Consider the following 57,671-nt stretch of genomic DNA (forward strand, 5'->3'; position numbering starts at 1 on the left):
CTCTTCAATATCCGCCTACGCAGTCTTTACGTCCTTTAAATTTTTTTTTTGAGATGTGTATAAAGAGACAGTCATATTTTTAAGTAATAACTCAACTTTTTTTATAAAAACCAAGCTGGCTCTATCTCTATACAATAACGAGTGTTGATTTCAATTCTCATCTAATAAGATTTATTTCGAGTGTAATAATATTTATTGCTTTAAAAAAATAGCTAAATTTAAACAAAATCTTGATTTAGTATTTGCACATAAGGAAAAGATAAAGTTAAATATAAGGACTCTTTGTTTATTTATAGATTGGCATTATTTAATCGTAACGATAAAAAGTGCCCAACACATTAACCTTTTAATAGGAATCGTTATGTCAGAGCTGACTAAAACCCTTCTAAATATCCGTAGCCTTCGTGCATTTTCTCGTGAGCTGACTCTAGAACAATTGGAAGAAGCTCTAGATAAACTAACTACTGTCGTAGAAGAGCGTCGTGAAGCAGAAGAAGCAGAACGTGCAGCACAAGCTGAGCAAGAAGCTAAGCTAGCAGAGATCGCAGAGAAAATTGCTCAAGACGGTATTGACGTAGAAGCGCTTATTACTGCGCTATCTGGCGAAACTAAGACGAAAGGCAAAGCGAAGCGTGCACCTCGTCCAGCTAAATACAAATACACAGACTCAAACGGTAATGAGAAGACTTGGACAGGCCAAGGTCGTACACCTTCTGCAATTCAAGAGCAACTTGATGCAGGTAAATCTCTGGATGATTTCCTGATCTAAATTCGCGCTATTTTTTAAAAGGCTCCCAATGGGAGCCTTTTTTATTTGGTTCATTACAAATAAAAAAAGGCGCATTAAAAAATGCGCCTTTTACTTTAGTTATAGAATAGTTAATTAAACTACTGTGTATTAACGTTCCCAGTATGCTTCTTCTAGGCTATCTTCTCGCTCAGGAAGCCCACGTGACAAACGTGGAGAATGTTGCACGAGAACTTCGTAGCTCGCACGGTTTGCGTATTTACATACTTGAGAAAAAGAAGAGTAAGTTAAATATTCGTTACTGTGCTTGCTTGAATTAGGCACATTTTCTTTATGGTATTTGTTTGCCGCCATATCATGAAGAACAGCAGATAACGCAGCATCACCTGCACCATTGGTATTCTTGATTTTTTCTGGACCACCCATATATGGCGAGATATGTGAGTACACTTTTATTGGTGTTTCACATGTATCTTTTTTCGCCGGACGACTAAATTCATAGCGATTAAATTCAGCGATTGACCCCGGAAGTAATGGTAAAGAAGTTTCGCGCTTCGCGCTGTCTTCCGTATAACCCGCCATAAATAGGCCTACAGGCCCCGCGGTGCACAATACTAGATCTGCCCACTCCAGTGTTTTATCAGATGCAGCAAGTGGGTCTGACTCACCCGTCAGTGCTTCTGCTTCATCTTCATTCATCGCAACGACTGAAACGTTATCTCGAATGAATTCTTGCCAATATTTCGGGTCATCTTGAATAACGAACTTCGTCCCAAGAGTCAGAACAACAGGTACATCATTCTTTTTCGCGTACTCAATCGCTTTCATTGTTGCTTCAGGCATTGGGTCGCCTTCTTTACAACGTACTAAATATGACGTTAGTACAAGCGCCGATGCATTTTTAAAGATTTTTTCTGGAATGCTATCAGGATGCAGTTGGTTCATTTGCCCTTCACTGATCGCAAAAGTACGTTCACCATCTTCTGTAATAAGAGCGAAACAACGACCGATAGCGCCATCAACACCTTGTAGGTAGTTCAAGTCCATGCGGCTTGATGTATTACAAAGGTAACGGTAGCCATAGCTGCCAATTTTGATATCCTGGCTCATCACTCCAAGCAGCGTAGAGCGATCATCTGCTAGCACAGAGTAGTTGTGTAGCGTGTTACCAATTGTGCCACCCGCATACTCATTGGTAATTAAGTTCTCTTCTTTAAGTTGCTGGTACAACTCTTCTGCTCTTTCGTCATCAATAACCAAAGAGTGACCTTTACTCAGACCGTACTTTTCAATCACATCCGTTGTAACTTTAGCTTCAATATCAACCAAAGTTTGGTCAATACCAATGATGTGAGTGCGCGTCATCTTCTTGCTTTCTTGTGCTTGGCTCACCAGCGGGTCACGAGCATGAACAGGAAAATAGTGCTTCGATTTGCGTTGTCCAGGAAATTTCATATTGTCAGTCTGAGTAAGGGGATGAAAAGGAGAACGGATTCTATACCGCTAATAATAAAGCGGCAATAAAAGCAATTATAGCAAACGTTTGCTAGCCACTTTTTTCTTCTAGACTCCTTATTCACCTTCCATAAAACTTAGATCTGGCAGTTGCTCAAGGTGCTCGCAGTAACGCTTTAGGTTGAACTCACCTTCATTTTTCATCACATCGAAAATTTCAATCGACATGGCACATGCCATCATTGCAACCGCTTCTTCTCTAGGTGTCCCTGTCATCATTAAGCGCATTAGCGTCTCTTTAACTTTTAATGGATTGCCGTCCTCAAGTTGGTTTTCAGCAATTTCAATCAACTCGGCTTCTTGCATAAACTGGTTTTCTTCGGTCATTTGGACTTTCCTCTTGGATTTTTGCCAACTATGCCATATATACCTCTTCTATACTTGCGAAATTGCCCGTTCGAATTTCTGTTGAAGAAAAATGCAGCGAAACGAATTGTGATTTCGATCTCGGATCTGTCACCGGTCTGTGGATTCTGATAGAATCTGCATCCCGTTTATTTAAGTGGTGTTTAGTAATGTCTGATAACAGCCAAAAGAAAGTCATCGTCGGTATGTCCGGCGGCGTTGATTCATCTGTTTCTGCGTATCTTCTCAAGCAACAAGGCTACCAAGTAGAAGGCCTGTTCATGAAGAACTGGGAAGAAGATGACAACGAAGAATATTGTACAGCAGCAGAAGATCTTGCTGATGCTCAAGCAGTATGTGACAAGCTAGGCATTCATCTACACACCATCAACTTTGCTGCCGAATACTGGGATAACGTATTTGAGTACTTCCTTGCTGAATACAAAGCGGGTCGTACACCGAACCCTGACATTCTTTGTAACAAAGAAATCAAGTTCAAAGCATTCCTAGAATTCGCTGATGAAGTGCTTGATGCTGACTACATTGCAATGGGTCACTACGTACGTCGCTCTTTCCCAGATAACGGTGAGAAACCAGCGATGTTGCGTGGCCTAGATGGCAACAAAGACCAGAGCTACTTTCTATATACACTAAGCCACGAACAAATTGGCCGTAGCCTCTTCCCTGTTGGTGATTTAGAGAAACCTGAAGTACGCCGTATTGCGGAAGAGCAAGGTTTAGTAACAGCGAAGAAGAAAGACTCGACAGGTATTTGTTTCATCGGTGAGCGTAAATTTACCGACTTTCTAGGTCGTTACCTTCCTGCTCAGCCTGGTAATATCGAAACGCCAGAAGGCGAAGTGATCGGTCAACACCAAGGTTTGATGTACCACACACTAGGTCAGCGTAAAGGTCTACACATCGGTGGCCGTAAAGGCGGCGGTGGTAACGAAGAGCCGTGGTTTGTCGGTGAAAAAGACCTAGAGCGTAACGTGCTAATCGCAGTCCAAGGTAAAGACCACCCGATGCTAAAATCAGAAGGTCTACTTGCGTCACAACTTCACTGGGTAGATCGTGAGCCAATTCGCGATGTTATGAAGTGCACAGTGAAAACTCGTTACCGTCAGGAAGATATTCCTTGTACAATCATCCCGATCGATGATGAAAACATTAAAGTGATCTTTGATGAACCACAAATTGCAGTGACGCCTGGTCAATCAGCAGTGTTTTATAAAGATGACGTATGTCTAGGTGGCGGCATCATCGAGCAACGCATTAAATATTCTCAAGCTTAGGAGTCGTTACGTGGCGAATACACTTTATGACCGTACTATCGCTTTCGCTGGTATTTGCCAAGCTGTCGCTTTGGTTCAACAAGTTGCGAGAAACGGGCATTGTGATCAAGATGCTTTTGAAACATCAATCAACGCTATTTTGAACACAAACCCTGCTAACACCGTTGGCGTATTCGGTCGCGAAGCCGATCTAAAGCTCGGTCTGGAGTGTCTGGTTAAAGGGATTGATAGCACCCCATCAGGCAGTGAGATCACTCGTTACATCATTAGCTTAATGGCGCTAGAGCGTAAGTTAAGCGCTCGCAACGATGCCATGTCCCAGCTTGGTGACCGTATCCAAATGGCCAAACGTCAGTCAGAGCATTTTGAGCTGCTAGATGATCAAATGATCAGCAATTTAGCAAGCATCTACTTGGATGTTGTTAGCCCTATTGGACCACGCATTCAAGTAACAGGCACGCCTTCTGTACTGCAACAAACGGCAAGCCAACACAAAGTCCGTGCTCTACTGCTATCTGGTATTCGTAGTGCTGTTCTGTGGCGCCAAGTAGGCGGTAAACGTCGTCATCTAATTTTTGGCCGAAAGAAAATGGTCGAACAGGCTCAAATCCTGTTAGCCAGAATGTAGAATACTCTGCTAGCTCGCGTTTATCGCGAGCTACTTTTTTTCGAATAAAACAAATCCCGCGCAAACGTTTGCGCAATATTCGTGACAATTGCCACAGTTATTGGTATAACGCTCACGAAATTTAGAAACCCAATTCAGGAGAACATCATGGAACTGTCAGCATTGACTGCTGTTTCACCAGTAGACGGCCGTTACGGAAGTAAGACGATTGCGTTACGCGAAATTTTCAGCGAGTACGGTCTACTAAAATACCGTACTATCGTAGAAATTCGTTGGCTACAGAAGCTAGCGGCTACTGCTGAAATTGCAGAAGTGCCAGCATTCAGCGCAGAAGCTAACCAATTCCTAGACGACCTTGCTGCTAACTTCTCTGAAGAAGATGCACGCCGTATTAAAGAAATCGAGCGTACAACTAACCACGACGTTAAAGCGGTTGAGTACTTCTTAAAAGAGAAAGTAGCAGACGTTCCTGAACTGCACGCTGTTAATGAGTTCTTCCACTTTGCATGTACTTCTGAAGACATCAATAACACCTCTCATGCGTTAATGCTAAAAGAAGCACGTGAGCAAGTGATTCTTCCAGAAATCCGTAACCTAATTGACGCTATCAAAGCACTCGCAGTTGAATACCGCGACATTCCTCTTCTATCTCGTACACACGGCCAGCCTGCTTCTCCATCTACAATGGGTAAAGAAATGGCAAACGTGGCGTACCGTATGGAGCGTCAATTCAAGCAAATCGAAAACGTTGAGATCCTAGCGAAAATCAACGGTGCAGTAGGTAACTACAACGCACACCTTTCTGCTTACCCAGAGCTAGATTGGCACAAGTTCTCTGAAGAATTCATTACAGAGTCTCTAGGCGTAACTTGGAACCCTTACACAACACAAATCGAGCCGCATGATTACATCGCTGAGCTGTTCGACGCTATCGCTCGTTTCAACACTATCCTGATTGACTTCGATCGTGACGTTTGGGGTTACATTGCATTAGGCCACTTCAAGCAAAAAACCATTGCTGGTGAGATCGGCTCTTCAACAATGCCGCACAAAGTTAACCCAATCGACTTTGAAAACTCTGAAGGTAACCTAGGTCTTGCGAACGCAGTATTCGGCCACCTAGCACAAAAACTGCCTATCTCTCGTTGGCAACGTGACCTAACTGACTCAACGGTTCTACGTAACCTTGGTGTTGGTGTTGGCTACGCTATTATCGCTTACACTTCTACGCTTAAAGGCATCAGCAAGCTAGAAGTAAACCGTGAAGCACTTCTTGCTGAACTAGATAAAAACTGGGAAGTACTAGCAGAGCCAGTACAAACAGTTATGCGTCGTTACGGCATCGAGAAGCCATACGAGAAACTAAAAGAGCTAACTCGTGGTAAGCGTGTAGATGGCGAAGCAATGCGCAACTTCATCGACGGTCTTGAGCTCCCTGGACACGAGAAAGCACGTCTGAAAGAGATGACGCCAGCGAACTACATTGGTCAAGCGGTTGAGCTGACAGATAAGCTGTAATCACACCTTGATGATCTGCAATTGAAAAGGTTGACGTGAAAGCGTCAACCTTTTTAGTTAGGAAGAAATAATTTCGGTTATTTGGTAGTAATGCAAGAGGATAAACCCCTCAACTATTATGGCTGTTTTTGGAAGAATAAGGTTATTGTCCCGACCTCTATACCAAACTTTTTAATTTTGGTGAGGTTGAAAACATGCTTCTCGTCCTGACGATAAAGCCAATCATCAAAAGCGACCGTTACTGTTGAGTCATCCATTTGCAACTCAAAGTCATACCGCCACTGCAACGCATTGCCTTGCTCTGCCCCTGTTGCTACACCAATAATATCCTCTGCTTTACCTTCATAGCGTCCATCTTCTAATTTGGTAATAACCCAAATTCGCTGGTCAACTTCTCCATCATCAAACACAAAGTCTTCCACCAGCGTCAACGTGTTACCTTCCACAGTACCCACAATGTCGACTTCAAAACGACGAGTTTGTTGTTCAGTGTAATCTTGGACCATCCCCCACGCCTTTGTTTCGCCTTCAAAATAGCCGAATAAATCAAAAGTCGGTGTAGAAGATTGATAATTATCGATATCTGCTGAGCATGCTGAAAGTAGGGCCGCAGCGACCAAGGCGATTGATTTTAAAATTCGTTTAAACACTATCTAACCTGTCCTATTAATTGTTTTCGAAGTTTCGGGAACTCTGTATTAGGTGACAACCATATAGACAAAAACGCATCGTTCATTCGCTCATCTTGAACGAAGCCGACTGTCTTAATTTGTGCAATGCCAGCTTGTCGGTAAAGAAGCTGACCAGTTTTACCATCGGTTAAGTAAGTAAGCTCATCCCCTTTTTTTATATCGGGAAACATACGGTTTAGCTCACTAATCCAACTTTTTCGATATGATTCAGTAAAACCAAGTTTTGCCCATTGCTCATCAGTTACATCAAGCAACTGCTGCTTGCTGATGTCTCTTTGATAGTTAATTTCCAATGCCAGAGGGTGTGGTGATACATCGCCATTTACAATAAACTTTCCATCAGGTGCGCTTAGTCGAGACTGATATATATCGAAGATGAACCATGTGAGTTGTGCCTCACCGACAGTTTTCCAACCCTTCCAACTCAGCTTATCTGCGTTTTCACTGTTTCCAACTGGCTGAGCTTGTAGAGCAAAGGAGCTCATAACTACTAGAGAAGCAACTACCTTAATCAGCCTCTGGGTTAAATCTCTCTTCAAGCTTTTCATATCCGTATACCTTGAGTATCAAAAGCGTCATGGCAAACCATTCAGCAAATAGAATGACCAACGTAACGCTGGTATTAAATCCATATTCAACGACTTGGAGCTTGTAACCGGCGTAGTAACTGACGGTTCCTCCAACGCCACCTACAATTGATACGTAGATTTTTGGGAAACGGTACAAAACAGGCTTGAGCTGATAGGCATACCAAGAGAACAGAACCCAAAGGCACAACAACCAAATGGGTAACCATTGTGTTGGAAAGACAAAAACAGAAAACTGTTGATTGAGCGTATCGAGCACTACACCCGCCAAAACGATACTCGCGATGTGCTTCAAGGCAGAAGCGTCCGTCCTCCAACAATAGACAAGAGTAATAAATGTTAAGATCAGTGTTAGCCACTGCCATTGATAGGTCCCAAGCACTGCAGAGAACCAACAGAGCTGGAACCATGTAGAGGCAATCAGCAACTTCATAACGGTTTAAGGTCGCTGGAATGTCATGTGAACGGCACTGATACTTCGAGCTAAAAACCCACCTTCACAATAACTAAGGTAGTAGCGCCACATGCGGACAAAGCGGTCGTCATAACCGAGAGAGCGTACGTGATCTTCAGCTTGATTAAATCTAGAGTGCCACTCGCTCAAGGTTTTCGCATAGTCCAGACCAATATCAAATAAGTCTCTCACCACCAAGTCACTGTATTTGGTCGCAGCTTGAGTTAAAGATGTAACCGAAGGTAAGAACCCACCTGGAAAGATGTATTTCTGGATAAAGTCAACGTTGTTACTGTAGTAATCATAACGCTGGTCAGCGATAGTGATGGCTTGAATTGCCATTAAACCACCCGGCTTGAGTAATGATTGGCATTGCTTGATGTAGGAAGGCAAAAATTGTTTTCCAACCGCTTCGATCATTTCTATCGAGACTAACTTATCGTAGTGACCCGAAAGGTCTCGATAGTCTTGTTGTAATAGAGTGATCTTGTCGCCCAAATTTCGCTCTCTAATTTTTTGTTCAGCGTAAGCATGCTGCTCTTCAGAAATCGTCGTTGTCGTTACATGACAACCATATTGCTCTGCCATGTAAATGGCCATAGCCCCCCACCCTGTACCGATCTCAATCACTCGATCGGATGGTTGAAGCTCAAGTTGCTGGCACAAACGATCCATTTTGTTGATTTGCGCTTGTTCCAATGTATCGTTGTCTTGCACATATAAGGCCGATGAGTACAGCATGTTGTCGTCTAAAAATGACTCGTACAAATTGTTGCCCAAGTCGTAATGCGCATGAATGTTTTTACGAGAGTTCTCTTGAGAATTGCGGTTGCTCCAATGACTGAACTTGTACAGTATTTTAGTCAGCCAACTTCCTTTCTCTTCAAGTTTATCTAGCGCTCGCATATTGAGAGCCATAAGTTTCATTAACGAGGTTAGATCCGGGCTGTCCCACCAACCATCCATATAAGCCTCACCCGCCGCAATGCTGCCACCTTGCAAGATTCGCGAGTAAAAGCTAGGATGCTTTACCTCAATCGTCGCCACAACAGGCTGACCGCTGTATTCACCGTTGGGCGCATTAAAGCGCTCGCTTCTTTCTTTCGTTTCCGTCTTAAAGCTTTCAATAACAGTTAAGCAGCCGATTTCCATTTTTTGCAGACATTGAAAAATAACTCCGCGAGCCGCCTTTTGTGTTGTCGTCAATTTGCGCGGCAATGTCATAGAACTGGTATTTAACATGCAGAATTCTCCTTGTGCTTTTTATTTTTTTTGTCTGTTTTTTTAGTGTCGGCTTCTATTTCGTCGTGTGTTGAATATTTAGGATGAGAATAAAAAGGCGCGCCTTTCACCCAAAGTTTTAATGCGTGCCAATAAATACCAACCATTACTTTTACCGTCTGTATTGGCGTAACGATCAAACACTTCAATAAGCTTTTGCTCGAAAACACTTGAGCTTTCATTGTCATCGTCGCATCAAAGTGCTTTTCGCTTTTGTGGCATTCAAGATGAATCCTTAACTTGTCCGTCAGTGGTTTAATCTTCCAGTGATACTGTTGGTCAATTGGATTAAACGGAGAAACATGAAAGGCTTTCTCTTGTTCCCATCCAAAGTTTTCATCTTTTTGCTCAGCAGCGACTGCGTAGTAATGACGCTCGTTCCAAGGTGTATTGCTGACTTCAGCTAAGAGGTATTTCCATTCCCCTTCTTTGTTATAAACGTAGTAGAAATTCACCGGACTAAAATAAAGTCCTAAATAGCGCAAATGACAAACAGCGATGACTTTGCCGGTACAACGAACACCTGTTAACTCTTCAATTTTGTCGTGTACGGCCACCTTTAAACAGCCCTCACCAACATAGTCACTGCGTTTAAAGCGTGCCCAATGCCACCAACGAGAGCCAAATCCCCAAACTTTTTCCTCTAGTTTTTTTAGCTCATCGACGTCAATAGCTGGCATAAACAATGAGTAGTTCAATTCATGTTTTATCGGCGTGAACCTGCGATGTCGAACGTTGCCAACAAACAACTGGCTGTTCATTTGGCTATCCATATCACGCAGCACCTTTTGCTAAGTTGACAGCAGTTTGAACGCGATATTTCTCTTCAAGCCCTTTCACTACGTCCAACGCGCTGCGAACGCCATCCTCATGGAAACCGTTGTACCAGTAAGCGCCGCAGAACCAAGTATTGTTCAACCCTTGCACCTCTTCTTTACGTTGCTGTGCAGCGATAGAGTCGGTGGAGAACACTGGATGGTGATAGGTAAACGTCCGTAATACTTTGCTCGGTTCGATCTGCTCAGTGCTATTTAGCGTGACACAGAATGTGTGTTCAGATTGAACATGTTGGAGAATATTCATGTTGTAAGTAAGCGAAGGGAGGCGTTGCTGTTCGTCTTCACTGCCCTCCAGTAGGTAGTTCCACGAAGCCCACGCCGCTTTACGCTTTGGAAGTAAACTCGTATCAGTGTGAAGCACCACTTCATTCGCTTGATAAGCCATATTACCCAGCACCTCTTGCTCGACTGGGCTAATGTCACCTAACATGTTCATCGCTTGATCACTGTGACAAGCAAAGATGACATCATCAAACCAGTGCATTTCACCGTTAACTTTTAAACCCACACCATTCTCACTACGGAGCACTTTTTCTACCGGACTATTGAGTCGAATTTTATCGATAAAACCTTGAGTCAAAGGTGGAATGTACTCACGAGAGCCACCTTTAATTACATACCATTGCGGCCTGTTAGTGACATCAAGCAATCCGTGATTTAAGAAAAAGCGAAGGAAAAACATCAGCGGAAATGCGCGCATGTCCGCTAAAGTCGAAGACCAAATTGCAGCGCCCATCGGCAAAATGTAGTTATCTGAAAAGAAAGTACTGAAGTTGTGCTCATCAAGAAACTCACCTAGCGTCTGAGAATGACTCGATTGTTTGCTAGCGACGCTTTTGGCAAGTTTGTTGAAACGAAGGATCTCGAAGATAAAACGATAGAACTTAGGATTTACCCAATTGCGCTTTTGAGCAAATAATGTCGACACGGTATGACCGTTATATTCCAAGCCATTGCCGTCGTTTCTTACGCTGAAGCTCATCTGGGTTGGCAATCCTTCGACACCAATCTCGTTCATCATTTTGATGAAATTAGGATAAGTGCGATCGTTGTAAACGATAAAGCCCGTATCAATCGCATATTCTTTACCATCGAGTTTTACATCCACCGTCGCGGTGTGCCCGCCAATGTAATCGTTAGCTTCAAATACGGTGACATCGTGCTCTTTATGTAGATAGTAACCACACGTAAGGCCAGAAATTCCGGTCCCCACAATCGCTATCTTCTTTCTTCCTGCTGTTTTCATTTTTATTCCTTCTTATGACACAAGTTTAGCAGTTAGGCGAGCTTGCCAACTGTATGGAAGTAACGAGATAAAACGTAAAATACTGGTAAACCTCGCGGGGAAATAGATGTGAGTCTTGTTGGCAGCCAACTGTTTTCTGATAGAGTTCGAGGCTTGCTGCGTAGAAATAATCATCGGCATTTCGAAGTCATTTTTGTCAGTTAACGGGGTTTCCACAAAGCCTGGGAACACGGTCACCACTTGAATGCCCTTCTTCTTCAAATCAACAGCTAATGTGCGAGCAAAGTAGCTCACAGCGGCCTTAGAAGCGCCGTAGGCTTCAGCCCTTGGCAACGCGACTTCTGAAGCAATAGAACCCACTATAACGATGCGATGCCCTTTATCTAAGTGTGGTTGGCAACCTTCTACGCAGTTGGCAACACCAACGACGTTTACATTCATCACACGCGCCATGAGTTTCGCGTCAACCACACCGTTGTCCATATACTCACAATCCCCTGCATTAAAAACCCAGGTACTCGGCGTGAAAGGCAAACTGGACAGCGCCTGCTGAGTTTGTTCATGGTTTGTCACGTCAAACTGCAATGTATGGATATTAGAAGAAGCAGCCCCCAATTCAGCAAGAACGTCTTTGTTTCGCCCACAAGCAATAACGCTCCAATCAGAGTTCGCGTAATCTAAAGCCAATTGCTTTCCTATTCCGGAGGTAGCGCCAGTGATTAAGATAGTATTGTTCATTGTCCTAACCTCTGCTTGATGGTTTTTACGACTGAGCCAAGTAAAGGTAAGTTCTCGTAAAGCATTTCTCCGAGATCAAAGTAATCTCGGTGATAAATAACTTGGCCTTCGCTGAACTTAAGATGCGACACACCATTAACGAGAATAGGTGCACCTTTTTGAAGTTTGGGATGCTGAAGATCCATGGTCCACGTTAGGAAGCCAGTATCTCCGACTTGTTGATGTTCGTGGATAACAAAGTCACAGCTTATGACGTTGGCATATAATGATGTGAAGTAATCTGAAAGTGCAGGCCACCCCTCTAAACGATGAGCAGCATCTTCAAAGACGACATCTTGGTGATATACGTCTTTAAGCAGATGTAAGTTCGCTTTATTCAGCTTTTGATAGATATTGCCAACAGACTGTATGTCCATGTGTTTACTCCTACATGCCCATCAAGTTGTACAAAATTATTATATGTACAAGATAGTTCATTCTTTAAAAGTTGTACAAAAATAATTTTGTATAACTTTGTTTCTGTAGGTAGATACGTGATGAATCTCGCAAGCGATCAATCGATCAAAAAAAAGGCTTGGTCAAAACCAAGCCTTTTCAGGAAATTAACGATTACTTTCGCGTGCGCTGTCAGTTTTTACAACTAGTATTGCTGACTACGTAACGCTGCAATACGTTTATCTAGCGGAGGGTGGCTCATCAGTAGCTCAGTCAATGACTGCTTGCCATTGATACCGAATGCCATCATTGTGCCATCAAGTTGAGATTCGTGACTCATCTTCAAACGTTCCAATGCCGCGATCATTTTCTCTTTACCAACTAAGTGAGCAGCACCTGCGTCGGCATGGAATTCGCGATGACGGCTGTACCACATGGTAATAAAGCTTGCTAAGAAACCAAACACTAGCTCAAGCACCATAGATACACCGAAGTAAACCATCATGTTTGTACCTTGACCTTCTTCATCATCGTTCGATGCCACAATATTGGCGATAAAACGGGATAGGAAGATAACAAACGTGTTCACAACGCCTTGCATCAATGTCATCGTGACCATGTCACCATTTGCAATATGGCTCACTTCGTGGGCCAGTACCGCTTCTGCTTCATCACGAGTCATATTGTGTAAAAGGCCAGTGGAAACCGCGACAAGAGAGTCATCTCGCTTTGCTCCCGTCGCGAATGCATTGATATCTGGTGAGTCATAAATAGCCACCGTTGGCATACCAATACCCGCTTGCTGAGCTTGACGACCCACAGTTTCGACTAACCAATGCTCAGTTTCGTTACGCGGACTTTCAATGACCATACCGCCAACCGAGCGCAGTGCCATGCCCTTTGACATCATCAACGAAATAAGTGCACCACCAAAACCAAATATGGCGGCCATAACTAGCAAACCAGAAAGACTGCCAGGTTGCATTCCAGTGGTAGCGTAAACAATATTCAGAACAACACTAAGCACTAGCACGACAGCTAGGTTAGTTGCTAGGAATAACATAATTCGCTTCATTACTTTTCTCCGAGGAAGCTTATCGTTTTTTTAAAACGGATTGTTATAAGGAACAGGTGGTAATCGCTGTAAAAGCCAATTCCGCTAAGTTTCATGCTCCGTGCGTTATAGATATAGTCTATCCGCGATAAAAACAAGGTTAAGCAATAAATTGCAACATTTGTTTTCGAGACTGAAAGATTATGTTCAAGCGATTTCTAGGCACGTGCTGATAAAAGCCATTACCTCCATTCATATTCATTCCTTTCCGTAATGAAAAGTACTTTGAATCGCACCTCATCTATCAATGGATGACCTTGATGTTAAATCAATCACCTCTGGGCAACTTAGCTAGAAATATTTTACTAGACCAAAAACAGTATGTTAGCCCCGCTATAGACTTTGGTCTTATTGTGCGGCGACATGGACATGCTAGATTCAAGTGAGATGAACAAAACAGAGCCACTCTAAGTACATTAAAAAGGTACATTAGGTGAGCTCAAAACTTCCATGTATTGAGGGAAAAACCATGGTAGAAACTAACGATTATCAAATGGCTATTGATTTACTACGTTGTCATCTAGGCATCTCAGAGGATGAGGCGAAGCAACAACTTGGTATTTCAACCGATCATCATATGTCTCAGCGTGTTGCAGAAACTCAGCAAGCATTGATGGGGCTTAGCCAAGATAAGTAATCTGATGTTATAGACTACACCAATAAAAAAAGGGCTGCATTACGCAGCCCTTTGGTTTTTAGTATTTTAAACACAATCAGTCAGTATTTAGCAAAGGCTCGACATTAATGTACTTGCCTAGCTCTTTGCGCTTAGCACTTGGAATGTATGGGATTTCGCCAAGCTTAGGCGCACCAATACGCGCTTCAAGCATCTCGATAATATCAGCATAGTGCTCGGTGCCAGGGTTCACTCGGTTTGCCACCCAACCAACAAGATTCAAGCCATCTGCTTTAATACTTTCTGCCGTGAGTAAAGCATGGCTCAAACAACCTAATTTAATACCAACCACCAAGACCACGGGTAACTGCTCTGCTTGTACCCAAGTAGATAAACAGTCGGTATCTGACACAGGCACACGCCAACCACCAGCGCCCTCAACGAGAACGACATCAGCTTGCTGCTTGTGTTGAGCCAGCTTTTCACTGAGGAGTTCGTATTTTATTTCGACATGTTCATGTTTTGCCGCGATGTGAGGAGAAGCAGGCAATTCTAAAGCGTATGGATTCACATCATCATAAGCGACATCAAGTGTCGCGGCCGCTTGTAAATGTAAGGCGTCAGAGTTACGCCATCCAGCTTCAGTCTTATCACTCCCTGCTGCCACTGGTTTATAACCAATAGTGTTTAGTCCTTTTGCTGCCAACGCTTGCAAAATGGCTTTAGACGCTACCGTTTTTCCTACATCAGTATCCGTACCAGCAATAAAAAAAGCATCAATCATAGATGTATTACTCCAAAACAAACCTGATAACTTGCAGGTAGAAGACCTTGATCATTTTTAAACGCTTGGTACTCATGCTCAACTTGCAACAAAGTCTCTCGACTGGTTAAACCATGTGAGCGCCCGCTTACGTGATTTGCACCTATACCTTTGAGGTCACGCATAACTGAAAATGCTGAGTCGTACCAAACTGTGATGGTGGTCAAGTCTAGTTGATGGTTGTCACATCGAGATTGCGCTAACGCAATTTTTACCTGATTGAGCGATAGAAAGTTATTGACGTGTTGATATGCATCAATTTTTTTCCATGATGCTCGCAACTCGCACAGTGACCCTTCAGCTAGGGTAGAAAAAGCCGCCTTCCCATTAGTTTTTAGTACACGACGAACTTCTCTCAGGGGATAACTTAAATCGGCACACCATTGCAAAGCCAAGCTAGAGAATACGTAGTCGAAGCTTGTATCGTCGAAAGGCAAGTTTTCTGCGTCGGCTAGCACATAATTCATTCGTTCATGGCCACAGCGCACCATAGCTTTGCTTAACATCTCTTGAGAGATGTCCACACAAAACACTTCAGCGCCACGCTCTTGAAGAAGTTGAGAAAAATAGCCCGTACCACATCCTAAATCCAAAACACGTTTATGAGTTAAGTCATTCGGAAGTTTGTCTAGTAAGCGATGGCCGACATCACGCTGGAAAGCGGCATGTTTGTCGTACGTGTTAGCTGCTTTACTAAAGGAAGCAGCGATCGCTTGTTTATTAGGCAGTAAGCAATCCAACTTCATTTGCTCTGCATTATCCATTACTGCGTTCCTAATGCTTGCTTCAATGCCATTGAAAGCGTTTTAACTTGTTCGTTAGTGTGATTAGCAGTGAGTGTGATTCGAAGACGAGACGTCCCTTTCGGAACTGTTGGAGGACGAATAGCAGTAACCCAAATACCGTTTTGGCGACAAGCACCTGCTACTCGCAAAGCCAAATCAGATTCACCAATCACAAACGGCTTAATCGAAGTTTGAGTCTCAACAAAGCCCTCAACGTCGTTGAGGCTATCTCGATACACTTCACTTAACTCTGTGAGCTTTTCACGTCGCCAAGACTGCTCTTGAACCATCGAGACAGCATGCGTGAGCGCATAGGCTTGTGCCGGAGGCATCGCCGTGGAATACACATGGTGACGAGCAAACTGAGTTAAAAAGTCCCCCGTTGCGTGGTCACATAAAATAGCCGCGCCAGACATACCAAACGCTTTGCCGAAAGTAACGATCAGTATCTCAGGCTTAACCGCCGCTAATTCACATGAGCCACCGCCAGATTCCCCTAGAACACCGATACCATGAGCGTCGTCTACAGCAAGCCATGCATAATGATTACCGGTGACGTCAGCGATATCAGCAAGTGGGGCACAGTCACCGTCCATGCTGAACACCCCTTCAGTCACGACGAAGTGATTGTCTTCGCTATTCAGCAGCGACTTTAGGTGCTCGATGTCATTGTGCTTGAAGCGCTTCATTTTAGCTGGTGACAACGCCCCCGCTTCCATCAACGAGGCATGGTTCAAACGGTCTTGAATGAGTACGTCTGATTTTTCTAGCAAGGTGAATAACAAAGCTTGATTGGCACTGAATCCAGAGCCAAACAGAATTGCTCTGTCGTAACCCAGCCATTCGGTTAGTGCCGCTTCTAAATTGCTGTGCGCGGCACTAAAACCTGTGACCATTGGAGACGCGCCGCTACCGCTGCCGTATACACTCAAGCCTTGCTGCCAAGCACGAACGAGCGCTTGGTCATTGGCCAAGCCTAAATAATCATTACTTGAGAAGTTGATGTAGCGTCTGCCTTCGTATTCCAAAATCGATTGGTTGCCGGAAAACACCACATTCATCGAACGATTCAGCCCCTGCGCTTTACGATCGGCAAGGGCGGACTCGATACGAGATTTAAACGCTGGCATCGTAGAAAAGGTCGTCTTTTGTTGGACGAGCAGCCACACGCTCTACAACGCGGTCCAGCAACTCGTTTTCTTCGATTTCATCAGGTTTTTGAGACACCTCTTGGCTGTTAATGCCGAGCTTATTGAACAGCATCATGTCTTTGTCTTCAGAAGGGTTTGGCGTCGTCAGAAGTTTGCAACCATAGAAGACTGAGTTTGCACCCGCCATAAAACACAGCGCTTGCATTTGTTCGTTCATGTTTTCACGACCAGCCGATAAACGGACTGCGGATTGGGGCATCATAATTCGTGCTATTGCAATCAGACGAATAAAGTCGAACGGCTCAACGTCGTCCACTTCTTCCAATGGTGTACCCTTCACCTTAACCAGCATGTTGATTGGAACGCTTTCAGGGTGTACCGGCAAGTTAGCCAATTCAACCAACAAACCTGCTCGGTCGTTAGCACTTTCCCCCATGCCGATGATGCCACCGGAACAGATCTTCATGCCAGCATCACGAACGTGAGACAAAGTGTCTAAACGGTCTTGGTAAGTACGTGTGGTAATGATATTGCCGTAAAACTCAGGTGAGGTATCTAGGTTGTGGTTGTAGTAATCCAGACCAGCGGTTGCCAATTGCTTTGCTTGATCTGGCGTCAACATGCCCAATGTCATACACGTTTCTAAACCCATGCCCTTCACGCCTTTGATCATGTCGGTCAAATGCGGCATGTCACGCTCTTTCGGGTTTTTCCATGCTGCACCCATACAGAATCGAGTAGAACCAGCATTTTTGGCTTTTTGCGCAGCATCGAGTACGCGTTCTACTTCCATCAGACGCTCTTTCTCGATGTCTGTGGTGTAACGAGCACTCTGAGGGCAGTACTTACAATCTTCTGGACAAGCACCTGTCTTAATCGACAGAAGCGTGCTTACTTGAACATGGTTGGTTTGTTGATATTGACGATGTACAAGCTGCGCTTCGAATAGGAGATCCATGAATGGTTTTTCCATGAGATCGCGCACTTCAGCATGCGTCCAGTTATGACGAACTTCCACGTGTATTCCTTTAGTCACTTTTGTTGTTGTGTTGACAGTCTACTGAGTCTCGATAAACTGTCAACACAACACAAAAGAACAAAGTTTACACCTGTTTATTTTTTAATCTAAATTATTATTGGAATCGCACATGGATCTCGCCTTCGACCGCCAGCATATCTGGCATCCTTACACTTCGACATTGACACCTCTGACCTGCTACCCAGTGGCATCGGCAAATGGTGTTCACATTAAACTGGAAGACGGTACTGAGCTTGTCGATGGCATGTCTTCTTGGTGGTCGACGATCCACGGCTATAACCATCCGCACTTAAATCAAGCGGCTCACCAGCAAATCGATCAAGTCTCTCACGTGATGTTTGGCGGGATTACCCACCAGCCAGCAATCAGTTTGTGTAAGAAGTTGCTATCCCTAGCGCCAAGTAATCTTGAACATGTATTCCTTGCCGATTCAGGCTCCGTTGCCGTAGAAGTCAGCTTAAAAATGGCACTGCAATATTGGCATGCAAAAGGTAAACGCCGACCGAAGTTTCTTACTTTACGACACGGTTATCACGGTGACACCTTTGCGGCCATGTCGGTAACCGATCCTGATAACTCCATGCACTCTCTCTACAAAGGCTTTCTGCCTGAGCATATCTTTGCGGAGTCACCAACTTGTGGTTATTGGGATGAATGGAAGCCAGAAGACCTTACCGACTTCGAGCACAAGATTGAGACGCACCATAAAGAACTCGCTGCGGTGATCCTTGAGCCTATCGTTCAAGGCGCAGGCGGCATGCGTATCTACCATCCAGAATTTCTCAAAGGCGTGCGTAGACTTTGCGACAAATACGGTTTGTTATTGATTGCAGATGAGATCGCTACCGGTTTTGGACGCACAGGCAAATTGTTTGCCTGCGAACATACAGATATTCAACCAGACATTCTGTGTGTCGGGAAAGCACTCACTGGCGGCTACATGACCCTCTCTGCGACCCTCGCGAGCAAACACGTAGCAGACACTGTTTGTGGTGGTGATGCTGGTTGTTTTATGCACGGTCCAACCTTTATGGGGAATCCACTCGCTTGTGCTGTAGCTACTGCAAGTTTGGAATTGATCGAGCAAGGTGATTGGAAGCAACAAACCCAACAAATTGAAACGCTGTTTTCTGAGTTACTACCAAAACTTGAAGAATACGACTTGGTGAAAAACACCCGTTGGTTGGGTGCTATTGGCGTAGTGGAGACGCATCGCCCTGTGAATATGGAAACCATCCAGGCTCTCTTTGTTGAGCACGGTGTTTGGATTCGTCCATTTGGCAAACTGATTTATATGATGCCGCCGTTCATCAGCAAGCCGGAAGATATTGAAAAGTTAGTGAATGCGATTGATGCTGCGTTACAACGCAAAGACTGCTTCGCTTCATAGTTCAATTCAACATGAAAACGGTTTGAGTATGAGACTCAAACCGTCTCTTTATTTACAAGAAAAGCAAAGCTATCGAAGTTGACTGTCTTTACTCGCGCGTCGATTGAATAATACTTGGCGTTGAGATGTCAATTCGATTGTTGACTGGCATTCGATACACAAACGAACGCCTTTCATTGCAAGACGACGCGCTTCCGGAATCTCATCACCACACTCATCGCAGTAATGGGCGCTCTCACCCTCTGTGATACTGCCACGAACACGGGAAATCTCGTCGTCTATTGTGTTTTGAATTTGTTGGCTGACGCTATCGTCGTTTGCCCACCCTACGGCCATAAGCCCTCCTCGTTACTTGAATGAGAAAATCTACTTACCGCGGTAAGGTGGATGATTATATCGATTACAAATAACAAGATAATTAGGGTAAATTCGAAAACACTATTACGTTTTGGTAATAATTATTCTGTAATCGATTATTCGGCACTCTCATGAAAAAGCAATGCAAGGTTACTCATACTCCCTTCCTCGCATTCAAAATACTGCGTTTGCTCAGGCTCTCTCAAAGTAACACTGAGTACCTTCTCTACCTCATCAAACTCCTCGCTAAAGTACTCACTGACCAATATAACGCGCTCACCAATACTAAATGCCAGTGACTTCTCATCTACCAACGCTCGATGATACTGGTCTAATTTAAAGTCCTTTATAACTAAGGTTCTTTCAATACTGCTCCCCTCTAAGTTAAACTCCGACAGTAGTACCTGACTGTTTATGTTTTCTATTGATATTTCTAGACGGTTAGGATGTGAAGCATCACACTTAAATAGCGCAGTATTAGTGTGGCTGGAAGCACAAGCCGATGAACTAAAAATAAATCCAAGCAAAGAAATGTTACGCAGCATTTTTAATCGAAGCATATTTTTTGTAAGCCTTTTCTAATTTGACGTCGTATTGATTTTTCTGATACTCAGAACCATTGTAGCCACGAGCAAAGGCAGCCCAATTTTTATCTCTTATATGCTCACCTAAGCCAGACTTTTGGATAAACGTAACAAAAGCCTCAAGTTGTTTCTTCTCCGACTCGAATACAGCTTTAACAAAGGATTCAGCGGTAACATGACCAGCTAATTTGAAATTAAAGCCCATAATTTGGAAACGTCCCCAAGATGCGGAGCGGATTGCTGCATTTGAATTCAGTTCAATCGCTTTATTTAAACGTACGTATTCTGAGATACCACCAACGTACAGACTTCGATTCCAATGCCGACTTGAAATACTTGGATGGCTGTTATCGTAGGCTCTTGAAGTAAGTCTCGAAAATATATGAGCCTCAAACAAAATCTTTGGCTTACCATTGCTAAAGTAGGCGTCTCCTCGGCTCTCAACTTCCGCCACAGCTTTATTTAATAGCAGCGACTTCGCATCCAAGAGTTTCAGCTACTTTGCGATAATCCAAGTCCGTCAACGCATCTCTTGAGCCAACCAAGGGTAACGTATATGCCACCGCAGTCCCAGGTGTTCGTTGTAAATACTCGTTTAGCTTACGATGGCTTCTTCCATTCACATCTATCCTTCCATCTGGACGAGCCATCCCAACAAGGTTTTTCTGAAAAGCTTTAATTGCGGCGACAGTCTTGGAGTTTTCCGGTCTAGAGCCTAGTTTCCCATCCACTTTAAGTTCCTTTACTCCCTTTAAAGAACCAAGCAATTGGTTAATAGACCTTTGTACCGTACGAATATCAGCATCCACATTTTTACCACCCAAGCCAACAGAGCCGCTTATTCTTATTGAAGCCATGAAAGTACCTCCTCTTTATATTTTGGAGGAGCTTGTCATGCTCAATGAAGCTTATAAAAATGTCATTAGCAAGCGGTTTTAATAATTTGGGTCAACTATGCATTACCTAATCCAGCATTTACATAACAGTATGTTTTCACTCGACGCAGATAACAAAAAACCCAGCGCTGAGGCTGGGTTTTGGTGTTCTAGTGGCTAATGAATTAACCGATGTGCGTTGCGCCGCCCATGTACTTCTGAAGTACTGCAGGGATTGCAATGCGACCATCTGCTTCTTGGTTGTTTTCTAGGATAGCAACCATGGTACGACCAACTGCTAGACCAGAACCGTTTAGCGTGTGTACAAGCTCAGGTTTCTTCTCGCCTTTACGACGGAAACGCGCTTGCATACGACGAGCTTGGAAGTCCCACATGTTAGAACATGAAGAGATTTCACGGTAAGTTTCTTGAGCTGGAACCCAAACTTCTAGGTCATAAGTTTTACGAGCGCCGAAGCCCATATCACCTGTACAAAGAACCACTTTACGGTAAGGAAGCTCTAGAAGTTGTAGAACTTTCTCAGCGTGACCTGTTAGCTCTTCTAGCGCATTCATTGAATCTTCTGGCTTAGTGATTTGTACTAGCTCAACTTTGTCGAACTGGTGCATACGAATCAGACCACGAGTATCACGACCGTATGAACCCGCTTCTGAACGGAAACACGGCGTGTGAGCTGTCATCTTGATTGGTAGATCCGCTTCGTCAGAAATCGTGTCACGAACTAGGTTCGTTACAGGTACTTCTGCCGTAGGGATTAGAGACAGTTTACGTGGCTCTTCGTCGTTTACTTTTTCCGCTAGAGGCTCTGTGTGGAAAAGGTCTTTACCGAACTTAGGAAGCTGGCCAGTACCGAATAGGCTGTCAGAGTTTACTAGGTAAGGTACGTACATTTCTGTGTAGCCGTGTTCTTCTGTGTGAAGATCTAGCATGAACTGAGCGATTGCACGGTGTAGACGAGCAAATTGGCCTTTCATCACGATGAAACGTGCGCCAGTGATCTTAACTGCGCTTGCGAAGTCTAGACCGCCACCCATTTCACCTAGGTCAACATGGTCTTTCAAATCGAAGTCGTAAGTCTTAGGCTCACCCCAACGAGAGATTTCAACGTTGTCGTTCTCGTCTTTGCCATCTGGCACTTCATCTGCTGGGATATTTGGTACAGAAAGCGTGAATTCGTCTAGTTGAGCCATTACTTGCTCAAGTTCAACTTTCTTCGCATCAAGATCGCTACCTAGAGTACCGATTTGTTTCTTGATCTCTTCTGCGCCTTCTTTGTCGCCAGCCGCCATTTTTTGGCCGATTTGTTTGGAGATGGAGTTACGCGTGGATTGTAAATTTTCTACTTCTACTTGAATGGACTTACGTTGTTCTTCAAGTTTACGAATAGTCTCTACGTCTAGCTTAAAGCCACGACGCGCCAGTTTAGCAGCTGTTTCATCCAGCTCTGTACGAAGTAATTTAGAATCCAGCATTGTTAATCCTATGCTTTTTGTTGTGAAATCACGCGCACTTTCCAAGCGTACGCGTTAAAAAAATTTACTGAACAAATGTATCCAAAAACGCCTACTTTTCATAGCGCTTTTGTTGGCTATTTGCGTCTAATTTAGCCAAGTAATCTAACTTTTCGCCGATTTTGGTTTCTAGACCGCGATTTGTTGGCTGATAATACTTACGATCTGCCATTTCTGGTGGCAAATATTGCTCACCGGCTGCATAGGCACCCGGCTCATCGTGAGCATAACGATACTCTGCCCCATACCCCATGTCTTTCATCAAACTGGTAGGTGCATTTCGAAGGTGATGCGGCACTTCATATTCAGGTAAGTTATGAGCATCTGTGAGCGCTTGTTTCCATGCCACGTACACCGCATTACTTTTTGGCGCGCACGCTAAGTAAACGATCGCCTGTGCAATCGCACGTTCACCTTCTGCCGGACCAACACGGGTAAAGCAATCCCACGCGGAGAGTGCAACTTGCATGGCTCTAGGGTCCGCGTTGCCAACATCCTCCGATGCTATCGCAAGTAATCGGCGAGCGATGTAGAGCGGATCACAACCTGCAGCGATCATACGTGCAGCCCAATACAAAGCGGCGTCTGGATTTGAACCACGAATGGATTTGTGAACTGCAGAGATTAAGTCGTACCAGATATCACCTTTGTTATCGAAGCGAGAGACCTTTTCTCCCGCCACTTCCGCAAGCAACTTAAGCGTGATTTCTTTTTCACCCTGCTCGTTGTCTTCTGCCATATCGTATAGCAGTTCAAGGTAGTTAAGAGACATGCGAGCATCACCGTTCACTAGCTCTGCTAGGCGATCTAGTACGTTATCGGCGAAATGTGCTGGTATATTCCCCAAGCCGCGCTCTTTGTCGTTAATCGCTTGATCAAGCGCCAGCGATATTTCGCTCTGACCAAGAGAAGTCAACTTGTAAACGCGAGCACGCGAGAGTAATGCGTTGTTTAACTCAAACGAAGGGTTCTCTGTGGTCGCACCGATAAACGTAACCGTACCGTCTTCAATATGCGGTAAAAACGCATCTTGCTGTGATTTGTTAAAGCGATGCACCTCATCCACGAATAAGATAGTGCGGCGACCTGCCATTTTGTTCTCACGCGCTTTGTCGATCGCAGCCCGGATCTCTTTAACGCCAGACGTCACCGCAGATACACGCTCAACTTCGGCGTTGGCATAGTTTGCTGCCACTTCCGCTAATGTCGTTTTGCCTGTGCCTGGTGGTCCCCACAAAATCATCGAGTGAATGTGTCCCGCCTCTAGCGCTCGGCGTAGGGGTTTACCCGGACCTAAAATATGCTGCTGTCCAATATACTGTTCGATAGTTTGTGGTCTCATACGAGCAGCAAGGGGACGAAAATCTTCGTCCCCTGAGAAATCTAACGTGTAATTACTCACTACCAATTAATTCCTTTGGTCATCCACTTCCACGCCATCTGGAATTGTGAATGTAAATCTGTCTACCTTTGGTTTACCAAGCTTAACATTACTAAAAGTAAACAGCCCTTTCTGACCATCTTGTTCGATGACGTTAAAGCCTTTCACTACACCTTTTGTATCAATATTAATTTGGAATTGGCCTTGAGTAGAGTCAATTGCCGTTGGAATGAGCGTAAACTCATTACCTTTCTGAGAAATCTTATAGTTATCCCAATCGCTTGCTCTATTGCGAGTTAACAGCACAAATGGTGTTTGCTCGGTCGCTTGCTCTTGCCAGTAAATGCTTACTTGTTCAATGAATGGGCTGTAATACCACAACGTCTTACCGTCAGATACTAAAAGGTTTTCATCAGGGAAAGTCGTACTCCAACGGAACAAACTTGGACGAGCGATTTCAACCGTGCCCTCACCTTCCATTACCGTTTCACCTTCAGGGCTGATCACTTGCTGGGAGAAATCGGCACTGAAACCTTCGTTCATTGCGAGACGTTTATTGAGTTCATCTTTGGGAGATGCTGCATTCGCAGCTGAGAAGAAAGAAACGCTTAAAACTAGCGCTGAGAAAAATTTCGCTGAAAATCGTTTTTTCATTCAGATACCTATCAGAGGGTCAAAGACCTAAAGTTACTCACCTCTGTTGGACTTAGGTGAGTAACACAAGTTCATTAATCTTTTGGTGGCGCAGGAGCCAAAACTTCGCGGTTACCGTTGTGACCCGGTGCACTCACGATACCTTGTGCTTCGAGTTGCTCAACAATACGGGCGGCACGGTTGTAACCGATCTTAAATCGGCGCTGAACACCGGAAACCGAACCTCGACGTGATTGAACCACGTGCTCAACGACTTGATCGAAGAGTGGGTCTACATCTTCATCCGCTTCCATTTGCTCGCCTGGCAATAAGCTTTCTGGACTTTGGTCTCCACTGATGATCTCTTCAATGTAGTTCGGTTTACCACGCGCTTTCCAGTTGTTTACAACAGCATGAACATCATCATCTGATGCAAATGCACCGTGGACACGAGTTGTATGACTTGAGCCCGGCGGTAGATACAACATATCACCCATACCAAGCAGTGATTCTGCACCACCTTGGTCTAGAATCGTACGGGAGTCTGTTTTAGTCGATACCGTAAACGCAACACGAGTTGGAATATTCGCTTTAATCAGACCCGTGATAACATCCACCGATGGACGCTGAGTCGCAAGAATTAAATGAATACCTGCCGCACGCGCCTTTTGTGCCAAGCGTGCAATCAGTTCTTCTACCTTCTTACCCACCACCATCATCAGGTCAGCAAATTCATCGACAACAACAACGATGTACGGCAGTTTTTCTAACAATGGCGGTTCCGTATCCATACTGTCGCCTTCTTGCCAGAATGGATCATGAATTGGGTGACCTGCTTCTGCTGCCATCTTCAACTTCTCGTTAAAGCCTTTCACATTACGAACGCCCAATGCCGACATCAATTTATAACGACGTTCCATCTCACCCACACACCAACGTAGAGCGTTTGATGCGTCTTTCATATCAGTCACAACTTCAGAAAGAAGATGAGGGATACCTTCGTAAATAGAAAGCTCTAGCATTTTCGGGTCAATCATGATGAAGCGTACATCTTCTGGGCCAGCTTTATACAGCATGCTCAAAATCATCACGTTCACACCCACCGACTTACCAGAACCGGTTGTACCTGCTACTAGCACGTGAGGCATCTTCGCGAGATCAGCCACAACAGCTTCGCCCGCAATGTCTTGACCTAACACAACCGTTGTTGGTGACGTTGCTTGCTCAAACTGAGGACTACTGATTACATCAGATAAATAGACCGTCTGACGACTCATGTTTGGCAGTTCCAAACCGATGTAAGGCTTGCCAGGGATTACTTCTACAACACGTACAGCCATTGCAGACAATGCACGCGCTAAGTCAGTTGAAAGACCAGAAATACGGCTTACCTTTACCCCCGGCGCCAAATCAAGCTCGAAGCGAGTGATCACTGGACCAGGATAAATCCCCACCACGTCGGCTTTGATTTTGTAGTCCGCTAGCTTGCTCTCAACCAATCGAGCGACCTGCTCTAGCGCATCACGGTCGATAAAGTTTTCGCGTTTTTCTGGATGGTAAAGCAACTCGAGCGTTGGAAGTGGCTCTTCCGGAACAGGCAGGTTTTCTTCTTTCTGTACCAAAAATGGGTTCTGTGTCGCTGCTACTTTGGCTTGCGCACTAGAAACCATGTCTTGGAATGCCGCTACATCTTCGTCACCGTCTTGAACCTCTTCAACCTCCGCTTTTTGAAGTGCAGGTTCAAATGTTGTTGAAGGTGTTGCCACTTGCTGATGAGGTGTTGCTGGAGCTGGCTGTACTTGTTGTACAGACTGTGACTCCACTTCGTCTTCATCGTCTAACACGTCAAAATCAGAGATCGTAGGTTCAATGTGTTGACTCGATTCTGTTTGCTCCGTGATGCTATCTAGCGCAGCGGAATCAATTACAGGCTCTTCATGCACAGGATGCTCAAGACTTGGCTGCTGTACTTGCTCTGCTTCAAATTGTTCGTACTCCGCATAATCTGGTTCAACACTGATCGGTTCTTCTGTAGCTGTATGTTGCTCTACATAGGAAGAGTAAGTGTCTGCAAATGATGGGGCTACCTGTTCTTCAGTTCCCCAGTCATCTGCTTGTTGCGCTGCAGCTTCAAGCTCTTCTATCGTAACATTCAGCTGCTTGGTACGCTCCAGAAGCGGATCAACGTTATCAGTATTCACCGCATGGACAGATTGCGTTTGGTGCTCAGGTTGAGCATAAACTGGCGCAGCATTAACCGTAGCCTTGTGTTGTGGTGGCGTCGGTTCCACCATCATTTGTTCCGCTGGCTTCTCAGGTTTAGCTTGCGGCATATAAATAGGATACTCATGCGCAGGCGCCGATTCTTTCGGCTCATCGACATCGAACGCCGTTAAATGAGGAAGCGGTTCATCATCAATGTCATGGTCTACGTTATGTATAGGCGTAGAGACTTTATCTTCCACGAACTCATCTAGCTGAGGTTCTAAAACTTCTTGCTCAGAGCCTCTTATCTTATTTGCAAGCGCCGCAATTAGCGCTAATGCACGATCTCCAAGCCACTCAACGATGTTAAGCCATGAGATGCCAGTAAAGAGAGTAAAACCCGCTCCCCATAAGAACAGCAGTACCAATGTCGTGCCAAGTACATTCAATGTAGGTAAAGCTAGGCTAGACAACACGTCCCCGACGACACCACCGGACGAGAAATACCAAATATCATCAAAATTAATATCGGCTAGACCACAGCTAGTCATTATAAGGACGACAAGGCCGAGTAACCTCGTACCCCATAACATGAAATCAATTGGCTCATCTTCTCCTCGTTTACGGCAAATCACCCATGCAGCCGCAGCTAGCAAGAAAGGGATGGGATAAGCGAGAGAGCCAAATGTGAAGAATAGTGTGTCCGCAAGCCAAGCGCCGAAAAGGCCACCAGCATTATCGATCTCCCCTCCCCATGCGGTTTGGGACCAGGAAGGATCGGCCGGACTGAAGGTAAATAGTGCAACCGCAAGCAATACCGAGCTAAGAACGCCAACGATAAAGCAGCACTCTTTTAAGCGTTGGAAGCCATTTAAGCGTGAAGACTGGGGCTCTTCACTGGTTTTGATAATGGTTTCGACTTTCTTTGCGTTCTCTTTGAACATAAATCAACTTGAATATGGAAATGAAATAGGAATTTGCAAAACATTCCGAGCGGCATCAAGCCGCTCGGTAAATTGATTTAACCATATCAAAGAGAAAAACCCAATTACTCTCTGGCGAAAGCGGAAGCATATACCGCTTTCTTTGCAAGAAATTAACGAGTTTTGATCACAAGCTGGTTAGATTGTTTCACTTCTTCCATTACAACGTATGTGCGAGTGTCATTTACGCCAGGTAGACGTAGTAACGTATCGCCCAATAGTCGGCGGTAAGCACCCATATCTGATACACGGGTTTTAAGAAGATAGTCAAAGTCACCTGATACAAGATGACACTCTTGTATGTCGTCTAGCTTTTGAACAGCTGAGTTAAACTGCTCAAATACATCCGGCGCACCACGGTTTAGTGTAATCTCAACGAATACTAATAGTGACGCATCCAGGAACTGCGGATTCAATAATGCAGTGTATCCTGTGATGTAACCCTGACGCTCTAAGCGACGTACACGCTCCAAACATGGCGTTGGAGAAAGTCCCACACGTTTTGAAAGCTCAACGTTTGAAATACGACCGTCTTTCTGCAGTTCATTAAGAATGTTGCGGTCGATACGGTCTAGTTCCTTGGACGGCTTTTTATAGTTGTCTGCCATTTTTTATTCCACCTTATTACTTCCTTGCAAAAAAATATACTACAACTTTTTAATATTTGGTGCCAAATTTTACAAATCTATAACTATACTAGTTATTAATTCGACAATAACACCCTACAAACAGTTAATACAACCATTATAGAAAGAGGATACAGGATGATCATTGGCGTACCTAAGGAAATCAAGAACCACGAATATCGTGTTGGTATGATCCCAGCAAGCGTGAGAGAACTCATCTCACATGGTCACCAAGTTTTAGTTGAGACCAATGCAGGTGCCGGCATTGGTTTTTCAGACGATGATTACATCGCTGTCGGCGCATCCATTCTCCCTCATGCTGCAGACGTATTCGCGCAAGCAGACATGATTGTAAAAGTAAAAGAACCCCAAGCAGTAGAGAGAGCAATGCTCCGCGAAGGGCAAATTTTATTTACTTATTTACACCTAGCACCAGATTTTCCACAAACTGATGAGCTAATCAAGAGCAAAGCTGTCTGTATAGCCTATGAGACTGTAACGGATAATATGGGTCGTTTGCCACTGTTAGCACCAATGTCAGAAGTGGCAGGTCGGATGTCTATCCAAGCTGGCGCGCAAACATTGGAAAAATCACACGGCGGTCGTGGTCTGCTCCTAGGCGGCGTACCTGGTGTTGAGCCAGCGAAAGTCGTCATCGTTGGTGGTGGTGTTGTTGGTGCAAACGCAGCTCGTATGGCTGTTGGTCTTCGCGCTGACGTAACCATTCTAGACCGCAACGTAGATACACTTCGTAAGCTTGACGAAGAATTCCAAGGTCGCGCTAAAGTGGTTTATTCTACTGAAGACGCTATCGAGAAGCATGTTCTAGAAGCTGACCTTGTTATCGGTGCAGTTCTAATTCCTGGAGCAGCAGCGCCTAAGCTGGTAACAAAAGAGCACATTGCTAAGATGAAACCTGGTGCGGCAGTGGTTGACGTGGCTATTGACCAAGGTGGCTGTTTCGAGACATCTCACGCAACAACCCACGCAGATCCAACTTACATCGTGGATGAAGTGGTTCACTACTGCGTAGCAAATATGCCTGGTGCGGTTGCACGTACTTCAACTTTCGCATTGAACAATGCAACACTCCCTTACATTGTGAAACTCGCAAACAAAGGCTACCGTGAGGCACTTCTAGAAGACAAAGGCTTCCTTGAAGGTCTAAACGTTATTCACGGAAAAGTAACATGTAAAGAAGTAGCAGAAAGCTTTGACTTGGAATACGTTGAACCAACTCAAGCTATCGCTATGTTCAATTAATGACAAAATAAAACCAATTTGTCACGTTTTGTTTACAAAAGCCCACGCATAAGTGGGCTTTTCATATAGAGCGTTTAGCTATAAAAAATAACTAATTCTTATATGCGCAAATTAAAATATTTCTAGGTGTAACTGATTTAGGGCAAAACTCTGACAATCTAACACGATAACCACGTTCTTCAAGATAAAGTGCTTTGTCCAATGCGAGCCAGATCTCCAATGGACGTTGAAAAACCAGTTGCACTAAGCTCATTCTCTCCATTTGCCAGAAGCGTTGTTCGCTTAACTTTTCAAAATGATCGAAATCGATTTCTTGAGAAAGAACGATACCTTTCTGCTCCGCCGCCCAGCGACACAAAGATTCAAAGCCTTCACTTAATTGCGACTTCCGAATACTGGGGACAGGTTGGTACTCTGCCATGCCTAACGCTCGTCGAGTAATCAAATCGAAGCCAAGACGAAACACCATTTCCTGCTGACGATGGCGACGTACACGCTCTCCCCCTGTCACCGTTTGCTGTAACGGGATACGCAGTTCTTGCTTAGACAATGAGAGAGAAGAAGCCCTCCCCGGTTTCGACATCGGCTGGTATTGTTCCGACTGAATCAAGTGATAACAACAAGGTGAGATGGTCATCGCAGCAATCCCATTCTCACTGCCGTACTGCATTAGACGAACATGGAGGTCACCACACGCATGCAGTGCTACCGCGTGTTGCGTCGGTTTAAACACCGCTCTCGCTTTGCTATCGAACGCATCGCCTTGAATAAACGTCATCTTCCAATGGTGTTCATTCGCCGCTTGTTGCCCTGAATCACACAGTGCTTGTTGATATTCGAAACTGGTCACAGGCTGATCGGTTTGTGTTGCCAGGATTCGTCCTAAATAACCTTTCCCTGAACACCACTCTAACCATTCTTCGCCACAGTGTTGTTGAATTGCAGCTTCACCCATCGAGCTGATTTGCTCCAGCTTACGTCCGGGAATGCCGTTGTCTAAGCCACGAGCGAGTGCCAAACCATTTAAGGTTAAAGACTCTAAACGCGTGTGATAAGCGAGTTGTTCGAGTTGAGGCACGAACGCGCTTATCGCTTTTAAGGCGAGTTCAGGTTCCGCTTTATACTCTTCGATTTGAGAGGGAGAAAGAGACACTAACCACTGGCACAACTGAGGGTGTTGCTCTTGCCAAGGTAATGAGATGTGGATGCTACTTTTAAATGGTTCAAACCGCCATAGCGATTCGTTTTCCAATAAGCAGTCATTAATAAATTGAAATTGCGTTTTCATAGCTCCCCCTACAACGAGCGCATTGTAGAGGGAATCGAAACATCAATGAAGTGTTATCTCACCGGGAGCTCGATGTCCTTAAACATCTCTTCGATTTCTGCATTAGATTTCAAAGAAATCGCCTGCTCTACCACTGGGCGAGTTAAATGTGGAGCAAAGCGTTCCATAAAATCAAACATGTATGAGCGCAGGAATGTGCCGCGGCGGAAGCCAATACTTGTCGTACTAGCCCCGAATAAATGGCTCGCATCTATTGCGACTAAATCGCTGTCCTGCTCTTCATCCACAGCCATGCTAGCAATTACGCCGACACCAATACCCATGCGAACATACGTTTTAATAACGTCCGCATCAGTTGCAGTGAACACCACTCTCGGGGTTAAACCTTCACGATTAAATGCGGTATCTAACTCTGAACGGCCCGTAAAACCAAACACATAAGTGACCAATGGATAAGCGGCAAGATCGCTGATCGTCACTTTGTCTTTCTTCGCTAATGGATGATCTTTGGGCACGACAATTGAACGGTTCCAGTGATAACAAGGCAGCATGATGGCATCTTGATATAAGTGAAGCGCTTCTGTCGCAATCGCAAAGTTCGCCGTACCTTTGGCAATCGCCTCAGACATTTGTGACGGCGTACCTTGATGCATGTGTAATGACACTTTTGGGTAGCGAGAAGTGAAACCTTTGATGACATCCGGCAAAGCATAACGCGCTTGCGTATGTGTCGTGGTGATATTCAGCGTCCCCATTTCTGGGTGGGTGTGCTCCCCTGCTACAGCTTTGATACTTTCTACACGAGCGAGAATTTCTTGAGAGATACGTACAATTTCTTCACCAGCAGGTGTCACCTGTGTTAAGTGCTTACCGCTACGTTCAAAAATCTGAATGCCTAACTCATCTTCCAGCAACCGAACCTGCTTACTGATACCTGGCTGAGAGGTATACAAGCTTTCTGCCGTCGCGGATACATTCAGATTATGGTTTACAACCTCAACAATATACTTCAGCTGCTGCAGTTTCATCGTAATCCCTTACTTGTTCATGAGATAATTTATTGGCCACTCGGACGAGCGATATAATAATTAGTTATAACGCGTTCAAATCGAAATGAACAGTAATTTCTAACTTATACCTCAATCACATACTGATAATCCTCAACATAGAAACAATATGCACAAAGTTGAGCCAATAAATGACTGAATTTCTATGATGTGACTTCTATCAGTAGCTAAAACGTGGGAGAGACAAAATAATCAAACAAATAGGGTGCCGAGTAAGATAAGATTCATGTATTCTTTAATGCTAGCCGTAGAAAAGTAAAGCAGACGCAAAGATATGAATATTGGTTTAATAATCGCTTTGGTAGCCATCCTACTGGTGTTGATCCTAGGCTATAACATTATGTTGCAGTATAAGGTCAAGGTAGAGACTGCGAAAAGACAGGAGTCCGCACGCTATGTTGCCTTGATTGATGGCACTGAAGAGTTGATTGGTCATGCGCACCATATCCCTTTTAGCAAGGAGCTGTTGCTATGTCTAAACAATCGTATTCTTGACGCGCTAGAAAGCATGCATGAGCTTGACCCGAAGAATAAGCAGCTTGCTCAACGTATCGAAAACATGAAGCAACAGATTGATCAACTGAAAGAGAATGGTCCCACTGGCGAGAGTACCACGTTCAAAATGCCAAGCAGTGATAAACAAGCCATCGTCATGCTTAAGTTGGTGAAGCGCCTTCGCGATACTATCCGTAACGAACACAATAAAGGCCGTATCGACACCCAGACTTATGTCGCTGAAAATGCGCGTTTAGAAACGATGCAGATTCGTATCAACATCGAAAACGTCATCAAAAGAGCAAACGACTCTATTGCTCGAGGTCAACCTGGCACAGCACTTCAACTGCTACGCAAAGGTATCGATGCATTGAGTACAAAGAGCGATCCCTACTCTATTCAAGCGAAACAGAAGCTTGAAGACATGCTGGGCGACCTAGATAAAAAACGCCAAGATAAAAGTGATGCCGAAATGCAGCAGATCGCCGATAAAGAGCGCGACAATGACATGGAAGCACTCTTCGGCGAGAAGAAAAAGTGGTAACATTCACTTAAGGTCAATAAAGGCTGCAATCGCAGCCTTTTTTCTATCCGCAAGACAACGGATATGCCCAATAAAAATGTGAAGTACTAAAACTAAAATGATGAATCTAGACGCCTATCAAGATCTTCTTGCTCCCATTAACCAATTTCTGCAATGCAGTACACCTGATGAATGGGTAGAGGAAGCAAAGAAACCAGAGAACCTTCAAACCATTTTGTTAGACCACCTACTGTGCGAGCTAAAGGCATAGGTGTGCATATTACCTTTTATGCACGTCAGACTTCAGTAATCATAAACTTTACCTCAACATTAAAATGCCCAACGACAAACTGGGCATTCTTTATACTACTTATACTTAGAGCTGATACTTTTGCTCACGCTTTCTGAATGCTTCATTACCACCTTCCAACACTTCACAAATATGCTCTCTTATTCCTTGAGAATATAAGAACACATCACATTTAGTATTTTTAGGTTTAGAGTGTTCAATCCCACCGCTAACATATTGAAACTTCATTCCAGATTCATTTTGTAGTTTGACATCATTTTGGTTTGCTACTATGACCTGTTCTGCATCTGCACTTACTACTACATTCGGATTATGTGTAACCAGAATAATTTGTCTATCTTTTTTCTTTAACTTGAGATATTTAACCAACTCATTGTAAATTGCTCGATTGTCAAGACTATCTTCTGGTTGGTCAATTAGAACAGGACAAATTTTATCACTAAACTCTAAGAGGAGTTTTAGCACTACAAACGCTTGTTTTCCTTGAGACATATTCTCAAAACTGTCATTTTGATACGTCAATTCATAATCTTGTTTATAGGTATTTGTACTAAGAACCTGCGTCAATGTAGACTGCGGAGTATGGCTACCTTTGCATTGAAGTTGATTACTCATTGCAATGGAAATGAGTGAACGGACTGTTTCTTTTGGATCTTCTGGATATTGAGAACAAAAATCAGCTACTAATTGCTTTTGATCATTACTTCTTTGAATCAACTGTTCTGATAAAATATTACTAATTATTTCATTATCAAAAGAACAAGTAACTGTAACGTCCAAGTCACCACCGCTAAATTTAAGTTGTTCACTTAATTTATTTGACTGTTCTTTATACTCTTCATGCGATTCAGCCAGTTGTTCTGAAAGAGAAGCTTGCGCTTTATTTAGCTTGCTCAATTCTTCTTCTTTTTGTTCAATTTCAGTTAGTTTTTTCCTTTCCACATTCAAAGAATTTGTTAAATGTTGGGCTGCGATATCATTTTGTAACAGCTCTTGCCCTTTAATATAAATAGGCTTTGTTTCATTCTGTTCTTTTTGCAAAGTAAGATCTTTAACTCTATCAGATAGAACCACTTCTCTCTCTGCAATAAATGCAAGCCAACTCTTCTCAAAATCCATTTTCAACTGATTGTACTTATCAGAGAACAACTTTCCTAATTTGGGTTCAGAGATTTTGTCTTCAATATCTGTATCTTTAAAAAAGTTTTGCTTTGTTAGCTCTGTAAGTTCAGTAGAAATCTTATCAAGTCGCGTTAGTTTCTCATTGATCGATCTTAGTTCAGTTTGAACCTGTTCATACTCAGCTTTCTCATCGGCACTAAAATCTCCACTGAGTGCTGCCAATTCTCCTTCCAATTTACGGATTTCACCCTCAACAACAACCTTATCACCAAATGTAGAAAGTTCCTCTTCCTTCTTAGTGATAGCGTCTTTTGTAGCGAAAAGACTTGAAATTAGAGTCTCTTGTTTAGACTTCTGAGATGAAACAAATCCAGAATATCTATCCAAAATAGCTTTTTCGTCTTTCTTCTTTATAATTCCTGAGATAAGTTTGTTCCGTTTAGTGTCATCACTTGCCAGTGTGTACATAAAACTTTGAGGGAAGTAGTCAACATCTCTATCTACATCATTATTTCCGTCTTTCCAGTTCACCTTGACGGAGGATGCAATTGATGAAATATAGTTGTGATACCGTTCATTATCTGTTGAAAACTTCCCTAACTTATAAGCTATCGAAGCCAATAAAGACGATTTGCCAGTAGAACGACCACCAATAATTGTGTTCAGATTTTCATTAAGTTCTATTTTGCCTTCCCACAAACCACTATTCGATAATTCAAGTGAATCGATAACCTGATATGTAGGTTTTTGATCAGGCTTAGTCACTTCAAGACAAATACGTTCTTCTGGTTCATAAACAACTTGTTTTAGTCCTTCAAACGTAGGAGCCGATTTAATCCAACTGAATTTTGTACCAATCTTTTCTAAGCTGTGTGCATCACTACTTTGGAATAGTGGGCGACGGTTCTTAAGCCAAAACTCTCTATCTTCTTCTAAGTTACTTACCTTATCCGTTGAATGTAGCAAGAAATCTGACTTGGCATATACAGTCTCAAAATTACTGCTTGAACGAGCATTGCCGTGTCCACGAGAGAGAAAGCCAATAAAAAATCTACCCTTCAACCCTAACGCTTCGTCATTCAAAATTTCATGTAGATGAGAAAATTCAACAGTTGCCGATTGAAGATCTTGGGGTTTAAGTCCATGAGCCATCTTCTTTGCTGCACCAACATTCAAGCTTAACTTGACTAACAGATTCTGTATTTCTTCCTTAGACACATCATCACTGAAGATCACATGTATATCGCAGCATTTCTCATCGGTATTCGTGTATGAACTTCTCAATTCAAGGTTTAAGAAAGTAGTTATACCTTCTGATTCGAGCTTGCTCTTCAAAGTGAATTCTTCATCTTTGAAAAAGTAGTAATTTGTCAAAGCCACTGCCGAAATCTCTTCGGCTTTTAGTTTAGAGATAAATTGCTCATCTGTTGCGGTATACGGGTTAAGGTTCGTATAGGGCGTATGTAGGTGCAGATCCCACTTCCTCCAATCAGAACCTTTAGGGAAATTATTATACGTATTATCTTTCATTCTTTTTCTAACCTAATCTTCTGACTTTATTGATAAGTTACGCACCAAATGGTGTTTCGTTAAGGTTTCTATTCTAACAGAATCGAACTCAAAAATTCTGATGTGGTATCATCGTCAGCAAGAATTTCTGCCATTAATACAATATGTACGATCACAAATTATTAGAACCAATAAATAGCTTCCTCAAATGCTCAACCCCTGACTCTTGGATTGAAGAGGCTCGTAAGCCAGAAAACCTATCCGTGATTTTACGAGATCATTTACTATGCGAATTGAAAGCTTCGCAGAGTGCCGTTTTCCTTCTCAAACGCTATGTCTTAACCGATGAAGGTAAAGGGCAAATTACTCAATTGGTTGAGCCTTATGAGCACTTTGCTTACAAAGGTATTGGCAGCCTTGAAACACTCAAAGGTAAAAGCAATATTTCTAAATCAATCAAACCCAAAGATGGCTGTGCCTACGGGCAGGATATGATTGATAAGATGGTTCTCTTGATTCGAGAAGAGCTACACCACTTCTACCAAGTGTTAGAAATCATCGAAGAGCAAGGTTTAGAGTATCGTCCTATTACAGCAAGTCGTTACGCCAAAGGAATGATTAAGCATATCCGAACTTTTGAACCAGCAGCTCTTATCGACAAGCTGATTATTGGTGCATTTATTGAAGCTCGTTCTTGTGAACGATTTGCCAAGCTTGCACCTTTCCTTGATGAGCCAATTCAAAAATTCTACATCTCATTGCTACGCTCAGAAGCACGACACTACCAAGACTACCTGGAACTCGCAGAGCAGATTGCTGGTGAAGATATTTCCGAACGTATTGAACTCTTCGCTAATGTTGAAGCTGAATTAATTACCTCTGACGATTCAGAGTTTCGCTTCCACTCTGGAGCACCGAAACTGGTTGCCGCTTAGTTCAAAAAGTCAACAAAAAGATAAGCTATATGCACGGTATTTTGTCGGAAGGCTGAGGTGTGCATATTGCTTTTTCACCTAAACTTGACTTTTTCTAAATCTTTCCATCTTTATGTTTTAAATGAAAAATACAGGTTCAATTCAGTAAAATTCGACATCTTTCGGCTATTTTTCGATGATTTCAATATTCCCACGACTTGTGCGAACTAAAAGCTGGCCAATCTGCCATGTTTTTAATTCGTAAGTATGCCGTTGACCAATCCAGTTCACATGCTCTGCTTGACTGGTTTAAACCCTATGAAGATTTTGCTTATCGCAATGTAGGCTCACTAGAAACTTTAAAAGGTAAGAGCAATATTTCCAAAGCGATCATGGCTAAGTCAAACTCACCGTACAGCCAAGATTTGATCGATAAAATGGTGCTTTTGATTAAAGAGGAGTTACACCACTTTTATCAAGTTTTAGAGATCATGGAAAGTCGTGGAATTGAGTATAAAAATATTCCAGCAAGTCGCTATGCTAAAGGGCTCATTTCGCATATGAAGACTCATGAACCGGAAACGCTGATCGATAAACTCATCATTGGTGCCTACATAGAAGCCCGATCTTGTGAGCGTTTTGCCAAACTAGCACCACATATGGATGACGATATCGCAAAATTCTACGTTTCTTTATTGCGCTCAGAAGCACGCCACTATCAAGATTATCTTGTATTGGCAGAGCAAATCGCGGGCAAAGACATCAGCGAACGCATAGCCTATTTTGGCCGAGTTGAGGCGGATTTAATTTCTACGCCAGATACAGATTTTAAGTTCCATAGTGGTATTCCAGCCTAGCGAGCATATTCTCCCAAGATTGAGCATGCTCTGAACTTATTTATATAGACAGAGAATAAATAAGCCGGACATTTCGTCCGGCTTATTTTTTGTAGCAATGAGGTTAGGAATAAAGCTGAAACACAACAACTAGAGCTGGAATGAACCCATTCGAGTTTTCAAGTTGTGCGCTAGGCTACTGATCTGCTGGCAAGCTACAGCCGTTTGCGAAGCTCCCTCAGCCATCTCTGTTGAGGCACTATTAATATGCTCCACACTGCGATTCAGCTCTTCGGATACTGAATTCTGCTCGCTGCACGCCGTTGCGATTTGTGTGCTCATTTGCGCTATGTTATCGACAGAATGTTCAATTTCTTTTATCTGGCTATCAGCGTCATTGACTTGCTCAACACACTGAGAAATGCCCTCCTGACAATCACGGCTTGAATGCCCTATTTTGCTGCTGCTCTCTTGTAGTTGATTAACAATTTCCACAATTTGTGAAGTGGAGTCTTGAGTGCGTTGCGCCAGAGAACGAACCTCATCTGCCACAACAGCAAACCCACGTCCTTGTTCACCGGCCCGAGCGGCTTCAATTGCAGCGTTCAGTGCTAACAAGTTTGTTTGCTCCGCAATCCCGCGGATCACATCTACGACCACATTGATATTGTTTGAGCTCGATTCAAGCTCACGTGCCAGTTCATCTGACTCTTGGATCGTATGTGATACACGCTCAATTACTGCGATAGTTTGTTGTAACGTCGCCGTTCCTTGTTTAGCCACTTCCGTTGCCGAGTAAGCAGAGGTCGCGCCAACTTCAGTATTTTGTGCCACTTCACTTACAGCAGCTTGCATTTCTGTCATCGCAGAAGCCACCGAGCTAAGTTCAATTTGTTGATTTTGCATACCAGAAGCGGTCTGAGAAGAAATAGCACTCACTTCCTCTACTGCTGCCGTTAGCTGAATCGTTGAGTCATTAATCTCAGAAACCAGCGAATGTAAGTTTGTTTGCATACCGACAAGCTCTTTGAGCAGCGTTCCTAACTCGTCTTTGCTCAATTCGCTTTCGTCGATTTGATTATTCAATTGACCCTTGGCGATTTTGGAAGCGAATTCCAATGCTCGATCAATAGGCCCGCAGATGACTCGAGAAAGCAGCATGGCAGACATTACCATGACCAATGCGACGACAAGCGCACCAACAGCAGCGCTGTATTGTGTAAATGCCGCTTCACTTTGTACTTCTTCGCCAATCAAATTCACCAACTCATCGTTCAACGCGAGGGTATCATCCAAGCTGCTCAACGCTTTTGAGTAGGTATCGAAACTCGATAAAATCACATCATTTGCACTTTCAGCATCACCTTGGCTTAGCAGTGCGTTGTAAGTCTTCGTTTCCTTGATGTATTGATTCCAGGTTTCTTTAAAAACGTTAAAAGACTGCGTTTCACGCTGATTAAGATCGAGCTTTTCGTATTCTGCAATACCAGCCTGCACATCAGAACGCCATTGGTCGAGGCCTTTTAACCACTCACCAATTTTGGGGTGATTTGCGTTTGGCAATAACGAGAACTCATCTTTGCGCACTTTAGTAATATCAACTTGGATACCTTTCAAAATCGCAACAGAAGGTAAGCTTTTATCTGTTAGCACTGAGATGTCTTTATTCAGTGTTAACAAACCTTGCACCAACATTACTGACACTAAACCAAACACGGCAAAAACGGTTAAATAACTAACCGATATTTTCTTTACGACACTTAAGTCTTTAATACGCATGCACTTTCTCCCTGCAGCCTTTCCAAACCTCTCACTTAAGTGAAAGCTTAACCTCTAAAACACACTGTTTTTTGCGCTCGATATCATTGAGCGCTCTTATATACATCGGCCTGAAAGATCAAATCTTGACCAGTAATTGATATTTTTATCACGTGCTATTTTAGAGATAGGCTCGCATGCTCCGTATTGTGTCTACATTTTTTTATGAGCGCTTCCCGGCGCAACTCTAAGATCTCATCGATGAGTTTTTCTTTAGCGTTGATGCCAAAGTGCTGGGCATAATTTTTGACTTTTTCAATCTCATTAGGCTGCAAGCGGTATACCTCTTTCTTTAAACGAGCTTCTGCTTCGCTTCTAATCAAACCTTGCTCTTGTAGTAATTTAATGATGGTTTCATCGATTGGATTTACTGCTCTAGCCATGGTGCTCCATCTATCAATTTAAGTTCTAGCCATGTGGCTGGATGAATGACGCCGCACAACTTATAGAGCGAAGATGACAACTTGATTGCAGTGAGTACGATTCGTTAACCATCGCTATTATTTACAACCGCTTAAGCAACCATTAACTCTCTACCCCAACTCCTCACCATTGAATAAAGATCACATTCTGATAACAATTTTTAGTACTGGCTTCGATGTCATCCATATTTAACGTGCAAGTAATATTTATAAACAAGAATGATTGCTCTAGTTCAAATGATGGAAAAATAAGATGAAATTATCGCAGTGGGGTCTTTTATTAAGTGGCTTGGTGGCATTGCCAAGCATTGCAGATACAGATGTTTATCTAACCAATAACTCTGATCAGCCTTTAACTATTCAAGTAAAGCACGAAGGCAGTGATTTACTTGAATACGGAGAAGAGTGGCAGCAACATGTACAAGTACTTGGTCCGTGGGAAACCAAACCTGTATTGAGCTTCAATCGTTGGGAAGGCGTGAAATCCAACCAAACTTACCGTTTTGAAACTGTGGTTTCTAGCCCTAAAGGTGAAAGCATAACACTCAATCAAGTCATGGAAGGTCATTGGTATAATTCAACCATTGAATATGGCTTATCGGCGGCCGATGTCGATTTATCTCTTAAAGATGATCGTGATATTCATCGTGCCAACACTAACGCTTTTGGCATCCGAGAAACCGAACTGGTATTTAAGTCAGACAGTACCGCTCGATACGACGATCTTTATTACACCATCACACCAAGCAAAGTAAATGAATCTGTCGATAACGAAGAACAAAACCTTAAGTTGATGACATACAACATCTGGGCTCTTACGGCTATTGCATCGCACATCGGTGATCGTTACAAACTGATTCCTCAATACGTCAAAGGTTATGATGTATTAGCGCTGCAAGAAGTGTTTGCAAGCGGTCGTGAAGCATTCCTACGTGAGTTAGCTAAGGAATATCCGTACCAAACTAAGATGTTAGATAAAGAAGGCGTTAATATTCATGATGGTGGGGTGATCATTGTCAGTCGCTATCCTATCGTGAATGAAGCGCAATATGTCTTCCCCGACTGCTCTGGCATAGACTGCTTTGCCGACAAAGGCGTGAATTATGCGGAAATTATTAAAGGTGGTCAGGCTTACCATGTGTTTGCTACCCATACCGCATCTTTCGATACAGACACCGCTCGCGAGTATCGTCAGCGCCAGTTCAAACAAATCCGCGCACTCGCTAAATCTCTCAACATTCCTTCAAGCGAAACTGTGGTATACAGCGGCGACTTTAACGTAAACAAAAGAAAGTTCCCTGGTGACTACCAACAAATGATCGCTAACTTAAGCGCCATCGAACCTCAGTATTCTGGATACACGGAGTCAACCTTTGATCCCCGCATCAATAACTTCGCAGGTGAAGCGTTATCAGGTGGCGAAAACGTGGAATACCTTGACTATGTTATGGTGAGTAGCGAATACGGGGTGAAATCATTCAATGACAACCGTGTAGACGTGCCGCGTACAACCGCAGAGAGTTTATGGAAACACTACAATCTTTCTGACCATTTCCCAGTTAGCGCAACAATCAAGCCATGAAGAAAATCGCGTTGATAATCATGTCCGCCATTATGGCGGGCATGATGTTTTTAACTTTCAGTCAAGATGGGCAGCAAGAAGCGGCCGTGTCCGCTTCTGCTCCAAAGGCAAAAAATAAGAACGGCCCTAGTACATCACTAAAAACAAGCAATATCGCTCCCAGTGCAGATGCTTCACCACAGACCGCAGAGCTCCCTTCTGCGACTCAAATAACGACTGAGAGACTAACTCTGCTCAAAGGGAGAGAACTCGTCGCAGAGCTTGAGTCATTTTGGCATGAGTGCATGTCGAACCGCGACTGTGAGGAACAGTTAGCCTTGCTCGAGCCTTATTTATCTTCAGCACGATTTCAACTTTTGGCGAGCTACCATCAACTCAACAGTCAATGGCAAGAAAGTGTGGGTAATTTGTTGTTTGATGAGCAACAACCACTAGCCTCACGTATTGCACAACTTAAAGCCGAGGCAAGAGGCGTTTGGGGCGAGTTGGCTGATGTTATTTTCGCGGATGAGTTCGCCCTATACGATTTCAATGTAGAGGCCCAACAGCTCAACACGCAAAGTCCAGAAAGCTTTTTGCAAGCTTTCGAGCAACTCATCATAGACTGGCAAGAAAATGCAGAGGCTATCGGGCTTACAAACGACCAAGTAAAATATGAGCGTGCAGTCGCCCTGATACCCAATAGCATGAGCTTTCCAGATCGCCAAACTATCATCGCAGAGCTGGAAAAAACTTACTTAACGAAGGACGAAAGCGAAGAGATTCACGATCGTCAGCAACAAATTGCCGAGCAAAAAGAGCAAGTCAGAGATTACCAACAAGCATTGCAACAACTTGAGTCCAGACTCAGAAAAGAAAGAGCCACAAGCCATTCGAATTTGTCAGAACCGGAATGGCAAAGGTATTACCAACAAGAAGTAGCGGATTTTCGTCGTGAATTTTTTTCTTCTTAACAATGCGCTTTGACTGACTGGGAACTTAAAAAGGCACGTTGCTAATAAGCCATCGTGCCTTATGTTCAACTCTCTACTTTTAATTCAGAACAAATTCAAACCAAATACATCTTTCACATCAAATAGCACTTGTTCAGTTTTCTCACGAGAACGCTGACTGCCTTGTTTTAAAATATCAATCAGCTGTGCTTTGTCATTTAGATACATGGCACGCTTTTCTCGAATAGGACGAAGCATCTCTTGTAGGCATTCTTCTAACACTTTCTTGGTCAAACCATCACCTAACCCACCGCGTCGATAATGCTCTTTTAGCTGTTCGACATAATTTTTATCAGGATAAAAAGCATCGAGGTAGGTAAATACAATATTACCTTCGACTTGGCCAGGGTCCTCAATTTTCAGGTGATTGGGGTCGGTATACATAGATTTCACCGCCGCAGAAATCTCTTTTTCAGACGCCCCTAGGTTGATTGCATTCCCCATGCTTTTAGACATCTTATTTTTGCCATCAGTACTCGGCAAACGAGGTGCATCACTAAGTAATGGACGGCATTCTCTAAGAACCTCTTTTCCACCCAGGTAGTTTATTTTTCTTACGATTTCATTGGTTTGCTCCAACATCGGCAGTTGGTCATCACCTACCGGAACCAACGTCGCGTGGAACCCCGTAATATCGGCAGCTTGAGAAATTGGATACGTTAAAAAGCCAGCAGGAATAGAGCGCTCAAAGCCTTTACTTTGAATCTCATTTTTAACCGTGGGATTACGCTCTAAACGGGCAATAGAGACAAGATTGCTGTAATACATCGTTAACTCAGCTAACGCTGGTATTTGAGATTGCAACGTGATCGTGGTTTGTGTGGGGTCGATACCAACGGCCAGATAATCCGCAACAACATTGAGAATATTGGAGGATACTTTTGATGGATTGTGGGCGTTATCCGTCAACCCTTGCATGTCTGCGACTAAGATCGTTTGCTCATGCTCCGTTTGCAATTTGACTCGTTGTTGCAATGAACCGACATAGTGCCCGAGGTGTAACGGACCTGTCGCTCGATCACCGGTCAGGATAATTTCACGCTGTGATGTACTTTGAATGGTGTTCATATTTATCTCCAAGTATTTAATAGATCGCTACTGGAGATAAAAAGATCAAACACTCTTAGCTACCATCCAGCAGCTTAAGAATGTGAGTATTCCGTGCCGCTCTATTTAGAGCGCCACCAAAAGAAGGTTGTTGATGAAGGGCTAACGTGTATTTTCATGTTTTCAAACTAACAGTACATCGAGCTGAACTCAATCTGTTTTTGTATTGAATTAGCGTGAGTATTCAAAGAGCCTACAGAAACGATTACATTGGTAAAGACATCGCAATGACTAAAGCTGCACCAAACACCGAACCTGAGACAAATGCACAAAGTACGGTTTTGTTGTGTTTCCTTTTCATCGATGAACTCCTATCCATAACCACAATGACCAACCCTTTTATTTAATATGCATGTGGATGCATCACGATAAGTAGTAAACCAACATATCGCGCATAGAACCAGTACAGCTTTGTTAAACTGGGACCTCGTCCATAACTTGGAATGCAAATGGTTCTGGAAACAACAAAAGAGGAAAATTTCATCACTTTTCTGTCCTGTCTCCCAGAGTTTATGGCTTAATAGACAGCAGGAATATTTTTCTTTTGCTGCGGGTACTTACATGGAAGCTGTTCTACATCAGTTGCAATTCTCTTTGTCGATAACCGGCCCTATCTGCTTAATGTTAATACTTGGCGTGATGTTCAAACGCATAGGGCTGATCAACGATAATTTTATCGAAGTAGGCTCCAAACTGGTGTTTCAAGTTACGCTACCTGCGATGTTATTTGTCAGTATTGTGGCTTCAGAACACGATTTTTCCGCGGCGAGTGGCTTTGTCAATTTCGGCGTCATCGCTAGCATTTCGTTTTTCATTTTCACCTACCTTTCGGTCAAGCTTCTGTTCAAAGCATCGCCTGACCAAGGTGTTCTTATCCAGGGTGGGTTTCGAGCAAACACAGGTATTATTGGCATCGCTTACGTTGCCAATGCGTATGGTTCTCAAGGTGTGGCGTTAGCAGCGCTTTATGTCGCGGTCACCACGTTTATTTACAACGTCCAAGCGGTAATTTGCTTATCTCCCAAAGGCGCAACTTCTGTCCCACAAGCCGCAAAAATGATGGGCCGAACACTGACGAGGAATCCACTGATAATCTCAATCGTCCTAGGGATGGCTTTCTATTTGCTCTCTATTCCAGTGCCGAATGTTGTTATTGATGCAGGGGACTACTTGTCCAAAATGACATTACCTTTAGCGCTGTTGTGTACGGGCGGCTCACTCGATTTTAGCTTGATGAGAAAAGAGAAAGGTCCATCTTGGTTTGCAAGCAGTTACAAGCTCATCGTGGCACCCGTAATGATCACTATTGGTGCTTACTTAGTAGGTTTTCGAGGAATTGAGTTAGGTATTCTTTTCTTTATGAACGCTTCCCCAGTGGCAGCAGCCAGTTATGTCATGGCACGTTCGATGGGAGGCAATGCCACATTAGCCGCAAATATCATCGCACTCACTACGGTACTTTCTACCGTCACGTGTACTTTGGGCATTCTATTTCTTAAGTTTTACGACTTAATATAATTGCTCACCAATACAGTAAAGGCGCGCTAGATAGCATTAAGATAAGCTACTGGTCGTGATTTGCAAAAGTAAGCTTTCTTACCAAACGAAAAAACTCACTCGCTTCTGATTCAGACAAACAAGCAAAAAATTCTTTCTGTAAATTCGTCATGATTTGATGCACTTGCTTTAAAGCGTTTGCCCCCTCTTTTGTCATGCTGAGCATTTTGAGACGCTGATTCGATTTACTTTTAGAAACTTGAACAAACCCTCGCTTTTCCAAATTATCCACCATTCGCTTTGCTACACTTCGCTCAGTTCGAACCGCGTCAGCCAACGCTTGCTGACTCATGGGTTGAAACTCTTCCAAAGCGGCCAGTGCACTTGCCATCTCGAGTGTCATTAAATTTTGCCGAGAGAGCTCAGCTTGAGCACGGTTGCGATACATTCGCTGCATCACACCGCAGACAAACATAGGGCTTTGATCCAAAACGGAAATTGGGGAGATTTTCTGATCTTTCATCGTCGTTTGTTCTTCTTTAGGCTTTCATTCGGTCGGAAGGAGTAAGCAGATTCTGCATAAGGCAAAACGCTCCCCCTTCAAGTTTGCGTCAAAGACGGTAACCACCAAGTGAAAACATAAAATAAAGAGCGCCGAAGCGCCCTTTTATCGTGTTTATTATCACCAGTATAACTTAGTTACAGCAACCAAGTCTTACTCGCTTTGCTGAGCCGGTTTAGGATTAGTCTCAGACAACTCTGCCTCCGATTCTTTTCTCGCACGTCGATCAAACAATCGCTCAACCACCACAAAGAAGATTGGCACAAAGAATATACCTAAGATCGTCGCACTGATCATGCCACCAAGTACACCAGTACCTACCGCATTTTGACCTGCTGAGCCCACGCCAGAGCTGATAGCAAGCGGTACTACACCTAGACCAAAGGCAAGCGATGTCATAATAATTGGGCGCAGACGAACACGAACGGCATGCAGGGTTGCTTCGATAAGGCCAGCGCCTTTCTCGTAGTAATCTTTCGCAAACTCAACAATCAGAATGGCGTTTTTAGTTGCCAAGCCGACCGTCGTTAATAAGCTCACCTGGAAGAATACATCGTTGTCCATACTTCGCGTCATTACCGCGAGCACAGCACCAAGCACACCAAGAGGCACAACTAACACCACGGCGAAAGGTACTGACCAACTTTCATACAAAGCGGCGAGAACTAAGAATACGACGAGGATAGACAGCGCATATAACATTGGCGCTTGGTTTCCGGAAAGGCGCTCTTCATACGAAATACCATTCCAGTTCACCGTGAAGCCTTCTGGTAGCTTTTCTACCATTGCTTCAATTTCTGCCATGGCTTCACCAGTACTGACGCCAGGAGCTGCGCCGCCTTGGATATTCATCGCTGGCAAACCATCAAAACGCTGCAAAAGAGGTGAACCATACGTCCACTCTCCGCTCGCAAAGGCAGAGAAAGGCACCATCTCACCTTTTGAGTTGCGCACGTACCACGAATCGAAGTCTTTTGGCTGCATACGGTATTCCGCATCACTTTGCATCATGACTTTTTTCACTCGACCGCGATCAATATAGTCGTTAATGTACGCTCCGCCCCATGCCGCTGACAGGATTTGGTTGACGTCATTAATGCTAACATCCAGAGCACGCAGTTTAACGTGGTCAATGTTCACTTTGTACATTGGCGCATCTGCTTGGCCGTTCGGACGAACACCGACAAGTTTCGGGTTTTGTGCAGCCATGCCAAGCAGTTGACCTTGCGCAGCGACCAATGCGTCGTGACCTTTGTTCAACGAATCTTGAAGATAGAAATCAAAGCCTGTCGAGTTACCCAATTCTTGAATCGCAGGAGGTGCAAATGCAAACACCAGTGCTTCTTTGATGGTTGAGAAGTACCCCATCGCTCGACCCGTAATGGAAGCTGCATCAGCACCCGGCGCTTCACGCTCTGACCAATCTTTCAGACCGATAAATGCCATCCCCATGTTTTGGCCTTGGCCTGCAAAACTAAAGCCCGCAACGGAGAAGACGGATTTCACGTTGTCTTTCTCATCCACAAGGTAAAAGTCGCGCATTTTCTCAAGTGTTTTTTCCGTCTGCTCTTGCGTTGAGTTAGGCGGCAAAATGGCCATTGAGAATACCGTGCCTTGGTCTTCATCCGGCAAGAATGATGTCGGAAGATTCATAAACAGCCAGCCCGCACCTGCACTCATTGCCAAGAATACAACCAACATACGACCTGTGCGCTTTAGGAGTTTAGCAACGCCGGTTTCATAGCCAGCTGTCATCGCATCAAACTTGCGGTTAAACCAGCCAAAGAAGCCTTTCTTTTCTAGAAGCTCAGCATCGCCTTTTTTTAGTAATGTTGCACATAATGCTGGAGTCAGAATTATCGCCACCAAAACTGAAAGTGTCATCGCCGCCACAATCGTTATCGAGAACTGACGGTAAATAACCCCTGTAGAACCAGACATAAACGCCATAGGGACGAATACCGCAGAAAGCGTCAGACCTACACCAATCAGAGCACCAGTGATCTGCCCCATCGATTTTTTGGTCGCTTCTTTGGGCTCTAACCCATCCTCATGCATCACACGCTCGACGTTTTCCACCACAACGATGGCATCGTCCACCAGCAAACCGATAGCCAGAACCATCGCGAACATGGTTAACGTGTTTACGCTAAATCCAGTCGCGTACAAAATAGCGAAGGTGCCGAGCAGTACGACAGGCACTGCGATCGTTGGAATGATCGTCGCACGGAAGTTCTGCAAGAACAGGTACATGATTAAGAACACAAGAAGAATGGCTTCTAACAGCGTTTTAACCACCTCTTGAATCGAGGCTTTGACGAATGGCGTCGTTTCAAATGGGTAAGCAATCTGCAACCCTTCAGGGAACGTAGCACTTAGTTGGTCTAAGCGCTCTTTTACTGCATTGGCGGTCTCAAGCGCGTTTGCACCTGTACCTAATGAAATACCTAAACCCGATGCTGGGAAGCCATTATATTGACCTCGAATATCGTAACTTTCTGCACCACGTTCAACACGAGCCACATCTTTCAAATAAACATTCGAACCGCTGGCGTCCGACTTAAGAATGATGTCTTGGAACTCTTCCACACTGCTCAAACGACTTGCAGACGAAATCGTTGCATTCAACAGCTGGCCTTCCTGCGCAGGTGCTGCACCAAGTTGACCTGAAGAAACTTGCGCGTTCTGTTCACTGATAGCATTTGCTACATCGATTGCGGTCAAGTTGAACTGCGTAAGCTTAAATGGATCCAGCCAAACTCGCATCGCATACTGCGCACCAAACGCCTGCACTTGTCCTACGCCAGTTACACGACTTATCGGGTCTTGAATATTCGTTACAACAAAGTCGCCGATATCGTTTTCTGTAAAGTCAGGATCTTCAGAATAAACTGCCACCACCATGAGAAACGCCGTGTTGGATTTATTCACGACGATACCTTGGTTTTGTACTTCCATCGGCAATGATGTCAATGCCAATTGCAGCTTGTTCTGCACCTGTACTTGCGCGATATCGGGATCAGCTTCGCTATCAAACGTCAGGGTAATTGTCGCATTACCGAATGCATCACTGCTCGATGATAGGTAGCGAAGATAATCTAATCCCGTCATATTTTGCTCGATAACCTGCGTTACCGAGTCTTCAACGGTTTTCGCTGATGCACCTGGATAACGAGCACTGATGGTGATCGTTGTCGGTGAAATCGTTGGGTATTGCGAGACGGGTAAATTGAATAATGACATTACCCCCGCCAACATCGTTAGAATTGCGAGAACCCAAGCAAATACCGGACGATCGATAAAAAATCGTGCCATGATTACTCCTGTTCACCGTTTTGGATAGTTACAGGACTGCCTGGACCTACCTTTTGTAGCCCAGCAGTAATGACTTTATCGCCCGCTTTCAAACCATCAATAATGCGCCATTGATTATTGATCGCTTCGGCTGTCTTCACTGGTCTCGCTTCCACTTCGTTCTCACCATTCACCATCATCACTGTTGCTTTGCCTGTCGCATCACGAGAAACGGTATTTTGTGGTATCAGAATCGCGTCAGGGTCAACACCAGTAATAACCGTCGCACGAACAAACATTCCTGGTAGTAACAAACCGTCAGGGTTTGGGAATTCAGCACGAAGCGTCACGCTACCCGTACTTTCGTTCACATTGACCTCGGTAAATTTCATCGTGCCTTTATGTTCGTACGTGCTGCCATCTTCAAGCATCAATGTAACTTGCGCAGAGTCATCTTCTTGCATATGACCTTGGGAAAGAGCCGCTTTTAAACGCAGCAGTTGCGCGGATGATTGCACAATATCAACGTTGATAGGATCAAGCTGCTGAATGGTCGCTAATTTGGCTGCTTGGTTAGCCGTAACCAACGCACCCGCCGTCACACTCGATTTACCGATCACACCGCTAATCGGAGCTTTCACTTGCGTGTAATCTAAATTGATTTTTGCCGTATTGATCTTAGCTTTTGCGACTAGGACCTGTGCTTGCGCTTCCTTGTATGCTGCTTCTGCTTCATCCAAATCTTGTTGGCTGATGGACTTTTTGGTGATCAAGGTTCTGTAACGCTTCACTGTGGCATGGGTCGATTCTGCCGCTGCTTGAGCTCGGATTAATTCCGCTTCAGCGCTCAGCAAATCCGCTTGAAATGATGAATCATCAATTTGATATAGGGACTGTCCTTGTTCAACAAGGCCCCCTTCAACAAAATTTCGCTCTGAAATAATGCCTGTAACTTGCGGACGAACTTCCGCTTCTTTGAATGCACGGCTACGACCTGGCAACTCGACAGTTAACGCTTGGCGAGTTGGTTCCACCGTTAACACTTCAACTTCGGTTGCGGGCGCAGGACCACTACCTTGACTCGATCCTTCTTCGCTAGGTTGACATCCAACCACAAAAAGGCTCGACGCAATCAGCAGAGATAGCGTGGTTTTACGTCTCATGAATTTTTCTCTCTTTTACCTACAAGCCTTCAAGATTCCTTGCTAAAAACTTCTAGAATGACTTAATGATGACTAACGGATGTATATCCAGAACAAATTAATTAGGATGATAATTACCCAGTGTTGTACATACAACAAAATTTACAGTTCTATACGCTTACGAAAAACGTTTATAGTAAAGGTGTAATGAAGTTCTCAAATTTGAAGATTTTGGGTTGGAAATCACACTTTACTGTGAGCAATTGCAATGGTTAAAAAGCAGCAAAAGTGATGATAAAAGCATCATCACGCTGTACAGAGTTTGTCACCGCTGTCTAGGATTATTTGCCCCTCTGGTATACAAAGTTAAGTAAAAGAGGAATGTAAATATAGTCGAGCCTTCACAAGTCAGGTTCGACCCTTATCTAAGAAATAACCCGCTAAGAAGCGGGTTATTTCGTCAGTGATACTGCAGTTCTCAAGCTTATACTTTGAACTGACTAACCTGATGATCTAAGCGCTGGGTTTGCTCTGATAACATGGCTAAAGATGCTTGCGCTTGGTTTACGATTTCCACAATAGATGTACTGCTATCTGCAATGCCTTGTACGTTGCTATTTACTTCGTCACTTACCGTACTTTGCTGGCTTGCAGCCGTTGCAATGTGTGTGTTCATCTCGTTCATACGTGAAATCGCGTTCAAGATTTCAGAAAGGGATTGACTCGCTCTCCCTGCCGATTGAATTGTTTCATCACTGCTATTTTGGCTACCACGCATCACTTCTACGGCTTGTCCCGCACCAGATTGTAGCTTTTCAATCATGGTTTGGATTTCACCCGTGCTCTGTTGTGTGCGACTGGCTAACGAGCGGACCTCATCTGCGACAACAGCAAAGCCTCGCCCTTGCTCTCCTGCACGAGCCGCTTCAATCGCTGCGTTAAGCGCCAATAAGTTCGTTTGCTCTGCGATACCACGAATGACATCCAATACAGAAGCAATGTTACTCACATCATGATCCAATGTGTTAATGACGTGGCTTGCACTTTCGATTTCACTTGCGAGGCTACGAATTGAGCTAACGGTTTGATCCAAAATAACATTGGTATTGGTAAGTTCATCATTCGCTGTTTGGCTCGCAACCGCAGCTTCGTTAGCGCTATCGCTGACATTTCTGCTGGTGACTTGCATCTCATGCACTGCCGCTGCTACCGCCTCGCTGTCTTTTTGCTGTGAAACGGTCGAGTTCGCGATGGTCATGGTCAACGAGCTAAGATTTTCCATCTCATTACGCAAGGTATTCGAACTTTCAATTACTTGAGAAACTGTCGCTTGGATTTTAGACACAAACTGATTAAACGCGTTCGCTAAATTGCCAATTTCGTCTTGTGTTTTCACATCGATTCGCTGACTTAAATCACCTTCACCAGAAGCAATTTCTGTCATCGCATTTTTGATATCGTTGATAGGCTTCACGACGGTTTGCAACAACAAAAACGCCATCGCAATAGCGGCCAGAATAACAATCACAATGCCCGCTTCAAGAATTAACTCTGCTCGTGTTGCGGCTGCAGATATTTCATCTTTCAATAGGCTTTGTTTTTCTTCTATCGCATCTTTCACAACATTAAGTTGCGCTCTTACCTCGATAAACTGATTTTCAAAGGTGTGTTTGTGTTCGTTGTAGTAACCAAGCCATTGTGATTGAGGTAAACGCAACATCGCTTCATAACTCGCCAACCATTTTTCACCTAGGGAGACAAGCTTTCTCACTTCATTACCATGTGAAGAAGACATCACGCCAGCTTGCGATAGCTCAATCATTTTCTCCATACGTGGCAGCGCTTTGTATGCGTTGTCTTTGTATTCACCGATGTGGTGGTCAATATCGGTTTGAGTATCAGAAAGAGCAACACCTTGAATTGCAGATGTCGCTTGGTAAAGATCGCGGTAAGCATCCTCAATCGTTAATAAGTTCGGCACTATCTGTTCGTTAAGTGTTTCACTCAACTCAGATTGTTTCCAACTTGTCATAACGTTTAATACAGAGCTCACAATAAACAATCCAATAATCAGTGACAGCGGAATCACTATCTTCTGCTTGATCGTTAAGTTCTGGAACATGAATAGACTCTCTTTAATTATGGTATACAAACTGCCAGAAATTATATCAAACAAATAGAGTATCCCATTAGGTAAAAGACTCTATTAAACATGATATCTGATGACTTTTTGACAAGCGTTCTAATTTCAACAATTAATTGATTTTGTGGAAAATTTAATAAGGAACGCTCATCACAACATGCGAATAAAAACGCACTACCTGTACGGAAAATGTGTAACAAAAGATGAATAAAAAAGGAGGCTTTTTGAAGGGCTTGCCGACTCAATGAGTAATTGAGAATCAATACGATATACAGCTCTGGGATTGAACTTGTCGCGTAATACGAAAAAGCCCCAGCATTTCTGCTAGGGCTCAAATGTGGCGGTGAGTGAGAGATTCGAACTCTCGATACGTTGCCGTATACACACTTTCCAGGCGTGCTCCTTCAGCCACTCGGACAACTCACCGAATCAATTTTTGTTAGCATCATTGGCTAACGAGGCGCTAATTTAATGATTATGTGCCTGATGGTCAAGGCTAAACATAAAAAAAAGCGCCCTTTTCCACTCGATTGCTCACTAAGTAACTAAATTGAGCAAAACTGGGTCATTTAGATGCTTTGAGAATAACCGGGAACACGGAACCAACGGCGGCACATGTCCAAGAAGTACCCATACAACACACCCATACCGCAAGAAATAATGGCGTTACTTGTCACCGCGGTCACTATTTGGTCTGTAGACGCACCAACTGCGAATAAAATTCCTGCATAAACTGGAGACTGAAAAAGCACATAAGCGACCAGATCAGATACGTTTTTCATAAATGAAGACGGCGATACCTTGTTGCCCTGACGTAGCACCCAATCACGAAAAACGCCATACGGCCAAGCAATAGCAATATTCACTGGAATAGATAGTGTACGTGATGCTAAAGATTGCTCAAACGTCATCCCTGAAATCAAAATCTCGACAATCATCCCTGTGATAAAGCAAAAAACAACCATAGCAAAGGTATCCGCTGCGGCGTGACGAATACAAAATGGTCCGCGAGACTTCATTAACCAACCCCTAAAATTAAATACCACCAACAATAAACAAAATAAAACTATCAACCATCAAACAAATACATGACCAGTTAATAAGGCAATTAAATCACATAAAAAGCAGCGTATGGCACTGTATTTGAAATCAAGTTGTAAATTTATAACCATTTTTTAAAATGAAAGTAGTTTTTTTCACCACCAACAACTAAAAACGCCTAAAATGACGTAAAAATGGTAGAAAAATACGGATTTAACTTACACAAAAAGTGGGATAAGTGATTGTTTGGATGGAGGGTTAGGATAAAGTTCGGGGAATAAACGATCATTCTAATAACTTATGCTACTGAGTTGTAAAAATTCAGAGTATTCCCGATGTGAGCGCAACTGAGAGCCGCACCGTTTCTCTTATGACAGAATCTAACAGCAGAGCTAAGCTCATTGAAAGTAAGGAAAAAATAGACGATTCAGCCAAAGGTTAGGTATGAAGAGTAAAGACAATTCATGATTGCGTTGAATCGCGCTATATGGATTAAGCTATGATGATGCGAGCAAGAGCGTTAATGTATCGATATCATCTTGGTTTGGAGACTGCTGACGCTTTAAGTTACGCCTTATTCGCTCGGCAACTAAAGAAACGTCTTTATTAGCATCTGGAGTGACTTGAGCAATAATCGCTGAAATAGCCTCTAACGCTTCGTTGAGATGACCATTATCTAGAGCAACATAGAAGTTTAGTAGCCACTTTTCCGCATCAAGGATATCCGTTGTATTATCACCAAAGTCCGACTGGTATTGGTATAACCGTGCTGCATGGAGATACAACGCATCATTTAATTCAGACTCCACAATTGGTTTCGCAATTATGTGGTCGGCTCCTACATTTATCATGCGCTCTTGTGTTTCTTTGAATACATCCGCTGTGCAGCCAAAGATCAGTACCGACTTTACAGGCGAACTCATCGCTCGAATGGCTGATATCGCCCCAACACCATCAAGAACAGGCATATGATTGTCCATTAATATCAAATCAAATGACTGAACGGCCACCTCATCGACGGCAAGCTGACCATTTTCAACACTTGTGCACTCAAAGCCTTTGGCTCTTAGGAAAGTTTCCATAATGATCGCATTTGTTCGGTTGTCTTCGACAATGAGCGCTTTCAAACCTTTGCAATTCAGCTTATGTGCATTGACTGCTTCCACTTTCCCAGGCTCACAAGGCGTAAGCGCGATCTCGACGGTAAAGGTTGTCCCGACATTCTCTTGACTCTGCACAATCACATGCCCTCCCATATGCTCGGCAATTTCTTTTACTATCGCTAAACCAAGCCCTGTCCCACCAAACCGCCTCGTCGTCGAGGACTCCGCTTGTTCAAAAGGACGGAAAATGCGTTTTTGCGCTTCTTGAGAAATACCGATACCCGTATCTTTCACCGCGAGAATAAGCTTGGTACCTGCCTTGCTCGATTTCTCGGTCAGCTCTACCTCTACGATGCCTCGGTCGGTGAACTTGACAGCGTTGTTTAGTAGGTTAAACAATACTTGGCGCAGACGGGCTTTGTCATTGTTGTACCAGCGCCCTGTTGGTAAATGAGACACGACTCTAAAACGAAGGCCTTTTTCTGCACATAGTGTTTGATAAACACTTTTTATGCTGCCGATGATCGACTCAATTGGGAAAGGCGTATTTTCGAATTCAACATGCCCTTGCTCAATTTTTGAGTAATCTAAAATCTCATTAAGTAACGTCATCATATGATCACCTGAGTCATAAAGTGTTCTCAGGTGCTTACGTTGATCATCGGTGAGTGGTGTTTTTAACAATATCTGAGCGGTTCCTAATACACCGTTCATTGGCGTACGAATCTCATGGGATAATGTGGCTAAAAATGCCGTTTTAGCGTTCGTCGAAGCCTGGGCTTTTATTCTCTCTTGCTCTAGATAGATGGTTTTTTCATTGAACTTCTCGATGAGCTGTCCAATTTCATCTTCGCTATCGTAATCAATGTCTATGATCCCGCCAGTTTTCGAGTCATCAATCTTAGCGGCAATACGGACAATCGGTTCGACAATGTAACGATTCAGCAAGTAATACCCGACCAGTACACACAAGAGTAAGAATGGAATGATCCTCCCCTCAACACTCATGACTTGTTCAAACACTTGATCGGCAACTTTAGCTTTCGCGTTGACAACTTCCATCCGCCAATCAAACTCTCCGAAATCAAGCTCACTGACATAAATTTCGTCTGTTAGTTGGAAGTTGTGCTCAATAATCACGTTCGAGTCAGCATCGCGAACCACCACACCTAAAGAATGCAGGTTCGTGTGCTCTCGAATAAACTGAAAAAGTGCATCAAGTGATAAGTCTACCGTTACAACGCCAGCGAATTGACCGTTTTGATAATATGGGGAAGACGCAGTAATCATCTGAACCTGAGTAAAAGTGTCGATATAAACCGTAGACCAACTCACAGAACCAACTGGCGCGTCAGCAGCTGCCTTATACCATGGTTCATTATCATAGCCGCCAGATTCAGGATTATTGTAGGAGTGAATTTGGTCAATACCGCCATCACTGTTTTTGTTGAAGAATAGGCTTTTATATCGCCATTGTTCAGCTTTGAGTTCTGGTTTAGGCCATACGCCACCACTGACGAACATCTCATCACTCAATTGGAGAATATGCGGAATTGTCGTGTTGAGAGATTGAATATTTTCAGTCCCCTGGGCGAGTCCTGCAAGGCTACTCAATACACCGGTAGAGCTAAGGAGAGGCTCTTTAATCTCTAGAGCAAGCAGTTGGGTGCGTAACTCTAGGTTTTGCTCTAGCTTTTGCCTAACCGGAGGCTCGACAACCAAATAGGCAACAGAACCAATCGTTGCGATAAAGAAACACAGGTAAAGTGTTAGGGCGAGAATGCTTTTTTTTCTAAGTGATGAGCGAATTTCCATAGATGTGTGAATCATTCCCTAATATCGATTTATCACTAATTGATTGGTAAGATGAGCGCAATCAACCAGCCCATTAACAAATGGTATTCTATTTTGAAACTACAAGACATCCTTTCTCTCCCAGAACTTGACGGTAAACTACTAAACCTAGCAAAAACTCAAGGCTTTGTAACAGCGATGGCTGCAGCGCCAAACGTATTAATGCCTCAAGAGTGGTTGCCATTCTTATGGGGTGGTGAAGAAACAGCGCCATTTACTGACGGTGAGCAATTAGAGCAATACATTGATGAGATTGTACAAATGTGGAACCAAACTCGTCCTACTCTTCTAGAAGGATCTTGGCAGTGGCCTGAAGGATGCGCGTTAGATGAACAAGATATTGTAACAAGCCAGACCCGTGATTTCTGTGAAGGTGTATTACAAGGTTGGCAACTTGCTCGTGATGACTGGGAAACGCTAATGCCAGAGGACAGCGAAGATAATGCTCTACTCGGCGGTGTTTTGCTTTCTCTTACGATGCTTTACGATCCAGAAACGACCATTGAAACGTTGGCAGAACAAGGCATGGAAGGCTTAGAACAGTTTGAAGAGATCTTCAATGCCATGCCAGTGATGCTATGTGGTCTTACTCAGCGCGGTGTTGCATTAGCTGAAGAACAATAAGACACAACGCTGTCGACCATCAAGATTGAACCGCTGAATAGACAAAAGCTCTCTGGATGGAGAGCTTTTTTGATCATGTTAAAATCACATGTGGAATATATCGCGCCATATCTTGCGTGACTAAGCTAGTGTCTTCCCGAATCGAAATCCCAGCGGCTCTATCGTTGACTAACCAGCTGCCAATTAATGTATGGCTTTGCCCAAACTTGGGTAACGGATGATACTGCTGGACGATATTGAATTTAGATTCATAAGGCCCTGCTGTTTTGAGTATGCGTTTCCCACCTTTGACGATCTCAATATTCGCGCCTTCTCGAGAGAATAGTGGTTTGATTACATAGTCTTTCAAAGTGTTCGCTTTTGAATCGTTAGCAAAATAGGCAGGTAAAAGATTAGGATGATTCGGAAAGCGCTCCCACAATAACGGTAAAAGTGCTTTGTTGGATAGAATCGACTTCCACATGGGTTCTAACCAATTCACTTTCGCGGTCGCTAGGTATTTCGCATATTCCTCTTCAAACATAAACTCCCACGGATAAAGCTTGAACATCCAACGAATCGCTCTGTCACCTGCATCCACAAACAGACCATCTTCCGTCGCACCAATATCTTCGACATAAACAAACGCCGTCGCTAACCCAGCTTCGCGCGCGCAGTCTTCTAAATACTGGACAGTCCCTTTATCTTCTTCAGTGTACTTGCAGCAGCTAAAGTGAAGGGTTTGCCCGGGTTGATATTTGGCTATCTC

At 43.8% G+C, this 57,671-nt stretch carries 50 protein-coding genes, 1 tRNA gene and 2 pseudogenes (1 of these 53 running past the window's edge); 15 read left to right on the forward strand and 38 right to left on the reverse strand.

Annotation, left to right across the window (positions count from 1 at the left end; genetic code table 11):
* Window positions 1-361: 361 nt before the first annotated feature.
* A complete protein-coding gene (locus EX191_RS14735) occupies window positions 362-769 on the forward strand; it encodes an H-NS family histone-like protein (RefSeq protein WP_005390863.1) in 408 nt (135 codons plus the stop codon).
* A gap of 129 nt (window positions 770-898) precedes the next feature.
* Here EX191_RS14735 and EX191_RS14740 read toward each other — a convergent pair whose 3' ends face one another.
* The gene (locus tag EX191_RS14740; protein WP_005390861.1) at window positions 899-2,203 is read right to left on the reverse strand and encodes an inosine/guanosine kinase; all 1,305 of its coding nucleotides are present in this window, start codon (window positions 2,201-2,203) and stop codon (window positions 899-901) included.
* A gap of 117 nt (window positions 2,204-2,320) precedes the next feature.
* A complete protein-coding gene (locus EX191_RS14745; RefSeq protein ID WP_193447965.1) occupies window positions 2,321-2,590 on the reverse strand; it encodes a hypothetical protein in 270 nt (89 codons plus the stop codon).
* Window positions 2,591-2,778: 188 nt separating this feature from the next.
* Here EX191_RS14745 and mnmA point away from each other — a divergent pair, with 188 nt between their 5' ends.
* The 3 genes from mnmA to purB all read left to right on the forward strand — a co-directional run bounded on the left by mnmA (window position 2,779) and on the right by purB (window position 6,049).
* Complete coding sequence (gene mnmA, locus EX191_RS14750) at window positions 2,779-3,903, forward strand: tRNA 2-thiouridine(34) synthase MnmA (protein ID WP_005390857.1); 1,125 nt, start codon at window positions 2,779-2,781, stop codon at window positions 3,901-3,903.
* Between the two features lie 10 nt (window positions 3,904-3,913).
* The gene (gene hflD, locus EX191_RS14755; RefSeq protein ID WP_046874772.1) at window positions 3,914-4,531 is read left to right on the forward strand and encodes a high frequency lysogenization protein HflD; all 618 of its coding nucleotides are present in this window, start codon (window positions 3,914-3,916) and stop codon (window positions 4,529-4,531) included.
* 147 nt (window positions 4,532-4,678) lie between these two features.
* A complete protein-coding gene (purB, locus tag EX191_RS14760; RefSeq protein ID WP_193447966.1) occupies window positions 4,679-6,049 on the forward strand; it encodes an adenylosuccinate lyase in 1,371 nt (456 codons plus the stop codon).
* Between the two features lie 116 nt (window positions 6,050-6,165).
* On the opposite strand, the gene EX191_RS14765 is transcribed toward purB, so the two are convergent.
* The 9 genes from EX191_RS14765 to htpX form a co-directional block, all read right to left on the reverse strand.
* A complete protein-coding gene (locus EX191_RS14765) occupies window positions 6,166-6,699 on the reverse strand; it encodes a DUF3833 domain-containing protein (RefSeq protein WP_394626278.1) in 534 nt (177 codons plus the stop codon).
* A complete protein-coding gene (locus EX191_RS14770) occupies window positions 6,699-7,289 on the reverse strand; it encodes a chalcone isomerase family protein (protein ID WP_193447967.1) in 591 nt (196 codons plus the stop codon). Before EX191_RS14770 ends, EX191_RS14765 begins: the two co-directional genes overlap by 1 nt.
* The gene (locus EX191_RS14775; protein WP_046874769.1) at window positions 7,249-7,761 is read right to left on the reverse strand and encodes a DUF2878 domain-containing protein; all 513 of its coding nucleotides are present in this window, start codon (window positions 7,759-7,761) and stop codon (window positions 7,249-7,251) included. The genes EX191_RS14770 and EX191_RS14775 overlap by 41 nt, the downstream gene beginning before the upstream one ends.
* Window positions 7,762-7,767: 6 nt before the next feature.
* The gene (locus EX191_RS14780; RefSeq protein WP_193447968.1) at window positions 7,768-9,024 is read right to left on the reverse strand and encodes an SAM-dependent methyltransferase; all 1,257 of its coding nucleotides are present in this window, start codon (window positions 9,022-9,024) and stop codon (window positions 7,768-7,770) included.
* Window positions 9,018-9,836, reverse strand: a complete 819-nt coding sequence (locus EX191_RS14785) for a DUF1365 domain-containing protein (protein ID WP_193447969.1) — start codon at window positions 9,834-9,836, stop codon at window positions 9,018-9,020. The genes EX191_RS14780 and EX191_RS14785 overlap by 7 nt, the downstream gene beginning before the upstream one ends.
* Window position 9,837: 1 nt before the next feature.
* On the reverse strand, window positions 9,838-11,148 hold the full coding sequence (locus EX191_RS14790) for an NAD(P)/FAD-dependent oxidoreductase (protein WP_193447970.1): 1,311 nt from the start codon (window positions 11,146-11,148) through the stop codon (window positions 9,838-9,840).
* Window positions 11,149-11,160: 12 nt separating this feature from the next.
* On the reverse strand, window positions 11,161-11,886 hold the full coding sequence (locus EX191_RS14795) for an SDR family oxidoreductase (RefSeq protein ID WP_046874765.1): 726 nt from the start codon (window positions 11,884-11,886) through the stop codon (window positions 11,161-11,163).
* Window positions 11,883-12,302 carry a nuclear transport factor 2 family protein gene (locus EX191_RS14800; protein WP_005390833.1) on the reverse strand — a complete coding sequence of 140 codons (420 nt, stop codon included), beginning with the start codon at window positions 12,300-12,302 and terminating at the stop codon, window positions 11,883-11,885. The genes EX191_RS14795 and EX191_RS14800 overlap by 4 nt, the downstream gene beginning before the upstream one ends.
* Before the next feature lie 224 nt (window positions 12,303-12,526).
* Window positions 12,527-13,396 (reverse strand): protease HtpX, encoded by an 870-nt coding sequence (gene htpX, locus EX191_RS14805; protein WP_005390832.1) that lies wholly within the window; start codon window positions 13,394-13,396, stop codon window positions 12,527-12,529.
* A 472-nt stretch (window positions 13,397-13,868) separates the two neighbouring features.
* Here htpX and EX191_RS14810 point away from each other — a divergent pair, with 472 nt between their 5' ends.
* Window positions 13,869-14,072, forward strand: coding sequence for a hypothetical protein (locus EX191_RS14810; protein ID WP_162860661.1), 204 nt, complete (start codon window positions 13,869-13,871; stop codon window positions 14,070-14,072).
* 76 nt (window positions 14,073-14,148) lie between these two features.
* On the opposite strand, the gene bioD is transcribed toward EX191_RS14810, so the two are convergent.
* The 4 genes from bioD to bioB are packed head-to-tail and all read right to left on the reverse strand — an operon-like array spanning window position 14,149 to window position 17,828.
* The gene (gene bioD / locus EX191_RS14815) at window positions 14,149-14,835 is read right to left on the reverse strand and encodes a dethiobiotin synthase (protein WP_005390831.1); all 687 of its coding nucleotides are present in this window, start codon (window positions 14,833-14,835) and stop codon (window positions 14,149-14,151) included.
* Window positions 14,832-15,638 (reverse strand): malonyl-ACP O-methyltransferase BioC, encoded by an 807-nt coding sequence (bioC, locus tag EX191_RS14820; protein ID WP_193447971.1) that lies wholly within the window; start codon window positions 15,636-15,638, stop codon window positions 14,832-14,834. The genes bioD and bioC overlap by 4 nt, the downstream gene beginning before the upstream one ends.
* Complete coding sequence (gene bioF / locus EX191_RS14825) at window positions 15,638-16,789, reverse strand: 8-amino-7-oxononanoate synthase (RefSeq protein ID WP_193447972.1); 1,152 nt, start codon at window positions 16,787-16,789, stop codon at window positions 15,638-15,640. The genes bioC and bioF overlap by 1 nt, the downstream gene beginning before the upstream one ends.
* Complete coding sequence (gene bioB, locus EX191_RS14830) at window positions 16,776-17,828, reverse strand: biotin synthase BioB (RefSeq protein WP_005378222.1); 1,053 nt, start codon at window positions 17,826-17,828, stop codon at window positions 16,776-16,778. The genes bioF and bioB overlap by 14 nt, the downstream gene beginning before the upstream one ends.
* 130 nt (window positions 17,829-17,958) lie before the next feature.
* Between bioB and bioA the strand changes: the two genes are divergently transcribed.
* Window positions 17,959-19,239 carry an adenosylmethionine--8-amino-7-oxononanoate transaminase gene (bioA, locus tag EX191_RS14835; RefSeq protein WP_193447973.1) on the forward strand — a complete coding sequence of 427 codons (1,281 nt, stop codon included), beginning with the start codon at window positions 17,959-17,961 and terminating at the stop codon, window positions 19,237-19,239.
* Between the two features lie 69 nt (window positions 19,240-19,308).
* Here the strand turns inward: bioA and EX191_RS14840 are convergent, their stop codons facing one another.
* From EX191_RS14840 to lrp, 9 genes are all read right to left on the reverse strand, one after another.
* Complete coding sequence (locus EX191_RS14840) at window positions 19,309-19,575, reverse strand: DksA/TraR family C4-type zinc finger protein (RefSeq protein ID WP_109168498.1); 267 nt, start codon at window positions 19,573-19,575, stop codon at window positions 19,309-19,311.
* A 137-nt stretch (window positions 19,576-19,712) separates the two neighbouring features.
* Window positions 19,713-20,156 carry a hypothetical protein gene (locus EX191_RS14845; RefSeq protein ID WP_243238735.1) on the reverse strand — a complete coding sequence of 148 codons (444 nt, stop codon included), beginning with the start codon at window positions 20,154-20,156 and terminating at the stop codon, window positions 19,713-19,715.
* Window positions 20,131-20,667, reverse strand: a complete 537-nt coding sequence (locus tag EX191_RS22940) for an N-acetylmuramidase family protein (RefSeq protein ID WP_243238737.1) — start codon at window positions 20,665-20,667, stop codon at window positions 20,131-20,133. The genes EX191_RS14845 and EX191_RS22940 overlap by 26 nt, the downstream gene beginning before the upstream one ends.
* Entirely contained in the window at window positions 20,639-21,037 is a 399-nt protein-coding gene (locus EX191_RS22945) for a peptidoglycan-binding domain-containing protein (protein WP_243238739.1), read from the reverse strand. The genes EX191_RS22940 and EX191_RS22945 overlap by 29 nt, the downstream gene beginning before the upstream one ends.
* 203 nt (window positions 21,038-21,240) lie before the next feature.
* Entirely contained in the window at window positions 21,241-22,548 is a 1,308-nt protein-coding gene (gene serS, locus EX191_RS14855; protein WP_006743060.1) for a serine--tRNA ligase, read from the reverse strand.
* Window positions 22,549-22,639: 91 nt separating this feature from the next.
* Window positions 22,640-23,995 (reverse strand): replication-associated recombination protein A, encoded by a 1,356-nt coding sequence (locus EX191_RS14860; RefSeq protein ID WP_195806513.1) that lies wholly within the window; start codon window positions 23,993-23,995, stop codon window positions 22,640-22,642.
* Window positions 23,996-24,622, reverse strand: a complete 627-nt coding sequence (gene lolA / locus EX191_RS14865) for an outer membrane lipoprotein periplasmic chaperone LolA (protein ID WP_047008580.1) — start codon at window positions 24,620-24,622, stop codon at window positions 23,996-23,998.
* Window positions 24,623-24,696: 74 nt separating this feature from the next.
* Window positions 24,697-27,750: a DNA translocase FtsK 4TM domain-containing protein gene (locus tag EX191_RS14870; RefSeq protein WP_193447975.1), complete on the reverse strand. Its 3,054-nt coding sequence runs from the start codon at window positions 27,748-27,750 to the stop codon at window positions 24,697-24,699.
* Window positions 27,751-27,902: 152 nt separating this feature from the next.
* Window positions 27,903-28,397, reverse strand: coding sequence for a leucine-responsive transcriptional regulator Lrp (gene lrp / locus EX191_RS14875; RefSeq protein WP_005378234.1), 495 nt, complete (start codon window positions 28,395-28,397; stop codon window positions 27,903-27,905).
* 156 nt (window positions 28,398-28,553) lie between these two features.
* On the opposite strand from lrp, the gene ald reads away from it, so the two are divergent.
* A complete protein-coding gene (gene ald / locus EX191_RS14880; RefSeq protein WP_005378241.1) occupies window positions 28,554-29,678 on the forward strand; it encodes an alanine dehydrogenase in 1,125 nt (374 codons plus the stop codon).
* Between the two features lie 91 nt (window positions 29,679-29,769).
* Here the strand turns inward: ald and EX191_RS14885 are convergent, their stop codons facing one another.
* Both EX191_RS14885 and cysB read right to left on the reverse strand, forming a co-directional pair.
* Window positions 29,770-30,966: a methyltransferase gene (locus tag EX191_RS14885; protein ID WP_193447976.1), complete on the reverse strand. Its 1,197-nt coding sequence runs from the start codon at window positions 30,964-30,966 to the stop codon at window positions 29,770-29,772.
* A 53-nt stretch (window positions 30,967-31,019) separates the two neighbouring features.
* A complete protein-coding gene (gene cysB / locus EX191_RS14890; protein ID WP_006742885.1) occupies window positions 31,020-31,994 on the reverse strand; it encodes an HTH-type transcriptional regulator CysB in 975 nt (324 codons plus the stop codon).
* 313 nt (window positions 31,995-32,307) lie between these two features.
* On the opposite strand from cysB, the gene EX191_RS14895 reads away from it, so the two are divergent.
* Together EX191_RS14895 and miaE (EX191_RS14900) are read left to right on the forward strand one after the other, a co-directional pair.
* Complete coding sequence (locus tag EX191_RS14895; protein ID WP_005390808.1) at window positions 32,308-33,072, forward strand: hypothetical protein; 765 nt, start codon at window positions 32,308-32,310, stop codon at window positions 33,070-33,072.
* 97 nt (window positions 33,073-33,169) lie between these two features.
* A pseudogene (gene miaE, locus EX191_RS14900) lies at window positions 33,170-33,319 on the forward strand (tRNA isopentenyl-2-thiomethyl-A-37 hydroxylase MiaE); the annotation flags it as partial.
* Window positions 33,320-33,427: 108 nt separating this feature from the next.
* Here the strand turns inward: miaE (EX191_RS14900) and EX191_RS14905 are convergent.
* Window positions 33,428-36,013, reverse strand: coding sequence for a TrlF family AAA-like ATPase (locus EX191_RS14905; protein WP_193447977.1), 2,586 nt, complete (start codon window positions 36,011-36,013; stop codon window positions 33,428-33,430).
* A 143-nt stretch (window positions 36,014-36,156) separates the two neighbouring features.
* Between EX191_RS14905 and miaE (EX191_RS14910) the strand changes: the two genes are divergently transcribed.
* Together miaE (EX191_RS14910) and miaE (EX191_RS14915) are read left to right on the forward strand one after the other, a co-directional pair.
* A complete protein-coding gene (gene miaE / locus EX191_RS14910) occupies window positions 36,157-36,927 on the forward strand; it encodes a tRNA isopentenyl-2-thiomethyl-A-37 hydroxylase MiaE (RefSeq protein ID WP_193447978.1) in 771 nt (256 codons plus the stop codon).
* A gap of 191 nt (window positions 36,928-37,118) precedes the next feature.
* A pseudogene (miaE, locus tag EX191_RS14915) lies at window positions 37,119-37,763 on the forward strand (tRNA isopentenyl-2-thiomethyl-A-37 hydroxylase MiaE); the annotation flags it as partial.
* Window positions 37,764-37,892: 129 nt separating this feature from the next.
* Here miaE (EX191_RS14915) and EX191_RS14920 read toward each other — a convergent pair.
* Window positions 37,893-39,521 (reverse strand): methyl-accepting chemotaxis protein, encoded by a 1,629-nt coding sequence (locus EX191_RS14920; RefSeq protein WP_193447979.1) that lies wholly within the window; start codon window positions 39,519-39,521, stop codon window positions 37,893-37,895.
* A 155-nt stretch (window positions 39,522-39,676) separates the two neighbouring features.
* Entirely contained in the window at window positions 39,677-39,943 is a 267-nt protein-coding gene (locus EX191_RS14925; protein ID WP_109168505.1) for a hypothetical protein, read from the reverse strand.
* A 292-nt stretch (window positions 39,944-40,235) separates the two neighbouring features.
* Between EX191_RS14925 and EX191_RS14930 the strand changes: the two genes are divergently transcribed.
* Window positions 40,236-41,564, forward strand: coding sequence for a sphingomyelin phosphodiesterase (locus tag EX191_RS14930; RefSeq protein WP_193447980.1), 1,329 nt, complete (start codon window positions 40,236-40,238; stop codon window positions 41,562-41,564).
* Window positions 41,561-42,517 carry an ATP-dependent dsDNA exonuclease gene (locus tag EX191_RS14935; RefSeq protein WP_193447981.1) on the forward strand — a complete coding sequence of 319 codons (957 nt, stop codon included), beginning with the start codon at window positions 41,561-41,563 and terminating at the stop codon, window positions 42,515-42,517. Before EX191_RS14930 ends, EX191_RS14935 begins: the two co-directional genes overlap by 4 nt.
* Before the next feature lie 84 nt (window positions 42,518-42,601).
* Here EX191_RS14935 and trpS read toward each other — a convergent pair whose 3' ends face one another.
* Window positions 42,602-43,624 (reverse strand): tryptophan--tRNA ligase, encoded by a 1,023-nt coding sequence (gene trpS, locus EX191_RS14940; protein WP_193447982.1) that lies wholly within the window; start codon window positions 43,622-43,624, stop codon window positions 42,602-42,604.
* A gap of 600 nt (window positions 43,625-44,224) precedes the next feature.
* Here trpS and EX191_RS14945 point away from each other — a divergent pair.
* Window positions 44,225-45,181, forward strand: a complete 957-nt coding sequence (locus EX191_RS14945) for an AEC family transporter (RefSeq protein ID WP_085343589.1) — start codon at window positions 44,225-44,227, stop codon at window positions 45,179-45,181.
* Window positions 45,182-45,227: 46 nt separating this feature from the next.
* On the opposite strand, the gene EX191_RS14950 is transcribed toward EX191_RS14945, so the two are convergent.
* The 7 genes from EX191_RS14950 to EX191_RS14980 form a co-directional block, all read right to left on the reverse strand.
* Window positions 45,228-45,683, reverse strand: a complete 456-nt coding sequence (locus EX191_RS14950) for a MarR family winged helix-turn-helix transcriptional regulator (protein ID WP_012841967.1) — start codon at window positions 45,681-45,683, stop codon at window positions 45,228-45,230.
* A 192-nt stretch (window positions 45,684-45,875) separates the two neighbouring features.
* Window positions 45,876-49,037: an efflux RND transporter permease subunit gene (locus EX191_RS14955; protein WP_046874752.1), complete on the reverse strand. Its 3,162-nt coding sequence runs from the start codon at window positions 49,035-49,037 to the stop codon at window positions 45,876-45,878.
* Window positions 49,038-49,039: 2 nt separating this feature from the next.
* The gene (locus EX191_RS14960; RefSeq protein WP_152812457.1) at window positions 49,040-50,179 is read right to left on the reverse strand and encodes an efflux RND transporter periplasmic adaptor subunit; all 1,140 of its coding nucleotides are present in this window, start codon (window positions 50,177-50,179) and stop codon (window positions 49,040-49,042) included.
* Window positions 50,180-50,642: 463 nt separating this feature from the next.
* Window positions 50,643-52,280: a methyl-accepting chemotaxis protein gene (locus tag EX191_RS14965; protein ID WP_193447983.1), complete on the reverse strand. Its 1,638-nt coding sequence runs from the start codon at window positions 52,278-52,280 to the stop codon at window positions 50,643-50,645.
* Window positions 52,281-52,639: 359 nt separating this feature from the next.
* A tRNA-Ser gene (locus EX191_RS14970) sits at window positions 52,640-52,727 on the reverse strand.
* Between the two features lie 143 nt (window positions 52,728-52,870).
* Complete coding sequence (locus EX191_RS14975) at window positions 52,871-53,320, reverse strand: L-alanine exporter AlaE (protein ID WP_005390779.1); 450 nt, start codon at window positions 53,318-53,320, stop codon at window positions 52,871-52,873.
* A gap of 519 nt (window positions 53,321-53,839) precedes the next feature.
* Window positions 53,840-56,260: an ATP-binding protein gene (locus EX191_RS14980; RefSeq protein WP_193448004.1), complete on the reverse strand. Its 2,421-nt coding sequence runs from the start codon at window positions 56,258-56,260 to the stop codon at window positions 53,840-53,842.
* A 51-nt stretch (window positions 56,261-56,311) separates the two neighbouring features.
* Here EX191_RS14980 and EX191_RS14985 point away from each other — a divergent pair, with 51 nt between their 5' ends.
* The gene (locus EX191_RS14985) at window positions 56,312-56,923 is read left to right on the forward strand and encodes a YecA/YgfB family protein (protein WP_104969249.1); all 612 of its coding nucleotides are present in this window, start codon (window positions 56,312-56,314) and stop codon (window positions 56,921-56,923) included.
* 73 nt (window positions 56,924-56,996) lie between these two features.
* Here EX191_RS14985 and EX191_RS14990 read toward each other — a convergent pair whose 3' ends face one another.
* On the reverse strand, window positions 56,997-57,671 hold the 3' portion of the coding sequence (locus tag EX191_RS14990) for a glutathionylspermidine synthase family protein (RefSeq protein WP_193447984.1). 492 nt of this gene lie beyond the right edge of the window; 675 of the gene's 1,167 nt are visible here — the last part of the coding sequence; its start codon lies beyond the right edge, outside the window — the gene reads right to left on this strand; its stop codon occupies window positions 56,997-56,999.

The sequence above is a fragment of the Vibrio chemaguriensis genome, assembly GCF_012275705.1.
Lineage (GTDB): Bacteria > Pseudomonadota > Gammaproteobacteria > Enterobacterales > Vibrionaceae > Vibrio > Vibrio diabolicus.

What these genes read in the sequence shown, in the direction of transcription:
- EX191_RS14785 (WP_193447969.1), bottom strand. Translation starts at nt 9,836, where the DNA reads ATGGATAGCCAAATGAACAGCCAGTTGTTTGTTGGCAACGTTCGACAT.
- EX191_RS14985 (WP_104969249.1), top strand. Translation starts at nt 56,312, where the DNA reads ATGAGCGCAATCAACCAGCCCATTAACAAATGGTATTCTATTTTGAAA.
- EX191_RS14770 (WP_193447967.1), bottom strand. Translation starts at nt 7,289, where the DNA reads ATGAAAAGCTTGAAGAGAGATTTAACCCAGAGGCTGATTAAGGTAGTT.
- EX191_RS14845 (WP_243238735.1), bottom strand. Translation starts at nt 20,156, where the DNA reads ATGCTTCGATTAAAAATGCTGCGTAACATTTCTTTGCTTGGATTTATT.
- EX191_RS14745 (WP_193447965.1), bottom strand. Translation starts at nt 2,590, where the DNA reads ATGACCGAAGAAAACCAGTTTATGCAAGAAGCCGAGTTGATTGAAATT.
- EX191_RS22945 (WP_243238739.1), bottom strand. Translation starts at nt 21,037, where the DNA reads ATGGCTTCAATAAGAATAAGCGGCTCTGTTGGCTTGGGTGGTAAAAAT.
- EX191_RS14960 (WP_152812457.1), bottom strand. Translation starts at nt 50,179, where the DNA reads ATGAGACGTAAAACCACGCTATCTCTGCTGATTGCGTCGAGCCTTTTT.
- EX191_RS14965 (WP_193447983.1), bottom strand. Translation starts at nt 52,280, where the DNA reads ATGTTCCAGAACTTAACGATCAAGCAGAAGATAGTGATTCCGCTGTCA.
- EX191_RS14955 (WP_046874752.1), bottom strand. Translation starts at nt 49,037, where the DNA reads ATGGCACGATTTTTTATCGATCGTCCGGTATTTGCTTGGGTTCTCGCA.
- bioF (WP_193447972.1), bottom strand. Translation starts at nt 16,789, where the DNA reads ATGCCAGCGTTTAAATCTCGTATCGAGTCCGCCCTTGCCGATCGTAAA.
- EX191_RS14740 (WP_005390861.1), bottom strand. Translation starts at nt 2,203, where the DNA reads ATGAAATTTCCTGGACAACGCAAATCGAAGCACTATTTTCCTGTTCAT.
- EX191_RS14840 (WP_109168498.1), bottom strand. Translation starts at nt 19,575, where the DNA reads ATGGCCGTAGGGTGGGCAAACGACGATAGCGTCAGCCAACAAATTCAA.
- ald (WP_005378241.1), top strand. Translation starts at nt 28,554, where the DNA reads ATGATCATTGGCGTACCTAAGGAAATCAAGAACCACGAATATCGTGTT.
- EX191_RS14735 (WP_005390863.1), top strand. Translation starts at nt 362, where the DNA reads ATGTCAGAGCTGACTAAAACCCTTCTAAATATCCGTAGCCTTCGTGCA.
- EX191_RS14920 (WP_193447979.1), bottom strand. Translation starts at nt 39,521, where the DNA reads ATGCGTATTAAAGACTTAAGTGTCGTAAAGAAAATATCGGTTAGTTAT.
- EX191_RS14935 (WP_193447981.1), top strand. Translation starts at nt 41,561, where the DNA reads ATGAAGAAAATCGCGTTGATAATCATGTCCGCCATTATGGCGGGCATG.
- EX191_RS14895 (WP_005390808.1), top strand. Translation starts at nt 32,308, where the DNA reads ATGAATATTGGTTTAATAATCGCTTTGGTAGCCATCCTACTGGTGTTG.
- EX191_RS14975 (WP_005390779.1), bottom strand. Translation starts at nt 53,320, where the DNA reads ATGAAGTCTCGCGGACCATTTTGTATTCGTCACGCCGCAGCGGATACC.
- lolA (WP_047008580.1), bottom strand. Translation starts at nt 24,622, where the DNA reads ATGAAAAAACGATTTTCAGCGAAATTTTTCTCAGCGCTAGTTTTAAGC.
- cysB (WP_006742885.1), bottom strand. Translation starts at nt 31,994, where the DNA reads ATGAAACTGCAGCAGCTGAAGTATATTGTTGAGGTTGTAAACCATAAT.
- htpX (WP_005390832.1), bottom strand. Translation starts at nt 13,396, where the DNA reads ATGAAGCGAATTATGTTATTCCTAGCAACTAACCTAGCTGTCGTGCTA.
- EX191_RS14870 (WP_193447975.1), bottom strand. Translation starts at nt 27,750, where the DNA reads ATGTTCAAAGAGAACGCAAAGAAAGTCGAAACCATTATCAAAACCAGT.
- EX191_RS14780 (WP_193447968.1), bottom strand. Translation starts at nt 9,024, where the DNA reads ATGTTAAATACCAGTTCTATGACATTGCCGCGCAAATTGACGACAACA.
- mnmA (WP_005390857.1), top strand. Translation starts at nt 2,779, where the DNA reads ATGTCTGATAACAGCCAAAAGAAAGTCATCGTCGGTATGTCCGGCGGC.
- serS (WP_006743060.1), bottom strand. Translation starts at nt 22,548, where the DNA reads ATGCTGGATTCTAAATTACTTCGTACAGAGCTGGATGAAACAGCTGCT.
- EX191_RS14950 (WP_012841967.1), bottom strand. Translation starts at nt 45,683, where the DNA reads ATGAAAGATCAGAAAATCTCCCCAATTTCCGTTTTGGATCAAAGCCCT.
- lrp (WP_005378234.1), bottom strand. Translation starts at nt 28,397, where the DNA reads ATGGCAGACAACTATAAAAAGCCGTCCAAGGAACTAGACCGTATCGAC.
- purB (WP_193447966.1), top strand. Translation starts at nt 4,679, where the DNA reads ATGGAACTGTCAGCATTGACTGCTGTTTCACCAGTAGACGGCCGTTAC.
- bioC (WP_193447971.1), bottom strand. Translation starts at nt 15,638, where the DNA reads ATGGATAATGCAGAGCAAATGAAGTTGGATTGCTTACTGCCTAATAAA.
- bioA (WP_193447973.1), top strand. Translation starts at nt 17,959, where the DNA reads ATGGATCTCGCCTTCGACCGCCAGCATATCTGGCATCCTTACACTTCG.
- EX191_RS14795 (WP_046874765.1), bottom strand. Translation starts at nt 11,886, where the DNA reads ATGAACAATACTATCTTAATCACTGGCGCTACCTCCGGAATAGGAAAG.
- EX191_RS14885 (WP_193447976.1), bottom strand. Translation starts at nt 30,966, where the DNA reads ATGAAAACGCAATTTCAATTTATTAATGACTGCTTATTGGAAAACGAA.
- EX191_RS14945 (WP_085343589.1), top strand. Translation starts at nt 44,225, where the DNA reads ATGGAAGCTGTTCTACATCAGTTGCAATTCTCTTTGTCGATAACCGGC.
- EX191_RS14905 (WP_193447977.1), bottom strand. Translation starts at nt 36,013, where the DNA reads ATGAAAGATAATACGTATAATAATTTCCCTAAAGGTTCTGATTGGAGG.
- bioD (WP_005390831.1), bottom strand. Translation starts at nt 14,835, where the DNA reads ATGATTGATGCTTTTTTTATTGCTGGTACGGATACTGATGTAGGAAAA.
- EX191_RS14800 (WP_005390833.1), bottom strand. Translation starts at nt 12,302, where the DNA reads ATGGACATACAGTCTGTTGGCAATATCTATCAAAAGCTGAATAAAGCG.
- EX191_RS14980 (WP_193448004.1), bottom strand. Translation starts at nt 56,260, where the DNA reads ATGGAAATTCGCTCATCACTTAGAAAAAAAAGCATTCTCGCCCTAACA.
- EX191_RS14930 (WP_193447980.1), top strand. Translation starts at nt 40,236, where the DNA reads ATGAAATTATCGCAGTGGGGTCTTTTATTAAGTGGCTTGGTGGCATTG.
- EX191_RS14925 (WP_109168505.1), bottom strand. Translation starts at nt 39,943, where the DNA reads ATGGCTAGAGCAGTAAATCCAATCGATGAAACCATCATTAAATTACTA.
- EX191_RS14790 (WP_193447970.1), bottom strand. Translation starts at nt 11,148, where the DNA reads ATGAAAACAGCAGGAAGAAAGAAGATAGCGATTGTGGGGACCGGAATT.
- trpS (WP_193447982.1), bottom strand. Translation starts at nt 43,624, where the DNA reads ATGAACACCATTCAAAGTACATCACAGCGTGAAATTATCCTGACCGGT.
- miaE (WP_193447978.1), top strand. Translation starts at nt 36,157, where the DNA reads ATGTACGATCACAAATTATTAGAACCAATAAATAGCTTCCTCAAATGC.
- EX191_RS14775 (WP_046874769.1), bottom strand. Translation starts at nt 7,761, where the DNA reads ATGAAGTTGCTGATTGCCTCTACATGGTTCCAGCTCTGTTGGTTCTCT.